78 protein-coding genes (1 of these 78 cut by a window edge) are annotated in these 50,564 nt (G+C 69.8%); 57 read left to right on the forward strand and 21 right to left on the reverse strand.

The genetic code is table 11. From position 1 onward, the window contains the following. Positions 1-186: 186 nt before the first annotated feature. Positions 187-795, forward strand: a complete 609-nt coding sequence (locus ACZ7HQ_RS30025) for a YceI family protein (RefSeq protein WP_470996416.1) — start codon at positions 187-189, stop codon at positions 793-795. Between the two features lie 282 nt (positions 796-1,077). Here ACZ7HQ_RS30025 and ACZ7HQ_RS30030 read toward each other — a convergent pair whose 3' ends face one another. Then, positions 1,078-2,463 carry a hypothetical protein gene (locus ACZ7HQ_RS30030; protein ID WP_470996419.1) on the reverse strand — a complete coding sequence of 462 codons (1,386 nt, stop codon included), beginning with the start codon at positions 2,461-2,463 and terminating at the stop codon, positions 1,078-1,080. A 49-nt stretch (positions 2,464-2,512) separates the two neighbouring features. Continuing rightward, positions 2,513-5,512 (reverse strand): glycoside hydrolase family 3 protein, encoded by a 3,000-nt coding sequence (locus ACZ7HQ_RS30035; RefSeq protein WP_470996421.1) that lies wholly within the window; start codon positions 5,510-5,512, stop codon positions 2,513-2,515. Positions 5,513-5,620: 108 nt separating this feature from the next. Between ACZ7HQ_RS30035 and ACZ7HQ_RS30040 the strand changes: the two genes are divergently transcribed. Beyond that, complete coding sequence (locus ACZ7HQ_RS30040) at positions 5,621-7,486, forward strand: ricin-type beta-trefoil lectin domain protein (RefSeq protein WP_470996424.1); 1,866 nt, start codon at positions 5,621-5,623, stop codon at positions 7,484-7,486. 82 nt (positions 7,487-7,568) lie between these two features. Beyond that, complete coding sequence (locus tag ACZ7HQ_RS30045) at positions 7,569-8,171, forward strand: GOLPH3/VPS74 family protein (RefSeq protein ID WP_470996426.1); 603 nt, start codon at positions 7,569-7,571, stop codon at positions 8,169-8,171. Positions 8,172-8,181: 10 nt separating this feature from the next. Here the strand turns inward: ACZ7HQ_RS30045 and ACZ7HQ_RS30050 are convergent, their stop codons facing one another. The 5 genes from ACZ7HQ_RS30050 to ACZ7HQ_RS30070 all read right to left on the reverse strand — a co-directional run bounded on the left by ACZ7HQ_RS30050 (position 8,182) and on the right by ACZ7HQ_RS30070 (position 13,778). After that, the gene (locus tag ACZ7HQ_RS30050; protein ID WP_470996429.1) at positions 8,182-8,607 is read right to left on the reverse strand and encodes a VOC family protein; all 426 of its coding nucleotides are present in this window, start codon (positions 8,605-8,607) and stop codon (positions 8,182-8,184) included. 13 nt (positions 8,608-8,620) lie between these two features. Next, a complete protein-coding gene (cimA, locus tag ACZ7HQ_RS30055; RefSeq protein ID WP_470996431.1) occupies positions 8,621-10,231 on the reverse strand; it encodes a citramalate synthase in 1,611 nt (536 codons plus the stop codon). Between the two features lie 285 nt (positions 10,232-10,516). Continuing rightward, positions 10,517-11,818, reverse strand: a complete 1,302-nt coding sequence (locus tag ACZ7HQ_RS30060; protein ID WP_470996434.1) for an MFS transporter — start codon at positions 11,816-11,818, stop codon at positions 10,517-10,519. Between the two features lie 77 nt (positions 11,819-11,895). Further along, positions 11,896-12,531 (reverse strand): response regulator, encoded by a 636-nt coding sequence (locus tag ACZ7HQ_RS30065; protein ID WP_470996437.1) that lies wholly within the window; start codon positions 12,529-12,531, stop codon positions 11,896-11,898. Next, positions 12,528-13,778 (reverse strand): sensor histidine kinase, encoded by a 1,251-nt coding sequence (locus ACZ7HQ_RS30070; protein ID WP_470996440.1) that lies wholly within the window; start codon positions 13,776-13,778, stop codon positions 12,528-12,530. The genes ACZ7HQ_RS30065 and ACZ7HQ_RS30070 overlap by 4 nt, the downstream gene beginning before the upstream one ends. Positions 13,779-13,968: 190 nt before the next feature. Between ACZ7HQ_RS30070 and ACZ7HQ_RS30075 the strand changes: the two genes are divergently transcribed. After that, the gene (locus tag ACZ7HQ_RS30075; RefSeq protein WP_470996443.1) at positions 13,969-15,057 is read left to right on the forward strand and encodes an ABC transporter permease; all 1,089 of its coding nucleotides are present in this window, start codon (positions 13,969-13,971) and stop codon (positions 15,055-15,057) included. Then, positions 15,054-15,761 (forward strand): ABC transporter ATP-binding protein, encoded by a 708-nt coding sequence (locus tag ACZ7HQ_RS30080; protein WP_470996445.1) that lies wholly within the window; start codon positions 15,054-15,056, stop codon positions 15,759-15,761. Before ACZ7HQ_RS30075 ends, ACZ7HQ_RS30080 begins: the two co-directional genes overlap by 4 nt. On the opposite strand, the gene ACZ7HQ_RS30085 is transcribed toward ACZ7HQ_RS30080, so the two are convergent. The 4 genes from ACZ7HQ_RS30085 to ACZ7HQ_RS30100 form a co-directional block, all read right to left on the reverse strand. Further along, positions 15,727-16,344: a TetR/AcrR family transcriptional regulator gene (locus tag ACZ7HQ_RS30085; RefSeq protein WP_470996448.1), complete on the reverse strand. Its 618-nt coding sequence runs from the start codon at positions 16,342-16,344 to the stop codon at positions 15,727-15,729. The two genes, ACZ7HQ_RS30080 and ACZ7HQ_RS30085, sit on opposite strands and share 35 nt — an antisense overlap. Next, entirely contained in the window at positions 16,341-16,505 is a 165-nt protein-coding gene (locus tag ACZ7HQ_RS30090) for a hypothetical protein (RefSeq protein WP_470996451.1), read from the reverse strand. The genes ACZ7HQ_RS30085 and ACZ7HQ_RS30090 overlap by 4 nt, the downstream gene beginning before the upstream one ends. A gap of 176 nt (positions 16,506-16,681) precedes the next feature. Next, complete coding sequence (locus ACZ7HQ_RS30095; protein WP_470996453.1) at positions 16,682-17,944, reverse strand: tyrosine-type recombinase/integrase; 1,263 nt, start codon at positions 17,942-17,944, stop codon at positions 16,682-16,684. Between the two features lie 430 nt (positions 17,945-18,374). Further along, positions 18,375-18,794 (reverse strand): helix-turn-helix domain-containing protein, encoded by a 420-nt coding sequence (locus ACZ7HQ_RS30100; RefSeq protein ID WP_470996456.1) that lies wholly within the window; start codon positions 18,792-18,794, stop codon positions 18,375-18,377. A gap of 174 nt (positions 18,795-18,968) precedes the next feature. On the opposite strand from ACZ7HQ_RS30100, the gene ACZ7HQ_RS30105 reads away from it, so the two are divergent. The 19 genes from ACZ7HQ_RS30105 (at position 18,969) to ACZ7HQ_RS30195 (ending at position 27,829) form a co-directional block, all read left to right on the forward strand. After that, positions 18,969-19,223: a helix-turn-helix domain-containing protein gene (locus ACZ7HQ_RS30105; protein ID WP_470996459.1), complete on the forward strand. Its 255-nt coding sequence runs from the start codon at positions 18,969-18,971 to the stop codon at positions 19,221-19,223. Between the two features lie 4 nt (positions 19,224-19,227). Beyond that, positions 19,228-19,527, forward strand: a complete 300-nt coding sequence (locus ACZ7HQ_RS30110; RefSeq protein ID WP_470996462.1) for a DNA-binding protein — start codon at positions 19,228-19,230, stop codon at positions 19,525-19,527. A gap of 79 nt (positions 19,528-19,606) precedes the next feature. Beyond that, complete coding sequence (locus tag ACZ7HQ_RS30115; protein ID WP_470996464.1) at positions 19,607-20,011, forward strand: hypothetical protein; 405 nt, start codon at positions 19,607-19,609, stop codon at positions 20,009-20,011. Next, positions 20,008-20,505, forward strand: a complete 498-nt coding sequence (locus tag ACZ7HQ_RS30120) for a hypothetical protein (RefSeq protein WP_470996466.1) — start codon at positions 20,008-20,010, stop codon at positions 20,503-20,505. The genes ACZ7HQ_RS30115 and ACZ7HQ_RS30120 overlap by 4 nt, the downstream gene beginning before the upstream one ends. Before the next feature lie 187 nt (positions 20,506-20,692). Further along, a complete protein-coding gene (locus ACZ7HQ_RS30125) occupies positions 20,693-21,067 on the forward strand; it encodes a hypothetical protein (RefSeq protein ID WP_470996469.1) in 375 nt (124 codons plus the stop codon). Continuing rightward, positions 21,064-21,252: a hypothetical protein gene (locus ACZ7HQ_RS30130; RefSeq protein ID WP_470996471.1), complete on the forward strand. Its 189-nt coding sequence runs from the start codon at positions 21,064-21,066 to the stop codon at positions 21,250-21,252. The genes ACZ7HQ_RS30125 and ACZ7HQ_RS30130 overlap by 4 nt, the downstream gene beginning before the upstream one ends. Further along, entirely contained in the window at positions 21,249-22,097 is an 849-nt protein-coding gene (locus ACZ7HQ_RS30135) for a hypothetical protein (protein WP_470996473.1), read from the forward strand. Before ACZ7HQ_RS30130 ends, ACZ7HQ_RS30135 begins: the two co-directional genes overlap by 4 nt. After that, positions 22,097-23,086 carry a recombination directionality factor gene (locus ACZ7HQ_RS30140; protein WP_470996476.1) on the forward strand — a complete coding sequence of 330 codons (990 nt, stop codon included), beginning with the start codon at positions 22,097-22,099 and terminating at the stop codon, positions 23,084-23,086. The genes ACZ7HQ_RS30135 and ACZ7HQ_RS30140 overlap by 1 nt, the downstream gene beginning before the upstream one ends. Before the next feature lie 61 nt (positions 23,087-23,147). After that, positions 23,148-23,900 carry an exonuclease domain-containing protein gene (locus tag ACZ7HQ_RS30145; RefSeq protein ID WP_470996479.1) on the forward strand — a complete coding sequence of 251 codons (753 nt, stop codon included), beginning with the start codon at positions 23,148-23,150 and terminating at the stop codon, positions 23,898-23,900. Further along, positions 23,900-24,232, forward strand: a complete 333-nt coding sequence (locus ACZ7HQ_RS30150) for a hypothetical protein (RefSeq protein ID WP_470996482.1) — start codon at positions 23,900-23,902, stop codon at positions 24,230-24,232. The genes ACZ7HQ_RS30145 and ACZ7HQ_RS30150 overlap by 1 nt, the downstream gene beginning before the upstream one ends. Continuing rightward, positions 24,229-24,411, forward strand: coding sequence for a hypothetical protein (locus ACZ7HQ_RS30155; protein WP_470996484.1), 183 nt, complete (start codon positions 24,229-24,231; stop codon positions 24,409-24,411). The genes ACZ7HQ_RS30150 and ACZ7HQ_RS30155 overlap by 4 nt, the downstream gene beginning before the upstream one ends. Next, positions 24,408-24,695, forward strand: coding sequence for a hypothetical protein (locus ACZ7HQ_RS30160; protein WP_470996487.1), 288 nt, complete (start codon positions 24,408-24,410; stop codon positions 24,693-24,695). Before ACZ7HQ_RS30155 ends, ACZ7HQ_RS30160 begins: the two co-directional genes overlap by 4 nt. After that, entirely contained in the window at positions 24,692-24,952 is a 261-nt protein-coding gene (locus tag ACZ7HQ_RS30165) for a hypothetical protein (protein WP_470996489.1), read from the forward strand. The genes ACZ7HQ_RS30160 and ACZ7HQ_RS30165 overlap by 4 nt, the downstream gene beginning before the upstream one ends. Beyond that, complete coding sequence (locus tag ACZ7HQ_RS30170; RefSeq protein ID WP_470996491.1) at positions 24,949-25,323, forward strand: restriction endonuclease; 375 nt, start codon at positions 24,949-24,951, stop codon at positions 25,321-25,323. Before ACZ7HQ_RS30165 ends, ACZ7HQ_RS30170 begins: the two co-directional genes overlap by 4 nt. Continuing rightward, a complete protein-coding gene (locus tag ACZ7HQ_RS30175) occupies positions 25,320-25,751 on the forward strand; it encodes a hypothetical protein (RefSeq protein WP_470996493.1) in 432 nt (143 codons plus the stop codon). Before ACZ7HQ_RS30170 ends, ACZ7HQ_RS30175 begins: the two co-directional genes overlap by 4 nt. Positions 25,752-25,754: 3 nt before the next feature. Further along, positions 25,755-26,405: a WhiB family transcriptional regulator gene (locus ACZ7HQ_RS30180; RefSeq protein ID WP_470996496.1), complete on the forward strand. Its 651-nt coding sequence runs from the start codon at positions 25,755-25,757 to the stop codon at positions 26,403-26,405. Between the two features lie 180 nt (positions 26,406-26,585). After that, a complete protein-coding gene (locus ACZ7HQ_RS30185; protein ID WP_470996499.1) occupies positions 26,586-26,912 on the forward strand; it encodes a hypothetical protein in 327 nt (108 codons plus the stop codon). Positions 26,913-26,936: 24 nt separating this feature from the next. Then, positions 26,937-27,323, forward strand: coding sequence for a DUF6915 family protein (locus ACZ7HQ_RS30190; RefSeq protein WP_470996501.1), 387 nt, complete (start codon positions 26,937-26,939; stop codon positions 27,321-27,323). Next, positions 27,320-27,829, forward strand: coding sequence for a hypothetical protein (locus ACZ7HQ_RS30195; RefSeq protein ID WP_470996504.1), 510 nt, complete (start codon positions 27,320-27,322; stop codon positions 27,827-27,829). The genes ACZ7HQ_RS30190 and ACZ7HQ_RS30195 overlap by 4 nt, the downstream gene beginning before the upstream one ends. Positions 27,830-27,899: 70 nt before the next feature. Here the strand turns inward: ACZ7HQ_RS30195 and ACZ7HQ_RS30200 are convergent, their stop codons facing one another. Further along, positions 27,900-28,199 (reverse strand): type II toxin-antitoxin system prevent-host-death family antitoxin, encoded by a 300-nt coding sequence (locus ACZ7HQ_RS30200; protein WP_470996507.1) that lies wholly within the window; start codon positions 28,197-28,199, stop codon positions 27,900-27,902. A gap of 126 nt (positions 28,200-28,325) precedes the next feature. Between ACZ7HQ_RS30200 and ACZ7HQ_RS30205 the strand changes: the two genes are divergently transcribed. The 12 genes from ACZ7HQ_RS30205 to ACZ7HQ_RS30260 all read left to right on the forward strand — a co-directional run bounded on the left by ACZ7HQ_RS30205 (position 28,326) and on the right by ACZ7HQ_RS30260 (position 34,812). Continuing rightward, positions 28,326-29,288: a hypothetical protein gene (locus tag ACZ7HQ_RS30205; RefSeq protein WP_470996510.1), complete on the forward strand. Its 963-nt coding sequence runs from the start codon at positions 28,326-28,328 to the stop codon at positions 29,286-29,288. 21 nt (positions 29,289-29,309) lie between these two features. Continuing rightward, entirely contained in the window at positions 29,310-30,644 is a 1,335-nt protein-coding gene (dnaB, locus tag ACZ7HQ_RS30210) for a replicative DNA helicase (protein WP_470996513.1), read from the forward strand. Then, on the forward strand, positions 30,641-30,853 hold the full coding sequence (locus ACZ7HQ_RS30215; protein WP_470996514.1) for a hypothetical protein: 213 nt from the start codon (positions 30,641-30,643) through the stop codon (positions 30,851-30,853). Before dnaB ends, ACZ7HQ_RS30215 begins: the two co-directional genes overlap by 4 nt. A gap of 151 nt (positions 30,854-31,004) precedes the next feature. Further along, on the forward strand, positions 31,005-31,193 hold the full coding sequence (locus ACZ7HQ_RS30220; RefSeq protein WP_470996517.1) for a hypothetical protein: 189 nt from the start codon (positions 31,005-31,007) through the stop codon (positions 31,191-31,193). A gap of 88 nt (positions 31,194-31,281) precedes the next feature. Beyond that, positions 31,282-31,551 (forward strand): hypothetical protein, encoded by a 270-nt coding sequence (locus tag ACZ7HQ_RS30225; RefSeq protein ID WP_470996519.1) that lies wholly within the window; start codon positions 31,282-31,284, stop codon positions 31,549-31,551. Beyond that, a complete protein-coding gene (locus ACZ7HQ_RS30230; protein ID WP_470996522.1) occupies positions 31,548-31,703 on the forward strand; it encodes a hypothetical protein in 156 nt (51 codons plus the stop codon). Before ACZ7HQ_RS30225 ends, ACZ7HQ_RS30230 begins: the two co-directional genes overlap by 4 nt. A gap of 37 nt (positions 31,704-31,740) precedes the next feature. After that, positions 31,741-32,256, forward strand: a complete 516-nt coding sequence (locus ACZ7HQ_RS30235; protein WP_470996525.1) for a hypothetical protein — start codon at positions 31,741-31,743, stop codon at positions 32,254-32,256. Positions 32,257-32,282: 26 nt separating this feature from the next. Continuing rightward, on the forward strand, positions 32,283-32,582 hold the full coding sequence (locus ACZ7HQ_RS30240; RefSeq protein ID WP_470996528.1) for a hypothetical protein: 300 nt from the start codon (positions 32,283-32,285) through the stop codon (positions 32,580-32,582). 110 nt (positions 32,583-32,692) lie between these two features. Then, on the forward strand, positions 32,693-33,703 hold the full coding sequence (locus ACZ7HQ_RS30245) for a hypothetical protein (RefSeq protein WP_470996530.1): 1,011 nt from the start codon (positions 32,693-32,695) through the stop codon (positions 33,701-33,703). A 151-nt stretch (positions 33,704-33,854) separates the two neighbouring features. Further along, the gene (locus ACZ7HQ_RS30250; RefSeq protein ID WP_470996532.1) at positions 33,855-34,058 is read left to right on the forward strand and encodes a hypothetical protein; all 204 of its coding nucleotides are present in this window, start codon (positions 33,855-33,857) and stop codon (positions 34,056-34,058) included. Then, a complete protein-coding gene (locus ACZ7HQ_RS30255; RefSeq protein ID WP_470996534.1) occupies positions 34,055-34,477 on the forward strand; it encodes a hypothetical protein in 423 nt (140 codons plus the stop codon). Before ACZ7HQ_RS30250 ends, ACZ7HQ_RS30255 begins: the two co-directional genes overlap by 4 nt. Further along, positions 34,474-34,812 carry a hypothetical protein gene (locus ACZ7HQ_RS30260; protein WP_470996536.1) on the forward strand — a complete coding sequence of 113 codons (339 nt, stop codon included), beginning with the start codon at positions 34,474-34,476 and terminating at the stop codon, positions 34,810-34,812. Before ACZ7HQ_RS30255 ends, ACZ7HQ_RS30260 begins: the two co-directional genes overlap by 4 nt. 129 nt (positions 34,813-34,941) lie before the next feature. Here ACZ7HQ_RS30260 and ACZ7HQ_RS30265 read toward each other — a convergent pair whose 3' ends face one another. From ACZ7HQ_RS30265 to ACZ7HQ_RS30280, 4 genes are all read right to left on the reverse strand, one after another. Continuing rightward, on the reverse strand, positions 34,942-35,169 hold the full coding sequence (locus ACZ7HQ_RS30265) for a hypothetical protein (RefSeq protein WP_470996538.1): 228 nt from the start codon (positions 35,167-35,169) through the stop codon (positions 34,942-34,944). Between the two features lie 290 nt (positions 35,170-35,459). Continuing rightward, positions 35,460-35,666, reverse strand: coding sequence for a hypothetical protein (locus ACZ7HQ_RS30270; protein ID WP_470996541.1), 207 nt, complete (start codon positions 35,664-35,666; stop codon positions 35,460-35,462). Between the two features lie 62 nt (positions 35,667-35,728). After that, positions 35,729-36,010 (reverse strand): hypothetical protein, encoded by a 282-nt coding sequence (locus tag ACZ7HQ_RS30275; RefSeq protein ID WP_470996544.1) that lies wholly within the window; start codon positions 36,008-36,010, stop codon positions 35,729-35,731. Positions 36,011-36,209: 199 nt separating this feature from the next. Beyond that, positions 36,210-36,509 (reverse strand): helix-turn-helix domain-containing protein, encoded by a 300-nt coding sequence (locus tag ACZ7HQ_RS30280; protein ID WP_470996547.1) that lies wholly within the window; start codon positions 36,507-36,509, stop codon positions 36,210-36,212. A 165-nt stretch (positions 36,510-36,674) separates the two neighbouring features. On the opposite strand from ACZ7HQ_RS30280, the gene ACZ7HQ_RS30285 reads away from it, so the two are divergent. The 11 genes from ACZ7HQ_RS30285 (at position 36,675) to ACZ7HQ_RS30335 (ending at position 41,074) form a co-directional block, all read left to right on the forward strand. Further along, positions 36,675-36,908: a hypothetical protein gene (locus ACZ7HQ_RS30285; RefSeq protein ID WP_470996550.1), complete on the forward strand. Its 234-nt coding sequence runs from the start codon at positions 36,675-36,677 to the stop codon at positions 36,906-36,908. Then, on the forward strand, positions 36,905-37,129 hold the full coding sequence (locus ACZ7HQ_RS30290; RefSeq protein ID WP_470996553.1) for a hypothetical protein: 225 nt from the start codon (positions 36,905-36,907) through the stop codon (positions 37,127-37,129). Before ACZ7HQ_RS30285 ends, ACZ7HQ_RS30290 begins: the two co-directional genes overlap by 4 nt. After that, the gene (locus tag ACZ7HQ_RS30295) at positions 37,126-37,272 is read left to right on the forward strand and encodes a hypothetical protein (RefSeq protein ID WP_470996556.1); all 147 of its coding nucleotides are present in this window, start codon (positions 37,126-37,128) and stop codon (positions 37,270-37,272) included. The genes ACZ7HQ_RS30290 and ACZ7HQ_RS30295 overlap by 4 nt, the downstream gene beginning before the upstream one ends. Continuing rightward, complete coding sequence (locus ACZ7HQ_RS30300) at positions 37,272-37,484, forward strand: hypothetical protein (RefSeq protein WP_470996559.1); 213 nt, start codon at positions 37,272-37,274, stop codon at positions 37,482-37,484. Before ACZ7HQ_RS30295 ends, ACZ7HQ_RS30300 begins: the two co-directional genes overlap by 1 nt. A gap of 71 nt (positions 37,485-37,555) precedes the next feature. Beyond that, a complete protein-coding gene (locus ACZ7HQ_RS30305; protein WP_470996562.1) occupies positions 37,556-38,422 on the forward strand; it encodes a protein transporter Sec31 in 867 nt (288 codons plus the stop codon). Continuing rightward, on the forward strand, positions 38,422-38,628 hold the full coding sequence (locus ACZ7HQ_RS30310) for a hypothetical protein (protein ID WP_470996564.1): 207 nt from the start codon (positions 38,422-38,424) through the stop codon (positions 38,626-38,628). Before ACZ7HQ_RS30305 ends, ACZ7HQ_RS30310 begins: the two co-directional genes overlap by 1 nt. Positions 38,629-38,638: 10 nt before the next feature. Beyond that, positions 38,639-38,929 (forward strand): hypothetical protein, encoded by a 291-nt coding sequence (locus ACZ7HQ_RS30315; RefSeq protein ID WP_470996567.1) that lies wholly within the window; start codon positions 38,639-38,641, stop codon positions 38,927-38,929. A 284-nt stretch (positions 38,930-39,213) separates the two neighbouring features. After that, on the forward strand, positions 39,214-39,504 hold the full coding sequence (locus ACZ7HQ_RS30320; protein ID WP_470996570.1) for a hypothetical protein: 291 nt from the start codon (positions 39,214-39,216) through the stop codon (positions 39,502-39,504). Then, positions 39,501-40,088 (forward strand): hypothetical protein, encoded by a 588-nt coding sequence (locus ACZ7HQ_RS30325; RefSeq protein ID WP_470996573.1) that lies wholly within the window; start codon positions 39,501-39,503, stop codon positions 40,086-40,088. The genes ACZ7HQ_RS30320 and ACZ7HQ_RS30325 overlap by 4 nt, the downstream gene beginning before the upstream one ends. Further along, positions 40,085-40,879 carry a hypothetical protein gene (locus ACZ7HQ_RS30330; RefSeq protein WP_470996576.1) on the forward strand — a complete coding sequence of 265 codons (795 nt, stop codon included), beginning with the start codon at positions 40,085-40,087 and terminating at the stop codon, positions 40,877-40,879. The genes ACZ7HQ_RS30325 and ACZ7HQ_RS30330 overlap by 4 nt, the downstream gene beginning before the upstream one ends. Before the next feature lie 12 nt (positions 40,880-40,891). Beyond that, a complete protein-coding gene (locus tag ACZ7HQ_RS30335; protein ID WP_470996579.1) occupies positions 40,892-41,074 on the forward strand; it encodes a hypothetical protein in 183 nt (60 codons plus the stop codon). A 94-nt stretch (positions 41,075-41,168) separates the two neighbouring features. Here ACZ7HQ_RS30335 and ACZ7HQ_RS30340 read toward each other — a convergent pair whose 3' ends face one another. Next, positions 41,169-41,351 carry a hypothetical protein gene (locus tag ACZ7HQ_RS30340; RefSeq protein ID WP_470996581.1) on the reverse strand — a complete coding sequence of 61 codons (183 nt, stop codon included), beginning with the start codon at positions 41,349-41,351 and terminating at the stop codon, positions 41,169-41,171. A gap of 140 nt (positions 41,352-41,491) precedes the next feature. On the opposite strand from ACZ7HQ_RS30340, the gene ACZ7HQ_RS30345 reads away from it, so the two are divergent. Continuing rightward, a complete protein-coding gene (locus ACZ7HQ_RS30345) occupies positions 41,492-41,752 on the forward strand; it encodes a hypothetical protein (protein WP_470996584.1) in 261 nt (86 codons plus the stop codon). A gap of 191 nt (positions 41,753-41,943) precedes the next feature. On the opposite strand, the gene ACZ7HQ_RS30350 is transcribed toward ACZ7HQ_RS30345, so the two are convergent. The 4 genes from ACZ7HQ_RS30350 to ACZ7HQ_RS30365 all read right to left on the reverse strand — a co-directional run bounded on the left by ACZ7HQ_RS30350 (position 41,944) and on the right by ACZ7HQ_RS30365 (position 43,635). Beyond that, entirely contained in the window at positions 41,944-42,417 is a 474-nt protein-coding gene (locus tag ACZ7HQ_RS30350; RefSeq protein WP_470996587.1) for a hypothetical protein, read from the reverse strand. Continuing rightward, positions 42,414-42,626 (reverse strand): hypothetical protein, encoded by a 213-nt coding sequence (locus tag ACZ7HQ_RS30355; RefSeq protein WP_470996590.1) that lies wholly within the window; start codon positions 42,624-42,626, stop codon positions 42,414-42,416. The genes ACZ7HQ_RS30350 and ACZ7HQ_RS30355 overlap by 4 nt, the downstream gene beginning before the upstream one ends. Further along, positions 42,623-43,168, reverse strand: a complete 546-nt coding sequence (locus ACZ7HQ_RS30360) for an endonuclease domain-containing protein (RefSeq protein ID WP_470996593.1) — start codon at positions 43,166-43,168, stop codon at positions 42,623-42,625. The genes ACZ7HQ_RS30355 and ACZ7HQ_RS30360 overlap by 4 nt, the downstream gene beginning before the upstream one ends. A 245-nt stretch (positions 43,169-43,413) precedes the next feature. Then, positions 43,414-43,635: a hypothetical protein gene (locus ACZ7HQ_RS30365; RefSeq protein ID WP_470996596.1), complete on the reverse strand. Its 222-nt coding sequence runs from the start codon at positions 43,633-43,635 to the stop codon at positions 43,414-43,416. A 105-nt stretch (positions 43,636-43,740) separates the two neighbouring features. On the opposite strand from ACZ7HQ_RS30365, the gene ACZ7HQ_RS30370 reads away from it, so the two are divergent. The 9 genes from ACZ7HQ_RS30370 to ACZ7HQ_RS30410 all read left to right on the forward strand — a co-directional run. Beyond that, positions 43,741-44,097 (forward strand): DUF6011 domain-containing protein, encoded by a 357-nt coding sequence (locus ACZ7HQ_RS30370; protein WP_470996599.1) that lies wholly within the window; start codon positions 43,741-43,743, stop codon positions 44,095-44,097. A 45-nt stretch (positions 44,098-44,142) separates the two neighbouring features. Continuing rightward, positions 44,143-44,373, forward strand: a complete 231-nt coding sequence (locus ACZ7HQ_RS30375; RefSeq protein WP_470996602.1) for a hypothetical protein — start codon at positions 44,143-44,145, stop codon at positions 44,371-44,373. Positions 44,374-44,411: 38 nt separating this feature from the next. Then, positions 44,412-44,798, forward strand: a complete 387-nt coding sequence (locus ACZ7HQ_RS30380; protein ID WP_470996605.1) for a DUF7736 domain-containing protein — start codon at positions 44,412-44,414, stop codon at positions 44,796-44,798. A gap of 155 nt (positions 44,799-44,953) precedes the next feature. Further along, complete coding sequence (locus ACZ7HQ_RS30385; RefSeq protein ID WP_470996607.1) at positions 44,954-45,451, forward strand: hypothetical protein; 498 nt, start codon at positions 44,954-44,956, stop codon at positions 45,449-45,451. Further along, a complete protein-coding gene (locus ACZ7HQ_RS30390) occupies positions 45,448-46,770 on the forward strand; it encodes a phage terminase large subunit (RefSeq protein WP_470996610.1) in 1,323 nt (440 codons plus the stop codon). Before ACZ7HQ_RS30385 ends, ACZ7HQ_RS30390 begins: the two co-directional genes overlap by 4 nt. 182 nt (positions 46,771-46,952) lie before the next feature. Next, the gene (locus ACZ7HQ_RS30395) at positions 46,953-47,228 is read left to right on the forward strand and encodes a hypothetical protein (RefSeq protein ID WP_470996613.1); all 276 of its coding nucleotides are present in this window, start codon (positions 46,953-46,955) and stop codon (positions 47,226-47,228) included. After that, a complete protein-coding gene (locus tag ACZ7HQ_RS30400) occupies positions 47,225-48,826 on the forward strand; it encodes a phage portal protein (protein WP_470996616.1) in 1,602 nt (533 codons plus the stop codon). The genes ACZ7HQ_RS30395 and ACZ7HQ_RS30400 overlap by 4 nt, the downstream gene beginning before the upstream one ends. A gap of 11 nt (positions 48,827-48,837) precedes the next feature. Next, positions 48,838-50,109 (forward strand): head maturation protease, ClpP-related, encoded by a 1,272-nt coding sequence (locus ACZ7HQ_RS30405; protein WP_470996619.1) that lies wholly within the window; start codon positions 48,838-48,840, stop codon positions 50,107-50,109. Continuing rightward, a protein-coding gene (locus ACZ7HQ_RS30410) for a phage major capsid protein (protein WP_470996622.1) crosses the window boundary here: on the forward strand, positions 50,106-50,564 show its beginning. Its footprint extends 939 nt past the window's final position; 459 of the gene's 1,398 nt are visible here — the first part of the coding sequence; it begins with the start codon at positions 50,106-50,108; its stop codon lies beyond the right edge, outside the window. Before ACZ7HQ_RS30405 ends, ACZ7HQ_RS30410 begins: the two co-directional genes overlap by 4 nt.

The raw sequence follows: 50,564 nt of genomic DNA on the forward strand, positions 1-50,564 counted from the left end.
ACGGCTGTGCAGGTGGTGCACGCAGATGGTGCCCGAGCTCTCCACGTGCCCACCAGAGGGCGTACGGCGTCACTCTCCGCGACACCGGAAACACGCTGCGGATGATGTTGAAATCCGAACCGAATGGGTTTACCGTCGAGAAGGCCAAGTTGTTTAACGTTCAACAGCTAACCCCCGGAGCACGCCATGGGCATCTTCAGCCGCAAGAACAACACCCCCGAGACCACCGCCGCGCCGGCCGCCGCAGGCACCGACCTGAGCGCGCTGACCGGTGACTACACGATCGACCCGGCGCACACCACGATCGGTTTCGTCGCCCGGCACGCCATGGTCACCAACGTGAAGGGCGGCTTCCAGGACTTCACCGGCACGCTGCACCTGGACGGCGCGGACCCCGCCAAGTCGACCGCCGCGCTCGACGTGCAGATGGCGAGCATCGAGACCGGCAACCCCGACCGGGACGGGCACCTGAAGTCGTCCGACTTCTTCAAGATCGACGAGTTTCCGACCATGACCTTCCGCTCCACCAAGGCGGAGGCCCTGGGCGGCGACGACTACCGCATCACCGGCGACCTCTCGCTGCTCGGCGTGACCAGGCAGATCACCATCGACCTGGAGTTCAACGGCGCCGCGAGGGACCCGTTCGGCAACGAGCGCGTCGGCTTCGAGGGCAAGACCGAGATCCTGCGCTCGGAGTGGGGCCTGACCTGGAACGCGGCGCTGGAGACCGGTGGTGTGCTCGTCTCCGACAAGATCAAGCTGAACTTCGACATCTCGGCGATCAAGCAGGCGTGACCCGCCGGGGCCGACGGCCTCGGTACGGCCATCCGCGTGCCGGGGCGCGGACGGAGGCGGGAAGGCCTGCGAGGTGTGGGCCGCCCGGGCTCCGGGACGGGACGGGCGACCGGCGCCCGGCCCCCGCGCTCCGTCCCGCCCAGCCACCGAGCGCCCCGGCCGGCCACGCCTCCCGCTCGGCCATGTCGCGTTCCAGCGCCCGCCGCCCGGAAGGGGTGTGCGACAGCACGGACCAGGGCGAGGCACGCCACCCCTGACGGCCCGGCGGCCGGGGCCCGCCGTTCAGAACCCCCCACCGAAGTCGCCGCCGCTGTCGCCGCCACCGCTGTCCCCGCCGCCGAAGCCTCCCCCGTCGAAGCCCCCGCCGTCACCGAAGCCGCCCCCGAAGTCCCCGGGATCGAAGTCCGTGCCGGACACGTCACCCCCCTCGTAACCGCCGCCGCCGAAGTCGCCGTAGCCGGTGCCGTAGTCGGCGGCGTACGAGGGGGTGGCCATGACACTGCCGAGCAGGGTGCCGACGAGGAGGCCGGGCAGGATGCCGCCGCCGAAGTAGCCGCCCGCCCAGGGGCCGTAGGCGGGACCCGCGTCCCAGTAGGGGCGGCGGCCGTAGTCCGTGTCGACCTCGCGGATCACCGGGTCGCGTCCGTCGGCCAGCCGGGTGGCGTCGGCCGCGCAGACCGGGACCTGACGCGGGGCGCCGCCGGGCGGGGTCCAGGTGGCGTCGGCCACGGAGGGGCCGTGCCGGGGGTCGAAGAAGCAGGGCGGGCGGCGGTCGGGCAGCGGGCGGCCCTCGCGCCGGGCGGCCAGCCGGGCCAGCGAGAACCGGCCGTCCTCCAGGGCCTCGGTGACCGTCCGTACGTCCTCCGGCCGGCTCGCGGCGGCCATGCGCTGTTTGGCGGTCTCGTAGGCGTCCAGGGCGTGCGCGTAGTCGGCGCGCATCGCGTCGTCGGCGCCGGGACCGCCCGGCTGGAAGTCGAGCCGGTCCAGTTCCTCGCCGAAGGCGGTGATGTCCTCGTCCACGACCACCCGCAGCCGGTCCAGGGCCGCCCGCTGTTCCTGCTCGTGGCGCCGCCGGTTGCGGCGGGCCAGCGCGTACGCGCCCGCGCCACCGGCCACCACCAGCGCGCCGGCCACGATCAGCGGCGTGGCGGAGAGGCCGCCGCCCGCCCCGGAGGAGCCGCCCCAGCTCTTCGGGGCGTGGCCGCCCATGTTGGCCAGGGCTCGGTCGGTGAAGTCGGCGAGCTGGGCCTTCGCCGACTCGCCCTGGACGCTCGTCACCAGGTTCCGCCGGGCCGCAGCCGACATGACGGAGGAGTCGGCGCGGGCGTCGAAGCGGTCGCCGAGCCGGATGCCGTACAGGCCGGTGACGCCGGTGGCCGCCCGGAGCCGCGAGAACAGGTTCGCCGTCGGGTAGTCGGCGGGAAGCACCGCGATGAACAGCGGCTTGTTCGCGTCCTTGATGCGTTTCGCGAGCGCGTCGGCATCCGCCTTCGGCAGCTGGGCCGCGGCGGCCGGGTCGACGTAGACCGGGCTCCTGCGGAGCGCCTGGGCGATCGTGGAGACGCCGGTCTGCGCGCTCGCCGAGGGCGCGAACAGGGTCGCCACGACCAGGGTGAGGGCGGCCAGCAGCAGGGCTGGGAGGCTTCGGGTCCGCAGGACGGCCTTCATGCTTCGAAGCTACCCGAAGCCTCCCATAACCGGGCACACCGGCAGAGCCCTACGTCTCCCGGTACGCCTCCGTCAGCTTCTCCACCGCCTTCCCGTACCGGCCGGTCAGCAGCAGGTGGTCGGCGTCCGCGAAGGGCTTCGCCACCGCTTGCGTCATCCGCTCGCCGGCCTTCTGCTGCACGAGCAGCCGCGCCTTGGCCACCAGCGCGCGGCCCGCCCGGGCCGCGCCCGTCCGTTCGGCCGCCGTCGCCGCCGCGCCCAGCGCCTTCAGGGTGGCGGTGCCGCCGCGCGGGACGTCGGTGAGGGTGGTCAGGCCCCAGCCGTAGGGGAACTGGGGGTCGTACGACGTGTCGCCCACGTTGATCGGCAGCTGCGCCTCGGACTTGGGCCAGGTGACGGGGAGCTGTCCGGTGAAGGGGCGCTTGCCGTAGAGGACGTCGGCGACGCCCCCGCCCTCGGTGCCGGGCAGCCAGGAGGCCACGAGTGCGTCGATCCTGCCGAGCCGGTCGCCGATGAGCTGCGGGCGGCCGGAGACGATCAGCACCGCGCACTTCATGGCCGCGCACACCGTGTCCACGGCTGCCTGGTCGGCGGCGGACAGCTGCAGGCTGTGGCCGTTGCCGACGTCGCCGACGCCCTCGGCGTACGGGGTCTCGCCGACGACGACCACACCGACGTCGTAGCCGTCGGTCGGCGCGGAGGCGTCCTTGGAGTAGGTGACGTTCCCGCCGGCCTCGCGCATGCCCTGCAGGATGGTCGTGCCCCGGGTGTGGGTGCCGGACGCGCCCTGCCAGGTGAGGGTCCAGCCGCCGGTCTGGTTGCCGAGGTCGTCGGCGTTGGACCCGGCGACGTACACCTTCTCGCTCTTCTTCAGCGGCAGCAGCCCGCCGCTGTTCTTCAGCAGCACCTGCGACTTTGCGGCGGCCCGGCGGGCGACCGCGCGGTGGGCCGGGGAGCCGATCGCTGCGGCGCCGCTGGTGTCGGCGTACGGGTGCTCGAAGAGGCCCAGCCTGAACTTCTGGGTGAGGATGCGGGATACGGCGTCGTCGATCCGCTTCTCGCTGATCCGCCCGGCCCTCACCTCGGCGACGAGGGTGCTGCTGAAGTCCTTGTAGCCGTAGGGCACCATCATCATGTCGACGCCCGCGTTCACCGCCGTGCGGACGTGGGCGGCGTAGTCGCCGGGGAGCTGGTCGATGGCGTTCCAGTCGCTGATGACGAAGCCGCCGAAGCCCATCCGGTCCTTGAGCACGCCGTTGATCATGTCGCCGCGGGCGTGCATCTTCACCGGGCCCCGGCCGTCGCCGGCGATGTCGAGCGAGGAGTACGACGGCATGACCGTGCCGATGCCGCGTTCGACGGCGGTCCGGTACGGCGCCAGGTGGATGTCCTCCAGCTGCTGCCGGGTGACCGTGGTGACGCCCTGGTCGATGGTGTAGGTGCCGGTGGTGGAGGAGCCGTACGCCGTGCCGCCGTCGCCGGCGAAGTGCTTGGCGGTGGCGAGCACCTTGTCGTTCCGGCTCAGGTCCCGTCCGTCGGCCCGGCCCTGCAGGCCCTGGATGACCGTCTCCATGGACTGCACCAGGGCCGGGTCCTCGCCGAAGGACTCGTAGGAGCGGCCCCAGCGTTCGTCGCGGCTCACGCACAGGCAGGGCGCGAAGTCCCAGGGGATGCCGGTGGCGCGGACCTCGGCGGCCGTCACCGCGCCTTCCTGGTAAGCGAGTTGGGGATCCCTGCTGGCGCCGATGCCGATGTTGTGCGGCATGATCGTGGCGCCGCTGAGGTTGTTGTGGCCGTGGACCGCGTCGACGCCGTAGACCAGCGGGATCTGGAAGCGTGTAGCCTGGGCCCGGAGCTGGAATCCGTCGGTCATCTCGGCCCAGGCCCCGGGGGTGTTGGGCGTGGGTGTGGAGCCGCCGCCGGACAGGAGTGAGCCGAGGGCGTAGGTCGCGATGTCGCCTCCGGCCCCGACGGCACCGCGCTCGGCCTGGGTCATCTGCCCGGCCTTCTCCTCCAGGGACATGCGGGAGAGCAGGTCGGCGACGCGCTTGCGCACCGGCAACCCGGCGTTCAGGTACGGCAGTCCGTGCGCGTCGATGACGATCTGCGGGGTCTCGGCGGGGGCCTTGGCGCCGGTGACCGTGAGCTTCAGCGGGACGGTCTCGGCGGGTTCGGCGGCCTTGTCCTTCCGGGTGGGCACCTCGATGGTCCGCGCCGTGCCCGAGGCGGTGCCGGCCGGGAAGGTGAGGGTGCCGGAGACCGGGGTGTAGTCCTGGCCGGCGGTGGCGGTGCCGCCCTGCGTGGCGTACGTGACCGTCACGGGGTCGTCCACGGGCCGGTCGCCGGTCGTGGCGAGGGTGACCTTCACCTTGGCGGTGCCGCCCTCCTTGACCGGGTGGACAGCGGCGTCGGTGGTGACGGAGGCGCGCAGCGACTGGTCGGCCCTGCCGTACAACTCGACGTCGTCCATGGCGAAGTCGCCCTTGGTGCCGGCCGGCAGCGTGACGGCGTACCCCCACATCCGGGTGAGGCCGAGGACGTGGTCGATGCCGCCCACGGGCTGGTAGTCGGTGCGGTAGACGAAGTCGGTGAAGGGGATCTCGATCTGCTTCCAGCCGGTGAAGTCGTCGGTGAAGGTGGTCGTCCACAGTTCCGAGGCCTCGCCGTTCGCGCCGCCGTCCTTGATCTCGAAGGCGATCTTCCGGCCGTTGTTCCGGCCGTCCCACCAGAAGCGGACGCCCTGGTGGGCGGACCAGTCGTGGGCGGCCTGATCCGCGGCGAAGTCGTGCGTGAAGCCGCCGTAGCCGCTGATGTCGTAGGTGCCGGTGAGGACCTTGGCGCCCTCGGGGGCGTCGGCGCGGTCGGCGAGGTGGAGGGCGTCGCTCCCCCACGTGAAGATGCCGTCGGCGGGCTGGGAGGCGAAGGGGACCTCGCCCTCGAAGCGGTCGACCGGCACCGGGGCGGGGTCGTCAGCGGCGTGGGCCGCGGCGGACAGGGGCAACAGGGCGGCGAGCAGGGCCCCGGAGACGAGCAGGGCGGTTCTCGGCATGGACCTTCCCTCGGCTCTCATGGTTCACTCATGACTTAGCTCACGCCGTGAGTTAACTAACGGCTCCCCAACCCGTCAAGAGTGCACGTCAGTTGAAGGGCGACGCACATGAGGAGAACCCCCCGCACGGTCCGGCTGCTGCTGGCCGGGCTGCTCTCCGCCGCGGGCTTCACCGCCGCCGTACCCCCCGCACACGCCGCCGGCGAACAGGTCACGGCCTGGCTCACCACCACCGACGACTCCGCAGGACGCCATGTCGTACGCGGCCTGCAGGCCCAGACGCCGTTCGCCTTCCAGCCGGGCACGGGCGGCGGCGGCGAGAACATCACCGTCGACGAGAACACCCGCTACCAGACCTTCACCGGCGGCGGCGCGTCCTTCACGGACACCGCCGCCTGGCTGCTGAACAGCAGCGGCGCGCTGTCCCAGGCGACCCGGGACGCCACCCTGCGCAAGCTGTTCTCGCCGGCGGACGGCATCGGGCTGTCGTTCCTGCGCAATCCGATGGGCGCCTCGGACCTCGCGCGCTACGGCTACACGTACGACGACGTGCCGGCCGGGCAGTCGGATCCGGACCTGTCCGGTTTCTCGATCGCGCACGATCTCGCGGACGTCGTACCGCTGACCAGGCAGGCGCTCCAGCTGAACCCCTCGCTGACGGTGATGGCCTCGCCGTGGACCGCCCCGGCCTGGATGAAGGACAGCGGCTCGCTCAACGGCGGCTGGCTCAAGGCGGAGGACTACGGGGCGTACGCCGCCTACTTCGTGAAGTACCTCCAGGCGTACGAGGCCCAGGGCGTCGACGTCTCCTACGTGACCGCGCAGAACGAGCCCACCTGCTGTTCCGACTACCCGTCGATGAGCTGGAACGCGAGCGGGCTCGCCTACTTCCTCAAGAACGACCTGCTGCCGCGGCTGCAGTCGGCCGGACTGCCGACGAAGGTCCTCGCCCACGACTGGAACTGGGACACCTACGACACCTACGCCGCCCAGTCCGTGGACGACCCCGCGATCCGCAACCACCCCAACTTCGGCGGGATCGCCTGGCACGGCTACGGCGGTGACGTCACCAAGCAGACGACCGTGCACGACCAGTACCCCTCACTGGACGCCTTCGGCACCGAGCACTCCGGCGGCACCTGGATCGCCGACCAGCAGCGCGAGGACATGTCCAACATCATCGACTACACGCGCAACTGGGCGAAGTCGGTGACCAAGTGGTCGCTCGCCGTGGACCAGAACGGCGGTCCGCACAACGGAGGCTGCGGCACCTGCACGGGTCTGGTCACCGTGCACGACGGGGACGGCGCGAGCGGGACGGTGAACTACACCGTCGAGTACTACGACATGGGCCAGCTGACCAAGTTCGTCCGGCCGGGCGCGCAGCGGATCGCCTCGACGGCGTCCACCGCCGTGCCGAACGTGGCGTGGCGCAACCCCGACGGCAGCAAGGCACTGATCGCGTACAACGGCTCGTCCTCGGCGCGGACGGTCACCATCGACTGGGGTTCGCAGCACGCCACCTACGCGCTGCCCGGCCGGACCTCGGCCACCTTCACCTGGTCCGGCACCCAGTCCGGCGGGCCGGCGCAGAGCGGGTCCTTCGTCGGGCTGGCCGGCAAGTGCCTTGATGCGGCGGGCGGTTCGAGTGCCAACGGCACGGCGGTGCAGCTGTACGACTGCAACGGCAGCGCCGCCCAGCGGTGGACGGTCCAGACCGACGGCTCCGTCCGGGCGCTCGGCAAGTGCCTCGACGTGACGTCGGGGTCCACGACGGACGGGGCCAAGGTGCAGTTGTACGACTGCAACGGGACCGGGGCCCAGCAGTGGTCGTACAACGCGTCGACCGGGGACGTCGTGAACGGGGCCGCGAACAGGTGTCTCGACGTGACGGACAACTCGCCGGCGAACGGGGCACGGGCGCAGATCTGGTCGTGCACGGGAGCCGCCAACCAGAAGTGGAGGCTCCAGTAGGCGCCCCGCCAGGGGGTGAGAAGCGCGCAAGAGTACGTGCCGCCGTGCTGCGCTCCGGCCCTCACCGGCCCATCGTAGGAGTATGACCACACCGCAGGATCTGTTCCTCGTCAGCCTGGACATTCCGCGCGAGCAGCCCGTCGAGCAGGGGGATCTGTCGCTGGCGCTGGCCGGGGCCGAGCTGGTCGACCTCCTCGGCGCCCGGGCACTCACCCTGCGGGAGGGGCGGATCGTGCCGGGGCCGGTGCTGACCACGGGCGACCGGCTGCTGGACGAGGCGGGAGCCGCGCTGGTCCGCCAGGAGCCGTACGAGACGGTCGAGGACTGGCTGTGGCGGCGCGGGCAGGGGCTGGCCACCGCCTACCGGGACGTCCTGGAGTCCGAGGGGCAGCTCACCGGAAAGCGCCGGCACTGGCTCGCCCTGCGTGACCGGGACGACCCCAAGGCCGACACCCCTGCCCGCCGGCACGCGGCCGACCGGTGGTGGTCCCACGAGCCCGTCCTGGCGGGGCTCGCCTCCACCCTGGGCATCCCGGACGACCGCCCGGCCGCACCCGAGCCCGGCGACGAGGCGGTCGTCACGGTCCTGGTGTCGGTCGGTGACGCGGTGACCGAGCTGGAGGCCGTGCGGGAGCGGCGGCGGATCGAGAACGTGGCGTTCGACAACATCTGGCGGGCGCCCTGAGCCCCGGGGCTCAGAAGACCGGCTGGCCGATGCCCATCAGGTTGCCCTCGCTGTCCCGGAACCAGGCGGCCCGCTCCCCCCGTGCGCCCTTGCTCGGGTAGTTGCCCTCGATCTCGGCGATGCCGTCCCGGGTGCGGAAACCGGGCGCGTCCACGTCCTCGAACACCACCCCGCGCCGCCGTAGCTCCGCCACGACCGTGTCCAGGTCGTCGACCTCGAACGCCATCTGCGTGAAGGTGCCGGGCGAGGCGCCGGTGGAGCGGAACACCACGAAGTCGATCCCGCCGCACCGGTACAGCAGCCCGCCGGGGCGTTCGTCCGCGGGTTCGAGGCCGAGCTTGTCGGCGTAGAAGCGCCGGGCCCGCTCCAGGTCCCCGGCGGGCAGCCGGGTCGCCACCCGGGCCCGGGACAGCACGTTCGCGTCGTCTGTGGTCATGCCTCCACTGTGACTACTCGGCAGGCGTCACGCCCGCCCGCAGCAGGCCGTACGTGTACGCGTCCTCCAGCGCCTGCCAGGACGCGGCGATCACGTTCTCGGCCACGCCGACCGTGGACCACTCGCCGGAACCGTCCGAGGTCGAGATCAGGACGCGGGTGGTGGAGGAGGTGCCGTGCACGCCCTCCAGGATGCGGACCTTGTAGTCGACCAGGTCCAGCTTGGCGAGCTGCGGGTAGATCTTCTCCAGCGCGACGCGCAACGCCCGGTCCAGGGCGTTGACCGGGCCGTTGCCCTCCGCCGTGGCGACGATCCGCTCCCTCTTGGCCCACAGCTTGACCGTGGCCTCGTTGGCGTGCGTGCCGTCGGGGCGGTCCTCGACGATGGCCCGCCAGGACTCCACGTCGAAGTACTTCAGCGGGCGGCCCTCGACCTCGGCCCTCAGCAACAGCTCGAAGCTCGCGTCCGCCGCCTCGTACGTGTAGCCCTTGAGCTCCCGCTCCTTCACCCGCTCGACCACACGGCCGACCAGCTCCCGGTCGCCGCCGAGGTCGATGCCCAGCTCCTTGCCCTTGAGCTCGACCGAGGCGCGGCCCGCCATGTCGGAGACCAGCATGCGCATGGTGTTGCCGACCTGCTCGGGGTCGATGTGCTGGTACAGGTCCGGGTCGACCTTGATCGCGGAGGCGTGCAGGCCGGCCTTGTGCGCGAAGGCGGAGACCCCGACGTACGGCTGGTGGGTGGAGGGGGTGAGGTTGACGACCTCGGCGATGGCGTGCGAGATCCGGGTGGTCTCGCGCAGCTTGCCGTCGGGCAGTACCTTCTTGCCGTACTTCAGCTCCAGGGCGGCGACGACCGGGAAGAGGTTGGCGTTGCCGACGCGCTCGCCGTAGCCGTTGGCCGTGCACTGCACGTGGGTGGCGCCCGCGTCCACGGCGGCGAGGGTGTTGGCGACCGCGCAGCCGGTGTCGTCCTGGGCGTGGATGCCGAGCCGGGCCCCGGTGTCGGCGAGGACCGTGGCGACGACGGCGTGGACCTGGGCGGGGAGCATGCCGCCGTTGGTGTCGCAGAGGATGACGACGTCGGCGCCGGCCTCCGCGGCGGTGCGGACGACCGCCTTGGCGTACTCGGGGTTGGCGCGGTAGCCGTCGAAGAAGTGCTCGCAGTCGACGAAGACCCGGCGGCCCTGGTCCCTCAGGTACGACACGGTGTCGCGGACCATCTCCAGGTTCTCGTCCAGGGTGGTGCGCAGCGCCAGTTCCACATGCCGGTCGTGTGACTTGGCGACCAGGGTGATCACCGGGGCGCCGGACGCGAGCAGGGCCTTGACCTGCGGGTCCTCGGCGGCCTTCGCCCCGGCACGGCGGGTGGCGCCGAAGGCGACCAGCTGGGCGTGCCTGAAGTCGATCTCCGCCTGTGCGCGGGCGAAGAACTCGGTGTCACGGGGGTTCGCGCCGGGCCAGCCGCCCTCGATGAAGCCGACGCCGAAGTCGTCCAGGTGCCGTGCGATGGCGAGCTTGTCCGCGACGGTGAGGTTGATGCCCTCGCGCTGCGCCCCGTCGCGCAGCGTGGTGTCGAAGACGTGGAACGAGTCGTCGAGCTCGCTGGTTGCCGTCTCGGTCATGGTCTCAAGGCTCCTGTTGTGGATCTTCGGTCTTACCGGAATGACCGGCTCCACCGTCCCCCCAATGGTCCCTCGCGCTCCGCTCCCGGCTATGGGTGGGCCGGAAAACGAAAAAACCCCTCGCGGGTGCGAGAGGTCTGCGCGCGGGTCGAGGACGACGGTGGCCACCCGCACCTGGTCGTACGAGGTGGTCACTGCGGACCGGCGCGCCTGCTGCCAATAATCATGGCGAACGAGAGCACGGGGGCAGTCTGGCACAGCCCTGCCCCCGGCTCACCGGCCGTCTCAGGATGCGGGCGTCAGACTGGAATCCGTACGGTCCCCCGCCCGGGCGAGGTCCAGGTCCTTCGTCTCCCGCATGGTGATGTAGACCACCAGGGACACGGCGGCGCAGCCCGCCACGTACCAGGAGAAGCCGGACTCGATGCCGGCCTTCTTGAACCACAGGGCGATGTATTCGGCGGTGCCGCCGAAGAGGGCGTTGGCGAGGGCGTACGGCAGGGCCACGCCGAGCGCACGGACGCCGGTCGGGAACAGCTCGGCCTTCACACAGGCGTTGATCGAGGTGTAGCCGGTGACGACGACCAGCGCGAGCAGGGCGAGCCCGAGGGCCGGCCAGTACCCGTCCGCGTGTTTGAGCAACGCCATGATCGGCACGGTGAGGAGGGTGGAGCCGACCGCGAAGGTGATCAGCAGCGGCCGCCGGCCGATCCGGTCGGAGAGGGCGCCCGCGAGCGGCTGGAGGGCGGCGAAGACGATCAGGGCGGTGAAGGAGACGAGCGTGGCGGTCTGCTTGGACAGGCCGGCGGAGTTGGAGAGGTACTTGGTCAGGTAGGTGGTGTACGTGTAGTAGGCCACCGTGCCGCCCATGGTGAGGGCGATGACCAGGAACGCCTCCCGCCGGTGCCGCCACAGGGCGCGCAGGGTGCCGCGCTCCTCGGCGTGCGAGTCGTCCCCCTCGTAGACCTCGGTCTCCAGCATGCTGCGCCGCAGGTAGAAGACGACCGCCGCGCCGAGCGCGCCCACGATGAACGGGATGCGCCAGCCGTAGCCGTGCAGGGCGCTGTCGGACATGGTGCGCTGCAGGACGATCAGCAGGCCGAGGCCGGCGATCTGGCCGGCGGTCATGGACACGTACTGGAAGCTGGAGGCGAACCCGCGCCTCTTCGGGTCCGAGGCCTCCGTCAGATAGGTGGCGCTGGCCGCGTACTCGCCGCCCACCGACAGGCCCTGCAGCAGCCGGGCGACGAGCAGCACGAGCGCGCCGCCGTAGCCGGCGACCGCGTAGGTCGGGGCCACGGCGATCAGGATCGCCGACGCCGACATCAGCGAGACGGTCAGTGTCAGCGCCGCCTTGCGGCCCTTGCGGTCGCCGACCCTGCCGAGCAGCCATCCGCCCACGGGCCGCATGAAGAAGCCGACGGCGAAGATGCCCGCGGTGTTCATGAGCTGGGCCGTGGGACTGCCGCTCGGGAAGAACGCGCCGGCGAAGTAGGTGGCGAAGCTCGCGTACACGAACCAGTCGAACCACTCGACCATGTTGCCCGCCGAACCGACCCAGATCTTCTTCCAGTGTTGTCGTCCCATGCGCCGGTACATGCCCGGCGGCGGAGGAAACGATTCCCTTACCGGCTGCGGGAGTTGGGGCCGGGCGCCGGGCCGGCTCAGCGGCGGATGAGGCCGAGGTCGGTGGCGGTGGCGACGGCGGCGGTGCGGGACTCGACGCCGAGCTTGGCGTAGACCCGGGCGAGATGGGACTTGACGGTGCCCTCGGTGAGATGCAGCCGGGCACCGATCGCCTGGTTGGACAGGCCCTCGGCGACCAGGGTGAGGACCTCGCTCTCGCGCCGGGTCAGGGCGGTCGCGGGGGCGCGCAGCCGGTCCATGAGCCGGTCGGCGACCACGGGGGCGAGGATGGTGCGGCCGGCCGCGGCGGTGCGCACGGCGGCGGCCAGGTCCTCGGGCGGGGCGTCCTTGAGGAGGTAGCCGGTGGCCCCGGCCTCGATGGCGGCCAGGGTGTCGGCGCCGGTGTCGTACGTCGTCACGATCAGGACGCGGGGAGCACCCGGCCGGGCGGTGATGGCGGCGGTGGCCTGTGCGCCGTTCATGCCCTTGCCGAACTGGAGGTCCATCAGGACGACGTCGATCCCGCCCGCGGCGGCACGGGCCACGGCGTCCTCGGCGGTGGCCGCCTCGGCCGCCACCGTCATCCCGGCCTCGGTCTCCAGCACGGCGCGCAGCCCGGCCCGCACCACCGGGTGGTCGTCGGCGAGGAGCAGTCGGATGGGGGTCTCGGTCACGGGCGGGCCTCGGGTACGGGGTGGGCGGGGGTGCGGGTGTCGGCTGACGACGGGGCGAGGGGGGACGCCGTGCGGGGCGCCGGGCTCGCGGGGAAACCGGCGGTCAGCGCCGTGCCGCGGCCGGGGGCGGAGTCGAGCGTCAGGGTGCCGCCGAGGGCGTGGATCCGGGTGCGCATCGCCATCAGGCCGAATCCGCCGCTCTGCGGGTCGGGTTCGGGGAGGCCGGCGGGGTCGAATCCGGTGCCGTCGTCGGTGACGTGTACGGCGACCTGGCCGGGGCGGTGGTCGAGGGTGACCTCGGCGGTGGTGGCGCCTGCGTGGCGGACGGTGTTGGCGAGCGCCGACTGGGCCGTGCGCAGCAGGGCGACCTCCTGGGCGGTCGGCAGTGACCGCGGCTCGCCGGTGAGGCGGAAGCGGACGGCGATCCCGTGCCGGGCGGCGGTGGTCGAACACAGCCGCTCCAGCGCGTCCGCCAGGGTGCTGCCGTCGAGGGCGGGCGGGGTGAGGGCGGCGACGAAGCGGCGGGCCTCGGCGAGGTTGTCCGCGGACGCCTGCCGGGCCTGGCCGACGAAGCGGACGGCGTTCTCCGGCGCCTGGGGCAGGGCGCGTTCGGCGGCGCGCAGCAGCAACTGGATGCTGGTCAGGCCCTGGGCGAGGGTGTCGTGGATCTCCCGGGCCAGCCGCTCCCGCTCGGCGAGCACCCCGGCCGTGTGCTGGGCGTCGGCCAGATCGGCGCGGGTGGCGGTGAGTTCCTCGATCAGCCGGCGGCGCTGTTCGCTCTCCCGGTACAGGGCCTGGTAGCCCCGGACCACGGCCACCGCGACGGCGGCACCGAGCGCCGGGCCGATGGCCATGGCGGGGGTGAAGGAGCCGGTGTGGGCGGCGTAGGCGACGATCGCGGCGAGCGCGGTGGCGGCCACGGCGGTGAGTGCGGCGCGCCGCGGCAGCAGGTGCAGCTGGAGGAAGTACAGCGGGAAGGCGACCCAGACCCCGTCGGCGGACAGGGCCAGCAGCACCAGCCACATGGTGCCGGCGGCGGCCAGCCACCAGACGGCGGCCGGGCGCGAGGCGCGGACGCGGGGCAGCAGCGGTCCGGCCGCGTAGACCGCCGCGCAGGCCGCGGCGGCGGCGACGATCCACCCGGTGTGCGGCAGGCCGTCGGCGACGGCCCGGACGGCGGCCAGTACCAGCAGGCCGGCGATCAGCAGGTGCAGGCACCAGGCCAGGGCCCGGGTGGTCGGCGTCATGGAGGGAGTATGCGCGTTCACGGTCCTTCCAGATTAGGGAGGTGAGCGGCGGGCGGGCCTCTGCCGAAAGTTGTAAGCCGTGCGCTGCCTTTCGATCCGGGAAGTACGGTCCCCGGCCAGATGTCCGCGCGGGGGCCGGGCGGCGACGGTGGAGGCCGACCCTTTCCCCGCGCAGAGAGCAGGCCGAGCCGTGTTCGTCGCCTTGCGAGACCTGAAGTTCGCCAAGGGCCGCTTCGCCCTGATGGGCACGGTGATCGTGCTGATCACCCTGCTGGTCGGGCTGCTGTCCGGGCTGACCGCCGGGCTCGGCCGGCAGAACGTGTCCGCGATCACCTCGCTGCCCGCCGACCGGATCGTCTTCGACGCGCCGGGCGGCGGGCAGGACCTGGCGTACACGGACTCCACGGTCACCGGGCGGCAGTGGCGGCGGTGGGCCGAAACGCCGGGGGTCCGCATGGCCGAACCGCTGGGCATCACCACCACCAGGGCCACCGCCGGGACCAGAAGCACCGGAGTGTCCGCGTTCGGCGTGCGGCCCGCATCCCCGCTGGCCCCCGACAGCGGCCGGATCGGGGACGGTTCGGCGGTGCTGACCGTCCCCGCCGCCGACCGCCTCCGGCTGCGGACCGGCGGCACCTTCACGCTGGCCGGGCGGCGGCTGACCGTGGCCGCGGTACGGGGTGACGCCTCCTTCAGCCACACCCCGGTGATCTGGGTCAGCCTCGGCACCTGGCGGGGGACCGCGCCGCCGGCCGGCCCCGGCACCGGTCCCACCGCGACCGTGATCGCCCTCCGCACCGCCCCCGGCACCGACGTACGGGCCGTCGACCGGCTCGCGCACACCAGGACCGTCACCCGGGACGACTCGCTGTCCGCGATCGGCTCCTACACCTCCGAGAACGGCTCGCTCCAGCTGATGCGCGGCTTCCTGTTCGCCATCTCCGCCCTGGTCGTCGGTGCGTTCTTCACCGTGTGGACGATCCAGCGCAGTGCCGACGTCGCGGTGCTCAAGGCGCTCGGCGCGTCCACCGCGTCCCTGCTGAAGGACGCGCTCGGGCAGGCGCTCGTCCTGCTGACCGGCGGCACCCTGGCCGGCACCGGGATCGCGGCGGCGCTCGGTGCCGTGCTCGCCGGGGGCGCGGTGCCGTTCCTGCTGACGCCCTCCACCGTGCTGCTGCCGGCCGCCGTGACGGTCGTCCTCGGGGCGCTCGGGGCCGCGCTGTCCATCCGCCGCATCACCTCCGTCGACCCGCTGACCGCCCTGGGGAACGCCCGATGAGCCTGAACCTGACCGGCATCACCCTCACCTATCCGGACGGCGAGGGCCGGCTGACCGCCCTCGACCAGGTCACCCTGGACGTCCCGAGGGGCAGCCTGACCGCGGTGGCCGGGCCCTCCGGCTCGGGCAAGTCCAGTCTCCTCGCGGTCGCCGCCACGCTGGTGACGCCCGACTCCGGCACCGTCACCGTCGACGGCACCGGCACGACCGGGATGAGCCGCCGCGAGCGCGCGCGGCTGCGCCGCCGCTCGATCGGCATCGTGTTCCAGCAGCCGAACCTGCTGGCCTCGCTGACCGCTGTGGAGCAGCTCCAGGTCATGGCCCGGCTCGACGGCCGGCGGCCGGCCCGTGCCCGCGACCGGGCGAGGGAGCTGCTGGCCGCGGTGGGCCTGTCCGCCCAGGCCGGGCGGCGCCCGCACCAGCTCTCCGGTGGCCAGCGGCAGCGTGTGAACATCGCCCGCGCGCTGATGAACGACCCCACGGTGCTGCTCGTCGACGAGCCGACCAGCGCCCTGGACCACGAACGCGGGGCCGCCGTCGTCGAGCTGCTCGTCCGGCTCACCCACGAGCGCGGCACGGCCACGGTGCTGGTCACCCACGACCGCACCCATCTCACCGCCGCCGACCAGGTCGCCGAGGTCGTGGACGGCCGGCTGACCCGGTCCGCGCTCAGGCCGCCGGCACCAGCAGCGAATCGGCGATGAACTCCCTCACGTGGGTGATGACCTGCTCGCGGTCCGTGCCGCGCAGGCCCACGGCCACGTGGATGGAGAAGCCGTCGAGGAGTGCGCGCAGCCGGGTGGCGAAGCGGTCGGCGTCGACGGGGCGGAACTCGCCGCGGGAGACGCCCTCGGCGAGCAGGGCGACCAGGTCCCGGTGCCAGGCGCCCTCGATGGCGGCCTGGCGCTCACGGGCGTCGTCGTCGGCGTTCTGCGAGCGGTCCCAGACCTCCAGCCACAGTGTCCAGTGCGGATCACGGTGGCCTTCGGGGACGTACAGGTCGACGTAGGCCTCGAGGCGTTCGCGGCAGGTGCCCGCGCGGGTGAGGAGCCGGCCGCGCTCCGCGCCGAGCCGGCCCTCGCTCCACTCCAGGGTCCGCAGCAGCAGCTCGTCCTTGGAGTGGAAGTAGTAGAGCAGATGGCCGCTGCTCATCCCGACCTCACGGCCGAGCGCCGCCATGGTGAGCTTCTCCAGACCGCGCGCGGCGATCATGTCCATGGCGGCGGCGAGGACGTCCTCGCGGGGAGGGGCGGGGCTGCGGCGGCGGGGGGACGGGGTCGCGCTCATGCCGGCACCGTCCCCGCCACGGCCGCACCGGGGCAGGCCTCCCCCATCCGCTCCGGGTCCGGATGCGGCACGTACGGCCGCCCGCGTTCGGGCAGCTCGGGCAGCAGCCGCGGCGGCGGGCTGAGACGGCGGCCGCGGGCCGCGTACACCAGGACGTTCACCCGTATGTTCTACCCGACGCCCGGACCTCAGCGGACCTTCGGCTGCTGCTGGGTGATGCAGTGGATGCCGCCAGACAGCTCCCGCGCATCCCACTGACCAGCAGGTACGCTGATTCTCCCACGCAGAATGGGAGAGGAATGGGAGTTAGCCTCCGCAGCGCACCCAGACTCCGCGTTCACCGGCCACCCTCCTCCTTCTCCCACCGCTCCTGCAACACCCGCACGATCTTCCGCTCCATCTTCGGCGTCACCTTCCGGTACACCCCGCGGACACCCTGAATCACGTGCCCAAGCCGCTCCTCAATCGCGATGTCCGGCACCCCGTCCTCCTCCAGATGCGGGCCGTGAGCGTGCCTGATCAGATGGATACGCTTCCCCTTGAAGGACGGCACGGCCGGCAGCTTTGGCCGCGCGTACCGGCCCGTGCGCTCGTCGTGCCCGTCCCGCACCGGCTTCCAGTAGTAGGCGTGGAAGTCGGTCGTCAGCAGGTTCTGCCCGTTCATCGCCGGGAACGCCCACTCCGAGTCATGAGAGGCCAGCAATTCCTCATGCAGTGCTGCGAGAAACGGCGGGATTACCAAGCTTCTCACGCTGCCATACTTCGGCAGGGCAAGTGTCGGCACACCTTTCTCATCCGGGTTGTCGGGGTCCTTCACGTACTTGTACTGCCACGCCACCCGCATCACCGGAATAGGCTTGTTCCCGCAGTACCGCTCCAACGAGTACTCGCGGAGCTTCTTGTCTTCCTCGGACTCCGGCCAGTTACCGGCCATGCACTCCCGGCGCAACCCGAACATCTCGCCCAGCCGCATTCCGGTGTAGGCCTTCGTCATCTGGAACACGTACCCGGTGAACCCCCACACCTGGCGGGCGTTCTCAGCGAGCTGGTGCAGGTCTTCGGTGGGTACCTCGACCTTCTCCTCGCGGGTGGGCCGCACGTAGCGGCCCCGCCGGCGGTTCTCCTTCGGCACAGGCGAGGCGTGGATGAGCGGCGGCCGGTGGTTCACAGCGTCGTCCATCAGCATGTTGAAGAGGATGCGTAGGTCACGGACATAGTTCTCGGAGTAGTTCCGCTTCAGGCGTTGCATCCATGCCTGATAGGCGAGTGTGGAGATCTCGTTGACGTATGTTTCTCCCCACTGCGGCAGCAGTTGGGCGCGCAGTCTCTTGCGGTAGATCTGGATCGAAGTGGGGTCGAGGTCTTGGGCTTTGAGCCAGAGCGCGGCCCATTCCTTAAAGAGGACGCGTCCGTCGGAGCGGGCAACGTAGCGGCCGTTGCGGGCGTCTGACTCGCGATCGAGTCCGTATTCGTAGGCCTCGTCTTCGGTCCAGTCGCTGCGGGACTTTCCGTCGAAGATCTTCCGGCCGGTCTTCGGGTCAGTCCGGTAGGTGTCCCAGCGGACACGGATGCTGTTGCCTCGCCGTTCAACCCACGGCATGGTGCTCCCCTTGATGAGTCTGGGAAGCGTTGGCGGGCACCCCTGCCGCCGCCGCCCCCTCGTTGGAACTGTGCTGCCTACGATGCCCGTCCTATCGGACAGCCGCCGCAGGTTTTGCAGTCCCGGCCCTGTGCCTTCATGTACCGCCTCACGCGCCCCTGAATGACGCGGTCTTCGACGGCCCTGGAGGACAGAACACACATCTCCTCGCCTGCTACTTGGGTCGCGTAGCCGAAGCTCTTCGGTCCAAGATCGAGATAGATGACATTACTCACCGGTCCCCCTTTGTCGCCTGTGGGAACCTCCCCGGGTTGACCGCAAGCGTGACACGCCGAAAGCGTGAGTGGGAGGGGGTTGTTGAGGTTTCATTAGACCCGGAGGGGTAACGATCCGGCAACGACGAAAAGGTTGTGCAGGTGATCTCCCCAGTTCAGGAGCCATCCATCACGGCGCCCACCCTTCGCAAGATCTCCACAAGCTCGTCACTGAAAGCATCCAGCTGCCCGATCGGGGCATCCGGGAGCTTCGCCCGCGCCGCATCCCACACAGCCTGGCGCGCCTCCGCGCTGCTGAGCTTCTTCGACCCTTCTTCCAATGGGAGCGCGACGGGCTCGCCGACGAGCGCCGGTTCTCCGCCTTCGGCGATGGCGACACAGCTGCCGGTGGCCCACCCTAGCGCCTTGTCGATCTTTACATAGGTCGACTCCCGAACTTCGTCGCCCTCTTCGACGCGGTGCCAGGTGTCCTTGGAGATCCCTGCCGCCCGAGCTGCTGCGAGGCGCGAGGGGTACAGCTCTAGCCGGTGCGCCTTCACGCGTTTCGCGAGGCGGTCGAGATCACGAGTAGCCATGTCGACATCGTGCCAGTGCCGCCCAGTTCCATCTAGTTCCAACTGGGTAAACGGCCGGTTCTCACCGAGCTGAAGCTAATTACGGCTAAGTGTCTACTGCCGAGTAGGCGAACTCGGCCACTTTGAAGCTAACTAGGGCTTGCATGGAAGGCTAACTAGAGCTAGTTTCTAAGCATGCACCAACCGACGACCTTCGAGGTCGACGGGGACGCGATCCGCGAGGAGCGCATGCAAGCGGGGATGAGCCGCGCCGACCTAGCCGCCCTGGTCAAGGTCACCGAGCGCCACATCGGCCACCTGGAAACCGGCACCCGCAGACGCATGAGGCCCAAGTCGTACAAGCGCCTCCGCACCGCCCTCAAAGCCAGCGACGAGCGCCTGAGGCCCAAGCCCCCTCGCCCCACCGAGGACCCACCAGGAAGGACATGACCCCATGGCCACCAAGGCCTACGAGCTCTACGGCGTCCCGATCCCCCCCAAGGACCCCGAGCAGGAGTACATGACCGTCCAGGAGACGGCCCACGTCCTCAACTGCTCCGTGTCCTGGCTCCGCCGCTTCCTCAAGGCGAACCGCCACCTCCACGGATACAGCGGACGCCGCATCATCACCAACCGCGAAGACCGCGCCGCCATCTACGAGGCGCTCCGCGCCGGCGACCCGCGAAGGGGCCGCACGATCCCGCGCCAGCGCCGCCGCCCGGCCGCCCGCCCGCGAGCCACCGCCACGGCCTGAACGAAATTCGGGGCCGCCCCGGATGAGCCCCGGAGACGACCCCAGACCCACTGAGCACCAAAGCAAGGAGTGGATCACCATGAGTATCACCCCAACCGACCTCCCCGGCCAAAGCGTCCACGTGATGACGCTGGCCGTGGCGCCACTGCCAGACGCGGAGATGGCCCGTGCACTGACGCAGCAGCAAAACGCCCGCGCAGTGGAGTGCCTCCTCAACAGCACGAGCCTGCCGGCGCCGGTGCTGGTGCCGCGTCCGGAATCGGTGCACGTGATGGTCGCCGATGTCGACGATCTTGGGGAGTGGCTGACGGAGCTGGGTGGCGAGATCCACGTGTCCCCGGGGTTCGAGGGTGTGGAGCTGTGGACGCTGCACACGCAGACGGAGCCGCGTGAGGACGGGGCGACGACGACGGTTCTGGTGTCGGTGCCGGTGCCTGCAGGTGAGCTGGTCATGGACTGGATCCGCCGGGCGGTGAAGCGGTGAACACCAGGCGGATCAACGCGGCGGCGGACGTGATCTGCCGCGCGATGGAGAACGGCCGGCGCGTACCGGCGGCCATGGCTCTCGCGTTGGAGTCGGCGCAGATGCTGATGTCGCCGGAAGTGGCGGCGGAGTTGGAGCGGCTGCGGGAGCAGGTTGCTGAGTTGGAGTCGCAGTTGACGGCGTTGACTGCACAGAACGAGGCGCTGCGGGATCGCTATGGGTTGTCCCCTGAGAGCACGCTTCCGGCATGGCTGTACCGGCGGTTCGTGCCGGTGGCTGGCCCGAAAGCGTGGGAAGCGCTGACTGACAGTGGCCGCGCGTACTGGGAGCACCAGGCACGTGCTGTCAGGCGAGCGGTGACCCTGGACGGGTTCAAGACGCCGGCCCGGTCGGTGGAGGCGTCGACGCAGGCTCTGGAGGGCGAGCACTACGCGGCGGTGCATCACTCGTACCGGATCCCGCACGACCTGCCGCCGCTGGGTGGCACCCCGTGATGTGGCTGGTCTGGGTGTCGTTCGGGTTCCTGGCGCTGTGGCTGGTGCAGCTGGCGGCTGAGCGTCTCCCGTCGCCGCCCCGGCGCCGTCCCGCGCCGACGCCGCGTGTCCCGCATTGGGCGCGTACCGGCCACCTCCCCCCTTCGTCTTCTGCGGCTGCTGGCCGCCACCGCCGAGGAGTCCCCTCATGAACCACTCCAAGAAGCCGGGCATGTCGTTCAGTCTCGGCGCCAATCACCTGCACGGCGTCGCCCGGTTCGACCAGATCCGTAACGACACCCTGATCCAGCTCGTGCAGTCGTGGGCTGAGCCGAAAGCCCGTGACGAGATCCTCGATGCTCTGGACGAACTGGCTGCTGTGGTCTGCGGGCCGCGCGGCGAGGGCGAGCTGGACGCCGCGATCGAGCAGGTCGAGGACGCCGCCGGGATGGACACCGCCCAGGTACAGGTGTCGATGTCGGACACGCGCCGGCTGCTGGATGAGCTGACCGAGGTGTCGCGTCGGCTGAGCCGCTTCACGGTGAAGCGGCTGCCCTCCCAGCGCGAAGCGGGTGCGGCATGAGCGCCCTCATGGAGCAGGTGGCGGCACTCGTTGCCCGGCAGCGCGCCCAGATGACGGACGCCGACCGGCAGGCCCTCGCCGCCGCATACCGGCACCAGCCTGAGCCGTTCGAGTCCGAGTTCGCCCAGCTCGCCTGCGACCACCCCGAAGCCTGCACCTGCGACCCGAAGGACGGCCGCGCGTGACTCAGCCGAAGCACGCGCGGGACACCGAGCGGGGCCGCTACTACAGCGACCCCGCCGGCGGCCCCGACCTCGTCTCCGTCACCAACGTCATCGACACCGCCGTCAACAAGTCCATGGCCCTCGTCCCGTGGGGCGTGAAGGTCACTCTGGAATACACGCTTGACCGGTGGCCGCTCCTCACCGACCGGGTGGCCGACGACCGAACCGAACTGTCAAAGGAACTCAAGGCTGTCCACCGGGACGTCCGCGAGCAGGCCGCCGACCTTGGCGACCGCGTCCACAAGGCCGCAGAACACCGGCTCCTCGGCGCGCCGATCGAGGACGACCCCGTCGTTGCCCCGTACCTAGCCCAGTTCGACGCATGGCTCGCCTCGTGGAACGTCGACCCGAACGAGCACATCGAGGCCACAGAGATCACGGTTCTCCACCGGCGCCTCGGCTACGCCGGCACCGCGGACCTCATGATCTGGCTGCCCACCGGACCCGGCCACCAGGTGGAGCTGTGGCTCATCGACTACAAGTCGTCCGCCACCCGCCCCGCGAAATCGGTCTATCCGGAGAACACCCTGCAGCTCGCCGCGCTCCGCTACGCGGAGACGGTCCTCCTCCCCGACGACACCGAGCAGTCGATGCCCCGCATCGAGCGGACCGGTGTTCTCAACCTCCGCGCCAACAGCCACGCGCTGGTCCCGATGCCCGCCGACCGGGTCGCCCACCGGGCGTTCCGTGGCGCGCTGGAGACCACGAAATGGCTGCACGCCGCCCCGTACACGTACCCCGCCCTGTTCGCGCCCGGCCACGAGCCGGCGCCGCGACGGCGGACCACCACCCGAAAGGCAGCCTGATGGGCTCCCGACTCCGCAATATCCAGGCCCGCGCCGCCGAGCACGGCCGGCTCCGTACCGGCTACACCCAGGGCAACCGGCCCATGCGGTCGTCTACCTGGGTCATCACCTCCCACAGCGAGGAGCACGTCCGTACCGCCGCCAAGCTGTGGGGTGGCGAGCCTGAGCAGTGGTCGCCGCTCAACAGCACGATCTCCCAGTGGCGAGTCATCACCGAGGCTTCCTCGATCGAGGCGCTCATCACCCCCGGTGACCCGCTGAACCAGTACAACGAGATGTGGTCCAAGGGCGGCTGCCAGCGTCGATGCGACGGCGAGACCGAGCTGCTGTCCCGGCAGTCGTGCTTGTGCGCTCGGCAGTTCGGTGAGGACTGGCACTTGCAGCCGAAGGGCCGCGTCTGCTCGACCACATCGCGGCTGAACGTGATGCTGCCGGACCTGTCCGGGATGGGCATGTGGCGGGCCGAGACTCACTCCTTCTACGCGGCGCAGGAGTGGGGCGGCATGGTCGACATGGTCCTCGCTGGGACCGACGGGCGTGGCTTCGTCCCGGTGACCCTGCGGATCGAGCCCAGGCAGCGCGTTGCGGACGGCCAGACGAAGAAGTTCCCCGTCGTCGTGGTCGAGCTGCGCGGTGTAACTCCGCGGCAGGCGCTGGCCGGGCCGATGAACGCGGCGACCGCCCTCGACCCGGGCGCAGCCGGGCAGGCGCGGGCCGCGATCGAGGCGCCTCGCCCGGACTACCTCGCCGACGCGGACGCCGCGCTCACGGTCGACGACGTCCAGGACGTGTACCGAACCGCGCACGCCGCGGGACACCTCACGGACGACCTGATCGCCGCCCTGAAGAAGCGCGCGGACGCCATCAAGGCCGAGGACGACAAGCGCGAGCACGGCCCGGACGAGGACGGCGCCTACGAGGCCGAGGTCGTCGACGACGCACCCACCCGGACCACCTGGCCGGCGGTCACCCAGCCGGTCGGCCGATAGCCCTCACCCCTGTGGCCGCCCGCGAGGGAAGCGCGGGCGGCCACCCGCCAAGGAGACCACGTTGAACGAGAACAACACCACCGCACCGCCCTGGTACCTGGGCAGGCTTGCCGGCTTCGACACCGAAACCACCGGCGTCAGCCCGGAACGGGACCGCATCGTGCAGGCGTGCGTCGTCCAGTGCGGCGCCAGCCAGCCGGTCGCCTCCGCCACGTGGATGGCCGACCCCGGCATCGAAATCCCCGAGGCCGCCGCAGCGGTGCACGGCATCAACACCGAACGTGCCCGGAAAGAAGGCCGCCCCGCGCCCGAGGTCGTCGAGCAGGTCGTCACCGCATTGACCGCAGTCGTCCTGTCCGGAATCCCCGTCGTCGCGATGAACGCCGCCTACGACCTGACCATGCTCGACCGCGAGGCCCGTCGCCACGGCATCACGCCGCTCGCTGAGACCGTCGGCGCGGACCTCCGCGTGGTCGACCCGTTCGTTCTGGACAAGCACGTCGACCCCTACCGGCGGGGGAAGCGGGCGCTGTCGGACCTGTGCCGCCACTACCAGGTCCCGTTGGACAGCGCGCACGACGCCGCGGCGGACGCGCTGGCCGCGTGCCGGGTGGCGTGGCGGATCGCCTCGACGAACGCCGAGATCGGCAACGCGTCGCTCGATGAGCTGCACGCCCTGCAGACGACGTGGGCGCGCGAGCAGGCCGAGTCCCTGGCCGACTACTTCCGCCGCACCCCCGGCAAGGAGGACCGCGCCAAGACCGTGCGCGGCGACTGGCCCCTCATCCCTGCTCAGCGAACGGAGGGGCAGTGATGTTCGTTGCCCGCGCACGGTTCGACCACCTTCTCCGCAAACTGCGGGACGCCGAGGAGAAGCTCGCCGAGAAGGACGCCGCGAACCTCAAGCTCGTCGCCCTGCTGCAGCACCACCGCGACGAACACCCGGACAGCCCCGTCGCCGTGCAGCCGGCCGCCGGTGACGCCCGCTTGACGCAGCTGCTCGCGCTGTCGGAGCGGGCACGGAAGCACCTCGACCAGCAGTGCCTGAGCCTGCACTGGGCGAACCTGCAGCAGGAGCACGAACTGTGCCAGCTCCGTGAACAGCTCGCCGAGGTGCAGGCCGCCGCCGAGGGGGTGACGGCGTGAAGCTCGCCTCCCGCTACTTCGGCCGCGCGACCGGCCGCCACCGCGCTGACCGTCTCCCCGGCCAGCTCTTCCACACGCGCCTCGTGCACTGCGACCAGTGCAACGGCTTGGCCGCGGCCACCGTCCATGGTGCTCTGCTCCGCTGCACCGAAGGCCACCAGATCGGAGGCGACCAGTGATCGCCCGCGCCGTCCTCGAACAGCGGCTGATCGGCGGTGTCGCCGCGATCCTCCTGCTGTTCGCCGTCGTCCTCGCCGTGCTGGCGATCGTCGGCCTGTCGGCGGCCGTGGCCCGCGTGGTTCGCCGTCACCGTGCTGGCGACTACGACGGCCCGGACTCGCTGCTCCTCCTCGAAGACCTCGACGCGCACCTGGACATCCACGCCACCGCCGACAAGGACCTGCACCGCCGGTTCGGGATCGGCGCACCGATGCCCGGCACCGAACTGCTGGAGGAACGGTGACCAACACCCGTCAGATCCACGGCCACGTGAACACCTACAAGAACGGCTGCCGCTGCAGCGCCTGCCGCGAGGCCAACCGCATTTACCAAAACGCCGCGAACGCCCGCCGCCGCCAAGACCCGACCGGCGCGGACCGGGCAGGGCACGGCAAGCGCAGCACCTACGTGAACTGGTTCTGCCGCTGCCTCCCCTGCCGCGCCGCAAGCTCCAACGCCCAGCGAGAGCAGCGCGAGCGCAGGAAGGAGAACGCGACGTGACCACGCCGTCGAAGCCGCGCTCCAACTACGCGCGCGGCCGTGACCTCGAACACCGCGTCCGCACCCACCTCCGCGAGGAGGGGTACGAGGTACTCCGGACCGCCGGATCGAAGTCGAAGGTCGACCTGGTCGCAATCAAGACCGGACAGATCCTCTTCGTCCAGTGCAAGCGGTCCGGCGCCCTCCCCCCGGCCGAGTGGAACGCCCTGTGGGACCTCGCGCAGCTGGTCGGCGCCGTCCCGGTCCTCGCCGAACAACTGCCGCGCGGCCGGCGTTACTGGCGGCTCACCGGCCGCAAGGACCAACCCGGCAAACGGCAGCCGTACACGGAGATCATCCTCGACGAACTCGCCGCGGGGGTGGCCGCGTGAGCGTCCGCGCCGACGTCGCCGAACTCCTCCAAGCCGGCTACTCCAACGCCGCGATCGCCCGCCAGCTCAACACCTGCACCAAGAAAGTCGCCGCCGCCCGCACAGAACTCGGCATGCCCAAAGCCAAGTCCGGGCCCAAGCCCGCCGCCACCGCCGAAGACCTCTTCTGGCGGCGCATCAAACCGATCAACGACGGCCACTTCGAGTGGGACGGCTACCGCACCAACGACGGCACCCCATCCCTCCGCCACGGCGGCCGGCTGCTGTCCGCAAACCGCATCGCGTTCCGCATCAAACACCAGCGGGAGCCCGAGGGCTACGCCCTGCCGGGCTGCGGCCACGAAGGCTGCGTCGCCCCCGAGCACATGGACGACCGGCTGATCCGGCAACGCAACAAAGCCACGTTCAACGCGATCTTCGGAGCCTGAACCATGACTCACCACAACGGCTCAATCCCTGAGGCCAAGCGCAAGACCAACTGGCGGGACACGGCTGTCTGCCGGGACAAGGACCCGGAGTTCTGGTTCCCGAACCCTGGCAACGCTACCGCGGTCAAGGACGCCAAGAGCAGCTGCTTCAGCTGCCCGACCATGCTGCAGTGCGCACAACACGCCCTCGTCCGGGGTGAGGGAACCGGCGTGTGGGGCGGCCTCAGCGAGGGTCAGCGGAACACGATCCGTAAGAAGTACAAGATCCACCAACTGCAGGACCCCGAGACGGTGAAGACCGCCGTATACGCGGTCCTGCAGCCCGAACTCAACCCAACCGAAACCCTCCGCGACCTGTGGGACCAGTACACCCACACCCTGTCCGATGGGCACATCGGCTGGCACGGCCCCGTTGGCTCCTTCTCCTTCCGCGGCCTCCCGGTCACCCCGAAGCAGCTCGCGTTCCAACTCGACCGCGGGCACAAGGCAGTCGGCATCATCCGCCGCGCCCCGGAATGCCCGGTCGTCGAGTGTGTCAACCCGCGGCACCTCCTCGACAACCAGGAGCGGTTCCAGCGGAAGCAGGCGACCGAGGGGGCGGCTGCGCGGGCTGCTGCTCAGGCGCAATACGCGGCGGACGACCTGGCGTCGTGACTGGCTGGCTCGACGGTCTGCAGGTGCATCGCACGGCCGGTGGTCTCGTCGTCGCGGACTTCCTGTGCGTGCGCTGCTGGCTGCACCGCCGAGCCACCGGCCACCGCTAGGTCGCCGACTTCCTCGCCTCGAACCCATCCACCAGCACCAGGACGTATGCCCTGCACGAGAGGACCACCCATGACCACCGTGCAACCCACCCTCGACGGCACCGTCCCCACCCCCAGTGGGCTCTCCTACGCGGAGTGGGTGGACCTCGTCCGGCCCGCGTTCGTGGCCGCCGCGCAGTCAGGGCGCCGGTTCACGACCTACGAGATAGCCCACGACGCGGACCTGCCCGAGCCGCCCTGCGCTCGATCCGACTGGGGGAACTTCACGCAGTCCCTGGTCCGGGACCGGCTGATCGAGCACGTCGCGTTCGAGCGGTCCAGCCGGCCCACCGGTGAGAAGTCCGCCGTCGCCGTCTGGCGCGGCACCCGCGCCGCACAAGCCGGACGCATCGCCTAACCCACCATCCCAAGGAGACCAGCAGTGAACTCTTGGCACCACGCCCAGAGCAGCGCCCGCAAGTGGGGCGGAAGCCCCGACTTGTACCTGCCCGTGCACGAGTTCATCGACAGCAGCAAGCGGATCATCGGCGACGTCCGCCACCGCTCCCTGTACCACCACACCGAAGGCGTTTGGCTCTGCCAGCGGATCTTCGGCGTCACCCTCGACATCCCCAAGCAGCGGTCCACCGTCCAGGTCCCCGTCCGGCTCATCGCCGAACAGCACGTCCTCGAAGACCTCGGCTGGCTGCCCTCCCCGGCGGACTACATCGACGGCATGCCGATCGCCCCGTGGATGTCCGGTTCCCAGCGCAAGACCGTCCCGCTCTCCCACCTGCTCCTCAACACGCCCACCGGAGGCAACAAGTGACCACCACCCGCAACTTCCTCGGCATCCCCGTCCAGGGCGACATCACCCGCGGCGAGACCCGCGTCGAGCAGAAGCCCATCGAGGACCTCCAGCCCATCCTCCAGGCCGTCCTCGACGACCCCACCATCGTCGAGTTCGGGTGGCGGCAGTACACCCCGTACTTCAACGACGGCGAGCCCTGCACCTTCAGCGTCCACGGCACGTGGGTGCGCACCACCGACGACGAGGACGCCGACCAGGACGAGCTGGAGATGTGGGGCCACCGCACCCTCGGCGAAGTGAAAGGCGGCGAGTGGGTTCCCGACCCCGAGAACCCGGGCCGTAACAAGCGGGTCGGCGCCGCATACGAAGGGCCCGACGAGGCCCGCTACCAGCGGTGCAAGGAACTGGAGAAGGCCATCGAGGGCGGCGCCTTCGAGAACGTCCTCCTGGACGCGTTCGGCGACCACGCCGAGATCACCGTCCGCCGCGACGGCATCGAAATCGAGTTCTACGACCACGACTGACCGCCAGCCGCACGCAGCGAAGCCCCGCACCAGCTCGGTGCGGGGCCCGGAAGAAGGGAGGGGAACCGTGTCAGCTCATCTCGGCCAGCTTGTTCATCATGACCTGAAGGAAGGCGGTCGGCTGGGTCTCCGCCGTGCACTCCTTCAGCGCAGCGTCGAAAGCAGCCACCCGGAGGCGATCCCCCACCGCCTGTTCATAGAACTCGGGCGGCACTACGTAGGCACTTCGCTTCCCGCGCTCCGTGAAGGCCGCGGACCGTCCGCCGTAGCGCACGTCCCGGATGAGCTGGGTCAGGTTGGCGCGCGCATCGGTCATCGAGACCTCTGCCACACCGTCCTCTGCGATGCGAATGCCCTGGTCAGCAGCCATGGCCAGAGTGTAAGTCATTTCCAATCCTTCCAAGTTGGCCAATCTTTAAAGTAGTATGGCAGCGCGAGGTCAGCGCTGCCAAGACGCGAAGCCCGCTGATTCCGCACGACCGAAAGAAGACAGCCTGTGGGTATCCGCCTGTTCGTCGAGGTGCTTGAACACGCGCCAGACGCGCTGACATGGCGTGAGCGGTACGCCCTCGCAGTCCTGGCCGAGAACGCCAACGACACGACGAGGGAGTGCTGGCCCGGGATCGAAGACGACCCGGCCATCGCCCACAGGATGCGCCTGCCCGGACGCTCCAGCCGATACGAAGTCCTCAAGGCCCTGCGCGCCAAAGGTGCCCTCGAAAGCGTCACCGCCGGCCACCGGGGACGCCGCGCGGTGTACCGCATCCCGGTCCTCGGTCCGGTCACCTTGGACCCCGGAAAGGGTCCGGGTTCTCCGGACGCTATCGACGAGGAAGGGTCCGGGTTCTCCGGACAAAGCGTCCAGGATCCCCGGACCCAACCCGGTCGAAAGGGTCCGGGAACCCCGGACCCAAACGGCAAGAAAGGGTCCGGGAACGACCCCGAAAGGGTCCGGGAACCACATGGAAAGGGTCCGGGAACCCCGGACCCCTACTCCTCAGACCCCTCAAAAGAAGAAGTAACTACCGCACCGCCGCACCCTGCTGCCCGTGCGATCACTGATGAGGAGAAGCTCGACTTCGGCCGCTTCTGGCAGCTCCACCCCAAGAGCCGCGACATGGATAAGACCCGAGCCGAATGGATCGCGGCCGTCCTGGGCGGAGCCGACCCCAAGAAGATCACCGCCGCCGCGCAGGCCTACGCCCGCGAAGCCACCGACATCGAGTTCCGCTTCGTCAAGCAATCCGCGAACTGGCTCCGCGAACGCCGCTACGAGGACAAGTACGCGCCGGCCCCCCAGCCCAAGTCCTCTACCACGCTGCCCCCCTGGTGCGGCGAATGCGCCGACGGAGCCCGAGCCGCCGAACGCGAAGGCCACCTCCGCCAGATCTACGACGACCGCGGCAACGCCCGCCCCTGCCCCAAATGCCACCCCTCGCAGACCGCCCACGCAGCCTGACCCGAAACCGGAGAACACCCAGTGGAAGACGAGACCTTCGAGCGCGTACCCCCGCAGGACACCGCGGCCGAACAGTGCGTCCTCGGCGGCATGCTCCTCTCCAAGCGCGCCATCACCGAAGTCCTCGAAGTCGTCGACGCCGAAGACTTCTACCGCCCCCAACACGAAACGATCTACCGCGCCATCGTCGACCTCTACGGCCACAACGAACCCGCCGACCAGATCACCGTCTCCAACTACCTCCGCGAACTCGGAACCCTCGACAAGATCGGCGGACTCACCTACCTCAGCCAGTGCGTCAGCGCCGTCCCCACCGCCGCCAACGCCGAGTACTACGCCGAAATCGTCCGCGACTGCGCCATCTGGCGCCGCATCACCGAAGCCGGCAACCGCATCACCCAACTCGGCTACGCCGCCGAAGGCGAAGCCCAGCACGCCCCCGACGCAGCCCACGCCGAACTCACCAACGTCACCAAGGCCCGCGAGGAAGCCGACTCCGCGCTCCTCGGCGAAGACCTCCCCGAAGTCGTCGCCGAACTGGAGAAACTCCAGAGCGAAGGCCGCGCCATCGGCATCTCCACCGGGTTCAAAGACCTGGACTACCTCACCCACGGCCTCCACCCCGGCCAGATGATCATCATTGCGGGGCGTCCCGGCCTCGGAAAGTCCACCCTCGGCGTCGACTTCCTCCGCGCCGCCTCCCTCCGCGACAAGATCCCTGCCGCGTTCTTCAGCCTGGAGATGTCCCGCCGCGAGGTGCAGCACCGCATCATCTCCGCCGAAGCCATGATCGGCCTCCACAAGATCCGCGGCGGCGCCATGACCGACCACGACTGGGCCGCCTTCGCCAACCAGATGCAGAAGCTCGCCACCGCCCCCCTCACCATCGACGCCACCCCCAACCGCACCGTCAACCAGATCAAAGCCCGCTGCCGCCAGATCAAACAGAAGACCGGCCTCGGCCTCGCCGTCATCGACTACCTGCAACTCCTCGACAGCCCCGGCAAGAAGCGACCCGAGAACCGGCAGGTCGAAGTCTCCGAAATGAGCCGCGGCATCAAGCTCATGGCCAAGGAACTCGACATCCCCGTCGTCGTCCTCTGCCAGCTCAACCGCGGACCCGAGCAGCGCACCGACAAAAAGCCCATGCTGTCCGACCTCCGCGAGTCCGGATCCCTGGAGCAGGACGCCGACGTCGTCATCCTCGTCCACCGCGAAGACGCCTACGAGAGGGAATCTCCGCGGGCCGGCGAGACCGACCTCATCGTGGCCAAGCACCGGGCCGGGCCGCTCTCCACGATCACCGTCGCATCGCAGCTGCACTACAGCCGCTTCTGCGACATGGACGAGACGTGACCCCCTTCCAGGCGGACGACCTCGCCGCCATCCGCGAAGAAGGCTCCCTCGTCGCCCTGTTCACCCAGCTCGCCGGCAAGACCCTGCCGAAGCCGGTCGAGGAGCCGGAAGACGAAACGCCCGCCTACCACATCCCCCGCAAAGGCGCGTGGCCCTGCGGCACCGCACCCAGCGGACCTACCCCACCCCCTTGCGGGAGCTGTCCATGACTGACTCATGTCCCAACTGCTGCCACCGCGGCATAGACCCCGCCACCGAAACCAGCAGCGGTCGGCAGATCACCAGCCGCTACCGCTGCCCCCGCTGCGGCCACACCTGGACCACCAACCGCCTCCGCGAAACGAGCCCCCAATGACGCCGATGGCCCGCCTCCTCGCAGAAGACGTCCCCACCCGACCCGAACCGGCACCACCCCAACCCCGCACCTACCAGCGCTACTGGACCCGCGCCGAGCAAGACGCCCACTGGCAGGCCCTCTGCGACACCGTCGGAACCCCCGGCACCCCGCGCCCCCACGAGGCCGCCACAGCCCGCCAGACAGCCGCCTGACCCGCTGCACCACCCGGCCAAAGCACCCCCACCGCCTGACCCGCCCCCGTCACCACCACCCACCACACCCACAACGGAGACCCACACCATGATCCGCGAGCACACCTGCATCACCGTCGCCTGCGACGTCTGCAAGTACGCCTACGACGAAGACGAGTACACCGCCCACTTCAGCGACCTCGCCGAAGCCCGCAAGGCGCTCACCGGTACGGGGTGGACCGTCACCGCCGACGGCAAGGTCTTCTGCGCCTCCGACGACACAGAGCACCAGGCCGCCCTCGATGCCCTCATGCCGCCTGAGCCCGTCATGCAGGTGCCCGGCCAGCTCGGCTTTGACGGTACGGAGGCATCCCAGTGACCGCCAACCCGTCCGGGTGCCGCTGGTGCGGCATCGACCAGCGCGAGCACGCCCGGCGCTGGAAGCCGCCGGTGGGCTGGCATCAGTGGGCCCAGCCGACCCAGGAGCAGATCAAGGCGCGCATGCTCGCCCGCCGGAACCCCTCCGCCTGATCTGTCTCAGGCCACCACCCGAAAGGACCCCCGCACCATGACCGAGACCCGCATCAACCCGACCGACGGCCCGATCCACAAGTACTTCGAACTGTCCTACGCCGACCACCTGGTGAAGCCGCGGACCCTGCTCCAGTCCATGCCGACCGAGTGGCAGGAACAGTTCGTCAGCCTGCTGCGCCAGTTCGACGAGGCCTTCGAGCACGTCGAGAAGCCCGCGGGCTACAAGGTCGCGACCGGCAAGTGGATGCAGCTCGACGACATGACCCTGTCGGAGCTGCACGCAGCCGGGATCGCGATGGAAGGCGAGGAGCCGGACGCCGGGCCCGGCGAGGAGACGCGCTACCACCGCGAGTTCGACGGCGCCGAGCTGACCGGGCAGGACTACGGGTTCGTGCCGCGCCGCGATCCGATCCCGCACTACCGGCACGCGTACATCGAGCCGCGCATCGCCGCCCCTGAGCGCGTCCAGCACTCCGGCCCGGACACGGAGTTCTGCGTCCTCTGCCTGTCCGGCGAGCACGAGCGCGCCACCGCCACCCCGTCCGCCTGACCCGTCCCGTCACCCAAGGAGCACCGATGACCCAGCCCCTCGACCTCGACCAGATCGACACCGTGATCGCCGCCTACCAGCAGCACCCGGATCTCGGGTTCGCCTGTTGCTCCGCGCACCCGGCTGCCGACGCTGCTGCCGCCATGGCCGCCGAGATCCGCCGCCTCCGCGCGGAACTCGCCGACTTCTCCGGCCGCGTCAACGAGTTGGAATCCCAGCTCTGCGACTGCGAGCCCGTCCGCGAGCACGACGACTACAAGCGCCCGGCCTTCTACCAGCACGAGCCGCACTGCCCGGTGAACCAGCCCACCGCCGCCCGGCCGTGACCACTCCGCACGCAAGGCGGCCTGGGCGCGCCGTTACCGCGCCCAGGCCGGCCCCAGCCTCCCACACCACGACCGACCGCCCGCACCAGCCACCAGCCCTGGAGAACACCATGACCGAACCGACTGCCCTTGCGGCCGACCGCCTGTTCGCGCTGATCGCTTCTATCCCCGGCTCCGACTCGGTCGACTGGTGCGACACCGTCCGCGCCCTGCTTGACGAAGTGCGCTCCGAGGCCGTGCCCCAGCCGCGCACGTTCGAGGATGGCGGCGTCAACGACATCCGCGCCCTGTACGCCCTCCAGCACGCCATCGAGGCGGCGGGCGGCGAGCTGACTCGCCCTGTGCACAAGGCGATCGACGCCATCCGCGGCGTGTGGGACGCTGAACTCCGCCGCGCCCAGAACGCTGCCGGCCCGGCGCCCGCCACCGACCAGACGGCGCTGCGGGAGCGGATCGCCGCCGCCCTGCGTGAGCACGGCATGGTCCACCTCGGCGACCAGGTCCCCGCCGACGAGTACGACTGCTGCGCCGACGCGGTGCTGGCCGTGCTGCCGGACGACACCGACCTCACCGAGGCGGACATCGACCGGATGATGGCCGCCGGTACCCCGGTGCAGATCGTGACCGAGCCGCCCGCCACCTACGCCGCCGTGCTGCCCGCGCCCGGCCAGCAGACCGCCCTGGAACGCGCCGCCGACATTGCCGAGGACGTAGCACTCCGCCTGCGCACCGAGTGCCTGCTCGACCAGATGAACGGCGCCTACGAGGTGATGGCCGAGCTGCGTCGTCTGGCTGGCGAGGCGCAGCAGGACCCGTGTGGGCGGACCGAGAGCGTCACCGGAGAGGAGTACCCGCCGTGCGCCCGGCCCGCTGGCCACCGAGAGGCGTACTGCCGTAGCGCGGACGGCCAGGCGTACTTCCTCGCCCGGCTGGGACCACAGCCCGCCCGTGAGGCGCAGCAGGACCCGACACAGGACGGCAGGGCGCAGCACACCGGCGGCAACGCCGAGGACTGCCCCATCTGCCGACCGCAGATCGACAAGACCGTCCTGTACCCGTGGATCTGCACCGGCCCTACCGCCGTGGCCGAGCCCGGCACGGCCGAGCCCGAGCCCCGCTAGCCCGCCGCGATCCGGGGCCGCCACCACACGGCCCCACCACGGGCGCTAGGCGGGCGCCTGACGGCCGAACAGCCCCTCGCGCGACTCCAGCGCCACCAAACCCGCCCCCAGAGCCTCACAGAGGGCGTACAGAGCCCCGACAGGAGAACCTGTGACCTACCGCTACCGCGACACCGACGACCACCAGATCGAAACCACACCCGACACCGGCTGGCACGGCGAACCCGTCGTCACCCTGTGGGCCCGCGGCGATTACGCCAGCATCCCCATCCGCATCCCCGTCGACCGCATCGAGGAACTGGTCGCCGGCATCCGCGACACCGCACGCCAAGCCGCCACCGGAGCAGCAGCATGACCGACCGCCGGACCGCATCCACCATCACCGACACCGAACTCGACCAGCTGTACGACCAGCTCGACGCACTCCGGCAGGTAGCCCGCGGCTACTGCCCCGCCTGCGGACGCGGTGACGCCGCCCCCACCGTCGAAGACTGGGAACGCGAACGGGGCGAACGCGGACGCCTGGAGATCGCCAACCGCGCACTCAACACCGCCACGCTCGAAGCAGTGGAACGCGCCGAGCGGGCCGAGGCCGCCCTCGCCGAAGTCCTCAACACCCTCTACCCGATCACCCGCGCCGGCGACCCGACACCCCTCGGCTACCAGGCCATCCATCCAATACACCCCGACGACTACAACCGGTGGCGCGCCGCCTTCGACCAACCCGCGCCGGCGACAGCGACCCAAACGACCGACCACCAGGAGCAGTCGTGAGCTACGACATCAGCCTCTACATCCAAGTCGACACCGGCGGCCCCGAACCCGTCGACTACTGCGCAGCCGAGATCGGCAACTACACCAGCAACGTCGCCCCCATGTGGACCGACGCCCTCGGCCACCGCCTCGCCGACCTCAAAGACACCAACGCCGGCACCAGCCTCCCCGCCCTGCAACGCGCAGTCACCGCAATGGAAGCCGACCCCAGCAAGTACGAGGCGATGAACCCGGCCAACGGGTGGGGCGACTACGACGGCGCGCTCAACTACCTACGCCGACTGCGGGACGCGTGCGCTGCGCACCCGAAGGCGACGATCTGGATCAGCCATTGAGCGCTTGACGGCCGTGTCATCCTGAACGGGCCTCGCATCTGGCTGGACGCACCCTCGCCAACGGCTCCACACCGAAGGCAACCGACCGCCCCGCCTCCACGGTTGAGACGGGGCGATCGTGCTCCTCGGCTACCGCCGCGCGTTGGGATACTCCTCCCGAAACTGCTTCAGCGACATCTCGTCCCACTCCATCGCCAGCGGCGTGCCACACAGCGGAAACCGCGGGCAGTACACGCCGTCCCACTGCTCACTGAAGTGCTGCCACATATCGCCGTACTCCGTTTCGCTGAGGCAGCACGGCTGTCCGCAAGAGGCGCAGACGCGCACCTCGCCAGCGTAATCGCGGATCGATTCCATCAGGTTTCCTCCTCGTCGGTATCGGCGCGAGGAACCTACGAGCAGGGAAGGCGCGGCGCGCAGCGAACTCACGAACGAGTGACAGACGTGGCGCGGCCCGCCGGGCGTGTACCCCTACAGCCGGCGGGCCAGGCACCCCCAAGGTGCCCCTTCGCGGGGGGATAGACGCTACGCCCGCCACCTGAGCAAGAGGAAGCCCCCAGCCCCGGGGATATAGGGGCTGGGAAAGGGCGCCCCCCTTTGTGTATCAGCGACGCTACGCCCGGCCTGGCTGGATCGGAACCCCCGCGTCAACGCTCCCACACGTCCGGGCCGCCCCCACGCCACTCGATCCACTCCGCGCGCTCCACATCGGAGCCGTCCAGGTCCTCAAGGCCGGCACGGCGCAGGAACTCCAGGACGTCCCCGAAGTCGAACGCGCGGCCCGAGATCTCGCCGTCGATACGGACACGCCGGCCACCCTGCCCATCGGGCGGGTACACGATCACCACAGGCATAGGAACAGACTGCGGCACAGGCCTGATCGCAGCACGCAGCAGACACCCAAATGACTGAGGCCCTAATCCGGGATGAAACCGTTGCCTGGTACAAAGTCGGCCTGCCGAAGGCGCGCCGCCACTTCCGCGAGAGCTTCCAAGAAGCCATCGTTGTAGCGCTTGTCAGCGACGTATCGGTCCCCGCGTAACCTGCCAGCCCACGAGTCGATCCATACGGCAATATCCAGGTGGTTCAGGTAGAGCTCCCGGAACTCCCCTTCTTGAGCGGCGTGGCTCCGTGCTGGTCTCCAATCGATCTCACTCTGGTCGAACGCGAAGCGCTCGTCGTCTGAGAATCCCGTCATCGACGGCTCCTTACTCGATAAGGGTCGGTCGGAGCACACTGCCTCGTGTCGGGGCCTCCTGCACTTCAGGCCGGGCAGTCGAGTGACGGCTGGCGCCGAGCTTCGAGAGTGGTACCGCCCAGAAGCCAGGAACCCCGTGCCGCAGGTATGACGAAGCCCCGGCCGAAGTGGACCGGGGCTCTCGTCTGTCCGGGCGCGGCTACTCCGTCTCTTCCTTCGCGCGTGGCCGGTCGGTACCCGAGCCCGTGTAGCCCCGCTCGATGTCCTGCACCGTAGCCAGTCCGACCCCGAGCGCGGCAGCAATCTTCCGGTACGACACCGGCTTCGGCTTTTGGGCGCGCATCTCCAGTACAACCTGCCGGCGCATCTCTCGCCACCGCTTGCCGCGCTCTGCTTGGTCGGCCATCACCTCGCCGATGGCTTTCGCGCGTTCCAGCGGGTCCGTCATCGCCTCCACGGCGTTCATGGCGTCGATCACGCGCCGTGCCTCCTCGGTCACACCCGGCCTCTTCTCATCGGGCGGGCCACTTGCCCTGAGTGTACGGGGCCCCGTACAGTCTCTGGAAGTAGCCCGCGCTACTACGCACAAAGGCCCCGGCCCGGCGCTGGAACGCCATATGGGCCGGGGCCAGCCATCCACCTGCCGTGAACAGGAGAGATGACCGTGACACACGGTACAAGCCCGGCCCCGCAACAGCCCAGCCCCTGGCCCGGTGAGCCCGGCTACGACCGCACCAGGGCCAGCTGGTACACGAAGCCCGGCAGCGAGATGACCGACGACGAGGTCAACGAGGCCCGCGCCTACTACGACTCCATCGGCTCCACCCAGATGGAGGGCGAGTGGCTTCGCCGCCACGGCCTGCCCGAGAACTACGGTGACCCGGCGGTGACCCGATGAACGGCGACCTCCGCGAGCAGCTCCACACCATGGCCGACCGCCTCGACCACGACCCCGAACACCCCGCCGACCTAAGCCTCACCCCTACCGGCCGCCTAGCCCTCGCCAACGACATCAGCGGCGGCAACCCAGACTTCGTCGACCTCCTCCCACGCATCACCGGCACGACCAGCCGCGGCGCCTACGCGGCACGGCTCCGGCAGATCGCAGGTGTCCGATGAACCAGCAGCCCGAGCCCGACCTGACACCGCGCGCGAACCAGATCGTTGCCGAGCCCGCCACCGTCGAACAGTGCCGCGCCGACTACGAGGCCGCCGCCGACGTCCGGCAAACCCTCGCCGTCCAGGAAGCGAGGCAACGCTGATGGGCCTCCTCGATCGCCTCCTCGGCAACGACCGCGAACGCGCCGCCACCCAGTACGCCGGCCGCGAGTCCGCCACCGACCGCGCCGCCCGGCAACGCCGCGAGTCCTACCACCGCCGCGGCGTCCAACGCGCCGCCCGCCAAGGCCAGGCATGGGAAGACCGCGACCGGCAGCAAGACCGCAAAGGCCGCTGGTACAAGCCCACCCGCTGACCCACCCGAGACCGGTCGCCCCGCCTACATCCCCCAGCGCGGGGCGGCCTTCCCGCTCCCGGAGGAGCACCGTGAAGACTGAGCGCGTCCCGCGCACCCGCACCATCCCGCACACCGTCGACGGTGAGACCGAGTACATCGAGGAGACCGAGTACGACGACGTTCCCGTCGCGCCGCGCGACTGGGACCAGGTCGCCCGGGTCGTGGTCACGGTCATGGCCGTCGTGCTGCTGCTCGCGGCCGTGTCCTGGTCCACGGCCAGCATCGGTTCGCTACTCAGCCGGATCACCGTTGCGGCTGCTGCGTACGGTGCCGCGTCGGCGTTCGACCTGCTGTGGATCATGGCTACCGTCGTGCGGTGGCTGCTGCGCACCGACCCGGTCCGCGTTCAGTCCGCGGTCAAGCTCGGCCGGGTGGCACTCGCTATCGCCATGGCTGCGATCGTCGCGGACGGCTACATCAGCGGCGAGCTGGTGATCGGCGTGGTCGGCGCTTGCGTGTCCGCGCTCGCCAAGGGCGGCATCGAGCTGGCCATGCTCGTCCACGCCAAGCCTCTCGACCCGCGCACCCAGCAGTGGCTCACCCGGCGGCGTGCCCGCCTCAATGCGCAGCTGGGCCTCCTGCCCGTCCGCCGTGAACTCGCGCGCGGCGAGGCTGCCCTTATCGCCGAGCAGCGCCGTCTGGAACTGCTCGGCGCGGATCGCGGATCCGCGGATCCGGACCGTCCGGATGAGTCCGCGGACGATCCGGACGCCGACGTTCTCGCGATCCGGCCCGGCACCGTGACCACCAAGGACGCTGTCCGGATCGCCTGGGATAGCGGGATCCGCGACGACGAGCAGGCCGTCCGCTACGTCGCCAAGGCCACCGGCAAGGCGCCGTCCCCGGACACCGTCGGCCGCTACATGCGACTGCTGCGCCGAGGGCTGGCCGGCTGATGACCGCCACCGCCGGCCTACTCCTGGCCATCACCTGCATCGCGATCGTCGCCCTCGCCGTCGGCCTGGCCGTCGCCTCCCGGGACGGCCACACCCCCGGCTGGCTGCCGCGCATCGCCAGCGGCACCGCGACCACCGTCGGCGCGGCCCTGCTGCTCCTCGCAGCCCTCCACCCCGCCGCCACCGCGCTCGCCCTCCTGCCCTGAAGGACCACTGATGCTCTACGCCCTGATCGCCGCCGCCTGCCTTACGCCCGGCGCCCTCACCGCCTGGCTGCTGCGGCACCGCGGCTGGGTTATCGCGCTACTGGCCGGCTATGCCGTCACCCTGGTCCTGCCGATCGTGCTGATCTCTGCCGTGCTGGCATTCCCGCCGTTCAGTCTCGTCCTCGGAGTTGCCGCCCTGCTGGCCGGACTCCGCGACTACGACGCCGGACGGATCTGGCACGCCACCACATGGGCCACCATCGCAGCCGTCGCATTCGCGTGCGCAGGGTGGTCGTGGTGAGCAGCCGACACCCCATCACCCCGTCGAAGGTGATCCCGGCCGGAGAGCCTTTGCCCGCCCCCGTGGCCCCACCCGGGCCGCCTCCTGTACCGCCAGCGCCGCCCGACTCACCAACTGATCCGCCCCGTCCGGACTGGTGGCGGACCGAATCCGGACCGTCCGGACCGCCCCCGCCCGTCACGTCCGACGTCCACGTCCACGTGACCATCACCCCTGGTGGACCGACGGATCCGCCCCCGGATCCGCCATGGTGGCGGCGGATCCGCTGGGGCTACCACACCGCCATGGCTGCCCTCGCGTTTCCGCTGTCCGGGCCGTGGGCCTACGTCCTCACACACGCTCGCGCCGAGGCCTCGCTCGGCGGGGCGTGGGTGATCGCAGTCATCCCGCTTGCCCTGGCCGCGTTCTGGGACAACGCGGCCCGCATCCAGGCCCGTCACACCGATCCGGACCTGTGGATTCCCCGGATCCGCGCCACCGCCGCCCGCCTCCTGCTCTACGCCGGCGTTGAAGCGACCGTCCTCACCATGCCGATCTTCACCCTCGTCTATGTCCTCACAGGAGTCCGACCGTGACCACCGTCCTCGCCGCTGGCGCCGTCAGCCACTTCACCTCCGGCACCGTCACCACCGCTGGATTCGGCCTCGGCCTCGCCCTCCTCGGCGCCGAGCATTGGCGCTGGTACAAGACTGGCGGCAGTGCGGGCGGTGGCCCGGCTACCAGTTCCGGCGGCGGCCGCGACCCCAAGCAGCTCATCCCGTTCTGGTTCGGGCTCGTCTGCGGCATCCTCATGGTCGCCTGCCCCGCCGGATTCCTCGGCAGCGCCGCCGGATTCCTCCGCTGGGGCGGCAACGGGGCGGGCGGCATGGCCATGGGCTGGCTCACCGGCCAGTCCGGCACCACCATCGCCAACGCATCCGCGCCAGGCCTGGATGGGTACGGCGCCGTCGTCGTCACCGCACTCACGATCTCCCTATGGTGGCTGCGCAAGGGCATCGCGAAGGCCGTGAAAGGCAAGTGGAAGAAGGGGCTGCTCGCTGGCTGCCTGCTGTGCATCAGCACCGGCACCGCCGCGGTCATAGCGCAGCAGGTCGTCGGCAGCACCAACCAGCTCGGCCACTTCGTCTTCGGACAGATCACTACCGGGAGCCTCGTGTGAGAGCCCCGTCCACCGCGCAGTGGCTGCGCACAGCCGTCGACCGCATCGCTGTAGGCAGCGGGCGCCTTACTGTGCATGGCGCCCGCGGCCTGGTCCACCGGTGGCGCCGTACATACGGGCGGGCCCGGTCCTGGGTGGGGGAGTCCTCGGGCTTCGACAAGGGCTTCCGGCTCGTGCTGTTGGCGGTCGCCGTGCTGATCGTCCGCAAGGTCGGCACACGTGTCGGCGGGTGGGCGTATGGGCGGATCGAGTCCGGCGCCTGGTGGTGGCTTCTGTGGGCCGCCGCGGTCGCGTGGGTGATCGCCGCCTATCGGGCTGGCCGGGACGGCTGGAAGCTGAATCAGCGCCCCGAGCAGCCCGCGCCGGCCAGCGCCAACCCGGTCGAGGAGCAGCTGGCCAACGAGTCGGAGCCCCCAGCCGTGCAGTTGAAGAAGCCGCCCCTGCCCACCTTCCACCAGCTGTGCACCTCCCTCGCCAAGGTCGGCACACCCCACGCCCACATCGTGGTCCTCGCCGAGGACTTGGGCACCACTACCGAGGCTGTACGCGAGGCCCTCGACCGGTGTGGGGTGCCGGTGACGGACGTGCGGATGCGTGGCCGCGGCTCGTCGACCGGCATCAAGGGGGACGCTCTCCCCGCCCCGGTCACCCCTTCTGACGGTGTTGTTGGTGCAGGTCAGCCCGCCAACAACGACAACAACAACGCGTTCACCCTCGTCGACGACGACCACAACCCCGTGCGTACGCACGTCATCTGGAACGACAAGAAGACCGCACCGATCAACGACTGAAAGGGCCCGTTCATGGATCGCCAGCAAGCCGTAGAAGAAGCCGCCCGCGAGTGCCTCGCGCACGGCGGCCCGGACTGCCTCACCGACCCGCACATCCCGTTGGAAGCGATCAAGCGGGCGTTCGCCGCGGGAGCCAACTCGGACGATATCGCTGCCGAGATGCGCCGCCAGCGCGGCGAGAAGGAGGTGAATTGACAGCCGCGCGACACTGAGATGGCACCCGCTGGTTTCGAGCGCCACGGTTGCTCCCCTGGAACCCCGCCGGGCACCCCCCCGATACCGGCGGGGTTCATCCATGCCCGGGCTCGGTCTGACCGGCGGGTGCGGGGACGGCGCGGGCAACCCAGCCACGGCCGGTTCCGTCGGTGGGGAGCATCGTCGGGCGGGCGTCCAGCGCCTTGCAGAGCCGGTCGAGCTCGCGCTGGCAGGTCTCGCGACTGTTGCCGCGCACCATGTACACCACGTCGTCCATGCGAGCAGTGCGCCGAGACGGAACGGTCTGTGTCGGCGGTTCACCCCAACGAGGGTCACAGATCAGCGACAACGGCTTCACGCCACCCACAGGCGGGCGCATCATGCGCGCAACGACAGCCGCCACACCAGGGGGACCCGATGCCCAGCTACAGAGACGTCCAGTCAGCCGTCAGAGTCGAGAAGTTCCGGATCTGGTTCGCGTGGCTGTGCGGCGGTTTCATCGCGCTAGTGATTGCTGAGGCGACGAAGGACATCCGGATCGTCAGCACCATCGTGCAAGTCGTCCTCGCCCTGGCCGGCATCGCGTTCACGATCACGGCGATGCGGATGACGAACGCCCTGAACGAAAAAGTGGACGCGGCGCGACGCGAGGTACTCGGCGACGACTACCCCGGCTGAACCGCACGCAGGTAGTGACAGGCGGCCGGCGCGGGGCGTAGCGTCCCGGTCAGCGGCAGTTGGGGGGCGCCCCGGCATTCGCAGTGCTGGGCGGTGGGTTGGAGCTGCGAACTTCCCCACCCCAGCTGCCGCGCAGACAGAACGGCCCCGCACCGGATCTCGTCCGGGCGGGGCCGCCGTCATGCGGTGGGCTACGTCGGGATCGCGATGAACTCGCAGTCCGTCCACCGGCACACGTCCTCGGCGGCCGGGCCGTACTGGACGTACCACGCATGATCGTGGAAGCGGTCTTCGTCCGCCCTCAGGTCGGGTTCTTCGGCGAGCGTGGCAGCCCACTCCTCATCCGTCGACGCCCACTCCTCGCGGTGACTGATCAGGATACCGAAGCCCTTGATCTGGCCGTCCGGATCGCTCTTGCGGAACGGGACACCTACCTCCATCACGAGGTCGCCGGGCTGCGGGTTGCGCATGCGTGCGTACATGTCGGCGACGATGGGGGCCGGGTTGCCGACGAGGCAGGCTGAGTGGAGTGCACGCGCGGTGCCGATCATCATGAGGCGGCGGGCGATGGCCTTGTCGTCGAGGGCGAGCAGGTCGTCTTGAGCGCGGTCGCTGCCCGTGATGCCTTCGCGGGGCTGCGGGTAGCGGACGGTCGTTTCGCTCACGTCGTGGGCTCCTCGTCCGGGCGCACCGGGCCCGCGCCGTGCATGCCGTGCCCGTACTGGCAACTGGCGTCCTGGCAGGCGTGGTCGTCCCCGGCGGGCCAGTAGATCAGCGGCGTGCCGTGGACCAGGCAGACACAGTTGTCGTTGCACGGCAGGTCGCGGCCGTGCTCCCACGCGGCGGGCAACAGGATGCGTCGGGCCTCGCTCATGCGGTCTTCTCCTCACTGCTCACCGGGCGCTGCCTCAGCAGGTACTCCAAGGCTGCCCGCAACCGCTCAGGCGTGTCACCAAGTTGCCCAAGACCGGTGTTACACGGGCCGCACAGGAAGCCTCTGAGGGCACCCGTCTCATGACAGTGATCAAGGGCGAGCCGCACGAACCGTCCGCCTGGATTGGCCTCTTCGGGGGTACGGCCGCACACCTCACAGCGGTTGTCAGCTGGATACCTCTCGACGACCTCGGCCCAGGGGATGTCGAGTTCCTTGGCGTACTTGCGGAGGCGGAGATACGGGGCGGAGAGCTTCTCCTTCGAGCGGTCGCGGTGCGCGTTCTGTGCGCGCAGCCGGGAGTCGATCGCCTCGCACTCCTTGCAGCGCGATCGCCACTTCGCCGTGCCCTCGTCTCTCTTCCTGAGACCGAAGACACTGATCGGCAGCGTGCGATCGCACTGACGGCACGTCTTCTCGGTGGGAGCCTGCGCGGCTATAGCGGCACGGTGGCACGCGACGCAGATGCCGCTGGTGTCCTTCATGGCACCCCCACAAGCAGGGCAGGTGGTACGGCGGCGCCCGCTGTCATAGTGGGGAGCACACAGCCCACGCGATCTCCGGGGTCGGTCGCAGCCATCAACAAGGCACGGCCCGTTGCGGGAGATGATGCTGCGGGCGTCCATGGCGATGCCCTTGAGGTGGCGCTGGTAGTGGAGCCTGCACAGCCCCTTGGCGCGGATGGTCTCCACGCACGCCTCAACAGTGCAGATGCGCGCGAGAAGCCCGCTCACTGGGCTTCCCCTCGCTTCTCCTGATCGGCCTTGACGATCTGTCGGATGCGTTCGCGGGTGAGTCCAGTGGTCTGCACGATGTCGACTTGCCGGACGCCGTCGGTGAGGTCGGCGAGGATCGCGGCGTACATCTCGTCGCGGCTGGCAGTGACGGCGGCTTCGGCGCGCCGGTACTTCGTGACGGCCTGCTTGAGGCGGGGCGACGGTTCCTTATCCATGCCCACCATATTGGCATAGCGCAGTATGCCAAGTCCACTTGACGCGCCAAGTCGACTTGGCATAACGTGGTTGGCGTAAGGAACAGCGCAGCCAAGGGGGCCCACATGAACGCCGCAGCCACTACCGCAGACCACACCAACTGCCTTCGCTGTGGCAGGGCTCTCCGCTCCGCCCGGTCGCGTTCTCTCGGCTACGGCCCCACCTGCCAGCGTAAGGTCCGCGAAGCCGCCAAGGCCGAGATCATCGCCACCTACAAGCCCCACCAGATCGCCAAGGCGGAAGAACTCATCGAGCAGGGCGCCCTCATCCCCCTCCGCACCGGCATCTACCTCGCCCCCTCCTCCGACGGGGAGCGCACCTACAAGGCCCACCGCACCGCCTGCTCCTGCCCGGCCGGCATCAAGGGCCTCCACCCCTGCAAGCACCGGATCGCCGCCCACATCCTCAGCCTCGCCGCTTGACCCCCGCCCTACGCTCAACCCACCGCCATCGAAAGGACCCCCGCCATGGCTGACACCGAGTTCGACACCCGCGAAGCCGACGAGGCCGCCGACGAGGCCGACGAGCGCGTCTACCAGCGCTACCAGCAGCGGATCAGCGACCTGGAGTACGGCATCGACGGTGCCCTCGACATGCTCGACACCCTTGCCGAGAACGCCGAGGAGATCGACGCCGACCTTGCCGCGTCGGTCCGGAACGCCCGCCGCTTCCTCGACGGCTACCGCAACCCGCAGTAGCCCGCCGCCTGACCGCCCGACACGACAGGACGAACCCCATGACCGAACGCCGCACCTTCCCCCTCGCCGACATCCTCTCCGTCACCACCGAGAGGCTGCTCTCCCGCCGCCACATAGACGGCATCTACGACATCCTCAGCTACATGACGGGTCAGAGCATCTTCACCCACCAATTCGGCGATGCCTGCGGCAAGGCGAAGCCGGCGCTCCTCGAACAGCACCCACAGCTTGCCGACGTCCGCCCGTCGAACGGCCTCGACAAGCACGACCTGATGGCCTGGCTCACCGAGGCAGAGCGCGTCCACGGCGAGACCCTCGAAGTGCAGCCCCTCAGCGACTGGCAGCACCAGGACCCGATCGAGGACGCCTGCGACAAGGTCGGCGCGGACAAGGTGTGGGTCGTCCCGCTGCCGCCCAACGCCTGACCCCTACATGACCGAAGCCCCCGCCTCTGACGCCCGGACAGAGACGGGGGCTTCTCCCTGCGCGCGCCCTCAGCCGCCACCCCGGTTGCACGCATCGTTACCATCAAACCACGCCAACCGTCATACGTATAACGCCAAGGGAAGGGGCCGCCACCATGACCGACCCCGCCGACAACGACCTCAAAGGCCGAGACGGCAAAGGCCGCTACGCCCGCAGCATCGACACCGCCGAACGAGACGCCGAAGCAGCACGCCTCTTCTCCCAAGGCCTCAACTACACAGAGATCGGCAAACAACTCGACGTCAGCAAATGGACCGCCATGCGCAGCGTCCAACGCGCCGTCCGCGAAGTCGTCCAAGACGCCGGCACAGAAGCCTTGCGCGTTCACATCGACCGCATGGAGTACCTGTTCGCCAAGGCCGTCGAAGTTGTCGAAGCAGACCACGTCGTGGTGTCCCACGGGCAGGTCGTACGTGGGGATGACGGCCAGCCACTCCGCGACCACGCCCCAGTACTGTCGGCGATCAACGCCGCCCGCCAGTGCCTGGAATCCGTCCAGACCCTGACCGGCATGAAGCAGCCCACGAAGATCGAACACTCCGGCGGCGTCAAGTACGAACTGGTAGGCGTCGATCCCTCCGAGCTGACGTGACCGACACAATCGTCCGCTTCGAACCCCGTGGCGCCAACGTCGACCTGCTCAAATGCCGTGACGCAGAGGTAGCCGCCGTCGGCCGGGCCGGCACCGGGAAGACGCTCACCGCGTGCTGGAAGATGCACCTCACCGCGATGCAGGTCCCGAACATGCGCGGCTTGATGTTGCGCGCCACCCACATCTCGCTCACCTCGACCACGCTCGTGACCTTCCAACGACAGGTTGCAGCGCAGGCCCTGGCTGATGGAAGCGTCCGGTGGTTCGGTGGATCCAGCAAGGACCCGGCCGCGTTCCGGTACACCAACGGTTCCACGATCCTGGTGGCAGGCGGTGACAAGCCGGAGAAGTTCCTCAGCGCCGAGTTGGACCGCATTTTCTGTGACGAAGCAGTGGAGATCAGCCTCGACCTATACGAGACGCTCATCAGCCGCCTACGAGGTAGCGCGAAGACGTACAAGCAGATCCTGCTGACAACCAACCCGTCCCACCCAAGCCATTGGATCAAGCGTCGCGCGGATGCCGGGACCATGCGAATGATCACCTCAACGCACCGGGACAACCCGTACTACGTCAACCGAGACGGCAGCTACACCGAGGCTGGCACCGAGTACATGCAGAAGCTCGACGCCCTCTCAGGTGCGCGGCGTCTGCGCCTGCGAGACGGCCTGTGGGTGGCCTCCGAAGGGGTCGTCTTTGAGGGCTGGGACGACGGCGTGCACATGGTCGACCGCTTCAAGGTGCCGTCCAGTTGGCCTCGCTGGTGGTCCATCGACATGGGGTATACGAACCCCTTCTGTTGGCAGGACTGGAGGGAAGACCCAGACGGCCGGCTCTATCTCGTGCGTGAGATCTACATGACGCGGCGCCTGGCTGAAGACCATGCCAGGCAGATCCTGGAGATCATGCGGCAGAACCCGGACGAGCCGCGCCCGCGCGCCATCATCACCGACCACGATGCAGAAGACCGAGCCACCCTGGAGAAACACCTCGGCATGGGCACCCAGCCCGCGCACAAGACCGTCGTGGACGGCATCCAGGCTGTGCAGTCCCGCCTCAAGGTGGCGGGCGACGGAAGGCCGCGCCTGTTCATCATGCGCGGCGGTCTGGTCGAGGAAGACCGGACGCTCGCCGACTCCGGCCGGCCGACCCGCACGTCCGAGGAGATCCCGGGCTACGTGTGGGCCGTGAAACCTGGAAACGGCATGGGGCTGAAGGAAGAGCCGGTGAAGCAGAACGACCACGGCTGTGACGCCCTGCGCTACATGGTCGCGGAGCGGGATTTGAGTGGTACGCCGCGGGTGCGGGTGCTCGGCTGACTTGGTCGGCTTGTTGGAGTAGTACAAGGCCGCTAGCACTTGGCGGTTCTTTGGCTGCCGATAGATCTGCCTGCTACGTGGGCTGTTGCGCGGCTGAGGGCATTGGCGCTGGTTCTGCTTGACACGACTGCGACCATGTTGTTGTTGGGTTCCCCCAAGTGGCGCGTGAGATGGGAGGGGTCGTGTCCACCACCCTCTACGACACGTTCGCCCGCGCCACCCCCAAGACCGCCCGCCGGGCCCGCGTTACCGAGACTTTCGCGCGTCTCGGACGTCGCGTCGCTGGCCAGGTTCAGGCGACCGCCGCGCGCCTGTCTGGAAGCCTTCTCACCGTCGCTGGGCTTGGCTGCATCGACGTCGGCGCTTTCGAGGCCCACCCGATCGCTGGTTGGATCACCACCGGGGTCACCGTGCTTCTCCTTGACTGGAAGCTCGAACCTCCGGCCGGTGACCGGTGAGTAGCCTCATCGGCAAGCTCCTCGCCAAGGGCAGCAGCCAACCGCCCGTTCCGTACGCCGGCCGCGGGTATCTGCGGCAGTCGATGATGGATGGCGGCGCGGACCCGTCCAGCTACATGCGGGCCTACGCGTCGTCGGGCACGGTCTTTTCCATCGTGTCGATGCTGGCCCGACAGACCGCGAAGAAGCAGTGGCACCTGTTCCGTCAGCAGCCGCAGGACGGCCGCCGCCGCTACACCACCGGCGACAAAGGATCGGACCAGCGAACCGAGGTCATCAAACACCTCGCGATCGACGTATGGAACAAGCCGAACCCGTTCATGTCCGGCTTCCAACTGCGGGAGTTGGCGCAGACGTACCTCGACCTGACTGGCGAGGCGTACCTGGTCGTCCAGCGCGACGGCCGCGCGACGTTCCCTACGGGTTTGTGGCCGGTGCGCCCGGACCGGATGGAGCCGGTCCCAGACCGGGAGAAGTACCTGGCCGGGTACGTGTACCGGGGACCGTCGGGTGAGGTAGTACCGCTGCAACCCAACGAAGTGATCATGGTTCGGTATCCGAACCCGTTCGACCCGTACCACGGGCTCGGCCCGATTCAGGCACTCCTCGTCGACATCGACGCAGCCCGATACTCGGCGCAGTGGAACCGGAACTTCTTCCTGAACAGCGCCACCCCCGGCGGTGTCATCCAGGTCGACCGACGCCTGTCGGACGATGAGTGGAACGAGTTCACCAACCGGTGGCGCGAGGCACACCGCGGTGTCGGCGCCGCCCACCGAGTCGCCGTGCTCGAGCAGGGCGCCGAGTGGGTGCCCAACGCGATGTCCATGAAGGACATGGACTTCGGGAACCTCCGCGGCGTCGCCCGCGACGTGATCCGCGAAGCGTTCGCCATGCACAAGTCCATCCTCGGCACCGCAGACGACGTCAACCGCGCCAACGCCGTCACCGCACAGGAGCACTTCGAGTCCTTCCTCCTCACCGACCGCCTCGACCGGTGGCGCGACACCCTCAACTGCAACTACCTGCCCCTCTTCGGGTCGACGGGTGAGGGTGTCGAACTCGACTACGAAGACCCGGTCAGCAGCAACCGCGAAGCCGACGCGCTGGAACTGCAATCCAAGGCGCAGGCAGCTCAGACGCTCGTAGCGGCCGGCTATGACCCGCAAGCCGTGTTGGAGACGGTCGGCCTGCCGGAGATGCCCGTCGTGGAGAAGGCGACGCAGGCCCCGGCAGTGCCGCCGGGCTGGGTGCTGGAGACGCCGGAAGCTGCACCGCCCGAGCAGGACGCCGCTGTTGCCGCGCTGCTGCGCGAGGGCATCGACAACGCGCAGCGCTGGGTTGCGGTAGCCCACCACGACGAGAACACCTGTCAGCCCTGCCTCGACAACGACGGCAAGACGTACAAGAACCGCGAGCAGGCCTACGAGGACTACCCCGGCGGCTCCGGATACGTGAACTGCACCGGAGCTAAGTACGGCAACGAGTGTCGATGCAAGGTCGTCAAGCGGCGCAAGGGCAACGACGGGCAAAGCGATGCTCTGGAGGAACTGATGGCGCAGCAACTGCCCACCTGGAACCGGGCAGGCGCCCGATGAACATCGAACAGATGCGACGCTCCGCCCGCCGCCTCACCAACCTCGTCCAGCAGCCGCAGGCCGGCAGCTGGTACCGGGTCATCCGCAACGACGCCGGCGGTCCGACCCGCGTGGACATCTACGACGAGATCGGCGGCTCCTGGCTGTTCGGTGGCGTGTCCGCGGTGGACTTCGTCAACGAGCTGGCGCAGATCAACGGCGACATCGAGGTCCACATCAACTCCCCCGGCGGGGATGTCTTCGACGGGCTCGCGATCTACAACAGCCTGGCGCAGCGGCCGGGGAACGTCGTCACGGTCATCGACGGCCTCGCCGCGTCCGCAGCCTCGTTCATCGCGCAGGCCGGGAAGGTTCGTGTGATCGCCCCCGGCGCGATGATGATGATCCACGACGCCAGTGGCGCGTGCATGGGTAACGCGGCCGACATGCGGGAGCTCGCCGACCTCCTCGACAAGGTCTCCGACAACCTCGCCGACATCTACGCCGACCGGTCCGGCCGCGCCGATGGCCCCGGCAATGGTGGCACCTGGCGGGACGCCATGAAGGCCGAGACCTGGTACACCGCCGACGAAGCAGTATCCGCCGGCCTCGTGCATCGGGTGGCGGAGCGGCCGGAGCAGGACGCGCTCGCCGCGGTGGCGGCCTTCGACCTGTCCGTGTTCGCGCGGGTTCCGGAGAGGCTGCGGAACGCGGCCCGGCCGACTGCGCCCGAGGCAGGACAGCCGGTGAAGGGCGAGCACGGACCCGAACTCCTCAACTTCTCGGGGGGCGAGGCAGTTGTAGAGCCGCCACGGCCTGATGTTCTGGGTGTCGAGTCGATGCCGCTGGAGAACAAGGCGCTCCCGGTGCATCACACGGCGACGGTGGATGAGCCGTGGGACGGCCCGGCCGCTGTGGCAGCGATGCCGAACGACGACACGGTGCTGGAGTACTGCTTCGCCTGGCAGTCCGACGAGGCCGCGGCGACGCCCCACAAGGAGGGCGACGACGACGCGGACGACCAGAAGTCGAACTACAAGTTCCCCCACCACCGCACCAAAGGCGGCCCCGCCAACCTCGCCGCCTGCCGCAACGGCCTCGCCCGCCTCGAAGGATCCTCCATCCCGGAGAGCGACAAGGCAGGCGTGAAGGCCCACCTTCAAGCCCACCTCGACGACGCCAACAAGGGCGACGGAGACGAGGGCGGCACCGACAACCACGCTGAGGGACTCCCGGCGTGGCTTCACACCGACTCCGCGCCGCTTCCGGCGTGGCTGGCAAACGCCGAGGAGGCGACGAAGTGACCACCACCATCCCGGACTCCCCGGCGGCACTGGCCGAGGTACTCAACGACGCGGACAAGCTCAAGGAACTGTGGGCGTCGAAGGAGAAGCTCGGCGAGTTCATCGAGGGCTACGCCGCCGCGGTCGACAAGTCCAACCGCGGTGAGATCAACGCGCAGGCCCGCGAGCAGATGCAGCTCATCCTCGCCGAGTACCTCAAGAACAACGGCAGCGACGCCAAGCCCCCGGTGGACCTCGCGGGCAAGAGCGCGCACGACCTCCGCCCGGAGATCAAGGGCCTCGGAGCCGGCGCCCGCCAGAGCCTGTACAACAAGCGTGCCCCCGGCGCCCGCGCGGACGGCATCTTCGACGACGCGTCCGAGTACTTCCGCTCTACCTGGTACCGCGCGGACCGGCTCCGTGACTTCGACCAGCTGAGGCCGAAGCTCGACAAGCTCATCGAGATCCAGAACAGC

The sequence above is a fragment of the Streptomyces sp. NPDC037290 genome, from assembly GCF_055603245.1.

What these genes read in the sequence shown, in the direction of transcription:
- ACZ7HQ_RS30310 (WP_470996564.1), top strand. Translation starts at nt 38,422, where the DNA reads ATGACCGCCACCGCCGGCCTACTCCTGGCCATCACCTGCATCGCGATC.
- ACZ7HQ_RS30045 (WP_470996426.1), top strand. Translation starts at nt 7,569, where the DNA reads ATGACCACACCGCAGGATCTGTTCCTCGTCAGCCTGGACATTCCGCGC.
- ACZ7HQ_RS30295 (WP_470996556.1), top strand. Translation starts at nt 37,126, where the DNA reads ATGAACCAGCAGCCCGAGCCCGACCTGACACCGCGCGCGAACCAGATC.
- ACZ7HQ_RS30385 (WP_470996607.1), top strand. Translation starts at nt 44,954, where the DNA reads ATGACCGACCCCGCCGACAACGACCTCAAAGGCCGAGACGGCAAAGGC.
- ACZ7HQ_RS30240 (WP_470996528.1), top strand. Translation starts at nt 32,283, where the DNA reads ATGACCCAGCCCCTCGACCTCGACCAGATCGACACCGTGATCGCCGCC.
- ACZ7HQ_RS30025 (WP_470996416.1), top strand. Translation starts at nt 187, where the DNA reads ATGGGCATCTTCAGCCGCAAGAACAACACCCCCGAGACCACCGCCGCG.
- ACZ7HQ_RS30335 (WP_470996579.1), top strand. Translation starts at nt 40,892, where the DNA reads ATGGATCGCCAGCAAGCCGTAGAAGAAGCCGCCCGCGAGTGCCTCGCG.
- ACZ7HQ_RS30040 (WP_470996424.1), top strand. Translation starts at nt 5,621, where the DNA reads ATGAGGAGAACCCCCCGCACGGTCCGGCTGCTGCTGGCCGGGCTGCTC.
- ACZ7HQ_RS30225 (WP_470996519.1), top strand. Translation starts at nt 31,282, where the DNA reads ATGATCCGCGAGCACACCTGCATCACCGTCGCCTGCGACGTCTGCAAG.
- ACZ7HQ_RS30375 (WP_470996602.1), top strand. Translation starts at nt 44,143, where the DNA reads ATGGCTGACACCGAGTTCGACACCCGCGAAGCCGACGAGGCCGCCGAC.
- ACZ7HQ_RS30100 (WP_470996456.1), bottom strand. Translation starts at nt 18,794, where the DNA reads ATGGCTACTCGTGATCTCGACCGCCTCGCGAAACGCGTGAAGGCGCAC.
- cimA (WP_470996431.1), bottom strand. Translation starts at nt 10,231, where the DNA reads ATGACCGAGACGGCAACCAGCGAGCTCGACGACTCGTTCCACGTCTTC.
- ACZ7HQ_RS30080 (WP_470996445.1), top strand. Translation starts at nt 15,054, where the DNA reads ATGAGCCTGAACCTGACCGGCATCACCCTCACCTATCCGGACGGCGAG.
- ACZ7HQ_RS30085 (WP_470996448.1), bottom strand. Translation starts at nt 16,344, where the DNA reads ATGAGCGCGACCCCGTCCCCCCGCCGCCGCAGCCCCGCCCCTCCCCGC.
- ACZ7HQ_RS30270 (WP_470996541.1), bottom strand. Translation starts at nt 35,666, where the DNA reads ATGCCTGTGGTGATCGTGTACCCGCCCGATGGGCAGGGTGGCCGGCGT.
- ACZ7HQ_RS30380 (WP_470996605.1), top strand. Translation starts at nt 44,412, where the DNA reads ATGACCGAACGCCGCACCTTCCCCCTCGCCGACATCCTCTCCGTCACC.
- ACZ7HQ_RS30220 (WP_470996517.1), top strand. Translation starts at nt 31,005, where the DNA reads ATGGCCCGCCTCCTCGCAGAAGACGTCCCCACCCGACCCGAACCGGCA.
- ACZ7HQ_RS30345 (WP_470996584.1), top strand. Translation starts at nt 41,492, where the DNA reads ATGCCCAGCTACAGAGACGTCCAGTCAGCCGTCAGAGTCGAGAAGTTC.
- ACZ7HQ_RS30290 (WP_470996553.1), top strand. Translation starts at nt 36,905, where the DNA reads ATGAACGGCGACCTCCGCGAGCAGCTCCACACCATGGCCGACCGCCTC.
- ACZ7HQ_RS30320 (WP_470996570.1), top strand. Translation starts at nt 39,214, where the DNA reads ATGGCTGCCCTCGCGTTTCCGCTGTCCGGGCCGTGGGCCTACGTCCTC.
- ACZ7HQ_RS30235 (WP_470996525.1), top strand. Translation starts at nt 31,741, where the DNA reads ATGACCGAGACCCGCATCAACCCGACCGACGGCCCGATCCACAAGTAC.
- ACZ7HQ_RS30315 (WP_470996567.1), top strand. Translation starts at nt 38,639, where the DNA reads ATGCTCTACGCCCTGATCGCCGCCGCCTGCCTTACGCCCGGCGCCCTC.
- ACZ7HQ_RS30360 (WP_470996593.1), bottom strand. Translation starts at nt 43,168, where the DNA reads ATGAAGGACACCAGCGGCATCTGCGTCGCGTGCCACCGTGCCGCTATA.
- ACZ7HQ_RS30030 (WP_470996419.1), bottom strand. Translation starts at nt 2,463, where the DNA reads ATGAAGGCCGTCCTGCGGACCCGAAGCCTCCCAGCCCTGCTGCTGGCC.
- ACZ7HQ_RS30365 (WP_470996596.1), bottom strand. Translation starts at nt 43,635, where the DNA reads ATGGATAAGGAACCGTCGCCCCGCCTCAAGCAGGCCGTCACGAAGTAC.
- ACZ7HQ_RS30185 (WP_470996499.1), top strand. Translation starts at nt 26,586, where the DNA reads ATGACCACCGTGCAACCCACCCTCGACGGCACCGTCCCCACCCCCAGT.
- ACZ7HQ_RS30140 (WP_470996476.1), top strand. Translation starts at nt 22,097, where the DNA reads ATGGGCTCCCGACTCCGCAATATCCAGGCCCGCGCCGCCGAGCACGGC.
- ACZ7HQ_RS30115 (WP_470996464.1), top strand. Translation starts at nt 19,607, where the DNA reads ATGAGTATCACCCCAACCGACCTCCCCGGCCAAAGCGTCCACGTGATG.
- ACZ7HQ_RS30370 (WP_470996599.1), top strand. Translation starts at nt 43,741, where the DNA reads ATGAACGCCGCAGCCACTACCGCAGACCACACCAACTGCCTTCGCTGT.
- ACZ7HQ_RS30050 (WP_470996429.1), bottom strand. Translation starts at nt 8,607, where the DNA reads ATGACCACAGACGACGCGAACGTGCTGTCCCGGGCCCGGGTGGCGACC.
- ACZ7HQ_RS30130 (WP_470996471.1), top strand. Translation starts at nt 21,064, where the DNA reads ATGAGCGCCCTCATGGAGCAGGTGGCGGCACTCGTTGCCCGGCAGCGC.
- ACZ7HQ_RS30110 (WP_470996462.1), top strand. Translation starts at nt 19,228, where the DNA reads ATGGCCACCAAGGCCTACGAGCTCTACGGCGTCCCGATCCCCCCCAAG.
- ACZ7HQ_RS30180 (WP_470996496.1), top strand. Translation starts at nt 25,755, where the DNA reads ATGACTCACCACAACGGCTCAATCCCTGAGGCCAAGCGCAAGACCAAC.
- ACZ7HQ_RS30125 (WP_470996469.1), top strand. Translation starts at nt 20,693, where the DNA reads ATGAACCACTCCAAGAAGCCGGGCATGTCGTTCAGTCTCGGCGCCAAT.
- ACZ7HQ_RS30275 (WP_470996544.1), bottom strand. Translation starts at nt 36,010, where the DNA reads ATGACGGGATTCTCAGACGACGAGCGCTTCGCGTTCGACCAGAGTGAG.
- ACZ7HQ_RS30095 (WP_470996453.1), bottom strand. Translation starts at nt 17,944, where the DNA reads ATGCCGTGGGTTGAACGGCGAGGCAACAGCATCCGTGTCCGCTGGGAC.
- ACZ7HQ_RS30355 (WP_470996590.1), bottom strand. Translation starts at nt 42,626, where the DNA reads ATGAGCGAGGCCCGACGCATCCTGTTGCCCGCCGCGTGGGAGCACGGC.
- ACZ7HQ_RS30105 (WP_470996459.1), top strand. Translation starts at nt 18,969, where the DNA reads ATGCACCAACCGACGACCTTCGAGGTCGACGGGGACGCGATCCGCGAG.
- ACZ7HQ_RS30245 (WP_470996530.1), top strand. Translation starts at nt 32,693, where the DNA reads ATGACCGAACCGACTGCCCTTGCGGCCGACCGCCTGTTCGCGCTGATC.
- ACZ7HQ_RS30035 (WP_470996421.1), bottom strand. Translation starts at nt 5,512, where the DNA reads ATGCCGAGAACCGCCCTGCTCGTCTCCGGGGCCCTGCTCGCCGCCCTG.
- ACZ7HQ_RS30200 (WP_470996507.1), bottom strand. Translation starts at nt 28,199, where the DNA reads ATGGCTGCTGACCAGGGCATTCGCATCGCAGAGGACGGTGTGGCAGAG.
- ACZ7HQ_RS30060 (WP_470996434.1), bottom strand. Translation starts at nt 11,818, where the DNA reads ATGGGACGACAACACTGGAAGAAGATCTGGGTCGGTTCGGCGGGCAAC.
- ACZ7HQ_RS30340 (WP_470996581.1), bottom strand. Translation starts at nt 41,351, where the DNA reads ATGGACGACGTGGTGTACATGGTGCGCGGCAACAGTCGCGAGACCTGC.
- ACZ7HQ_RS30405 (WP_470996619.1), top strand. Translation starts at nt 48,838, where the DNA reads ATGCGACGCTCCGCCCGCCGCCTCACCAACCTCGTCCAGCAGCCGCAG.
- ACZ7HQ_RS30255 (WP_470996534.1), top strand. Translation starts at nt 34,055, where the DNA reads ATGACCGACCGCCGGACCGCATCCACCATCACCGACACCGAACTCGAC.
- ACZ7HQ_RS30070 (WP_470996440.1), bottom strand. Translation starts at nt 13,778, where the DNA reads ATGACGCCGACCACCCGGGCCCTGGCCTGGTGCCTGCACCTGCTGATC.
- ACZ7HQ_RS30265 (WP_470996538.1), bottom strand. Translation starts at nt 35,169, where the DNA reads ATGGAATCGATCCGCGATTACGCTGGCGAGGTGCGCGTCTGCGCCTCT.
- ACZ7HQ_RS30300 (WP_470996559.1), top strand. Translation starts at nt 37,272, where the DNA reads ATGGGCCTCCTCGATCGCCTCCTCGGCAACGACCGCGAACGCGCCGCC.
- ACZ7HQ_RS30150 (WP_470996482.1), top strand. Translation starts at nt 23,900, where the DNA reads ATGTTCGTTGCCCGCGCACGGTTCGACCACCTTCTCCGCAAACTGCGG.